The 57,671-nt window shown below is 74.1% G+C and carries 52 protein-coding genes and 1 tRNA gene (1 of these 53 only partly in view); 7 read left to right on the top strand and 46 right to left on the bottom strand.

All coding sequences use genetic code 11. The features are described 5' to 3' along the window. The first annotated feature begins 50 nt into the window (after positions 1–50). The gene (locus ABD158_RS05660) at positions 51–1,301 is read left to right on the top strand and encodes an oligosaccharide flippase family protein (protein WP_344004898.1); all 1,251 of its coding nucleotides are present in this window, start codon (positions 51–53) and stop codon (positions 1,299–1,301) included. A gap of 28 nt (positions 1,302–1,329) precedes the next feature. Here ABD158_RS05660 and polA read toward each other — a convergent pair whose 3' ends face one another. Beyond that, positions 1,330–4,029: a DNA polymerase I gene (gene polA, locus ABD158_RS05665; RefSeq protein WP_344004899.1), complete on the bottom strand. Its 2,700-nt coding sequence runs from the start codon at positions 4,027–4,029 to the stop codon at positions 1,330–1,332. Positions 4,030–4,115: 86 nt separating this feature from the next. Here polA and ABD158_RS05670 point away from each other — a divergent pair, with 86 nt between their 5' ends. The 3 genes from ABD158_RS05670 (at position 4,116) to ABD158_RS05680 (ending at position 6,862) form a co-directional block, all read left to right on the top strand. After that, the gene (locus ABD158_RS05670) at positions 4,116–4,532 is read left to right on the top strand and encodes a PaaI family thioesterase (protein WP_344004902.1); all 417 of its coding nucleotides are present in this window, start codon (positions 4,116–4,118) and stop codon (positions 4,530–4,532) included. 1 nt (position 4,533) lies between these two features. After that, a complete protein-coding gene (locus tag ABD158_RS05675; protein WP_344004904.1) occupies positions 4,534–5,277 on the top strand; it encodes a DUF554 family protein in 744 nt (247 codons plus the stop codon). Positions 5,278–5,485: 208 nt separating this feature from the next. After that, positions 5,486–6,862 (top strand): ABC transporter substrate-binding protein, encoded by a 1,377-nt coding sequence (locus tag ABD158_RS05680; protein WP_344004906.1) that lies wholly within the window; start codon positions 5,486–5,488, stop codon positions 6,860–6,862. A 558-nt stretch (positions 6,863–7,420) separates the two neighbouring features. Here ABD158_RS05680 and ABD158_RS05685 read toward each other — a convergent pair. The 5 genes from ABD158_RS05685 to ABD158_RS05705 all read right to left on the bottom strand — a co-directional run bounded on the left by ABD158_RS05685 (position 7,421) and on the right by ABD158_RS05705 (position 12,320). Beyond that, positions 7,421–8,179 carry an ABC transporter ATP-binding protein gene (locus tag ABD158_RS05685; protein ID WP_344004909.1) on the bottom strand — a complete coding sequence of 253 codons (759 nt, stop codon included), beginning with the start codon at positions 8,177–8,179 and terminating at the stop codon, positions 7,421–7,423. Continuing rightward, positions 8,176–9,237 (bottom strand): ABC transporter ATP-binding protein, encoded by a 1,062-nt coding sequence (locus tag ABD158_RS05690; protein ID WP_344004912.1) that lies wholly within the window; start codon positions 9,235–9,237, stop codon positions 8,176–8,178. The genes ABD158_RS05685 and ABD158_RS05690 overlap by 4 nt, the downstream gene beginning before the upstream one ends. Then, positions 9,230–10,198 (bottom strand): branched-chain amino acid ABC transporter permease, encoded by a 969-nt coding sequence (locus ABD158_RS05695; protein ID WP_344004915.1) that lies wholly within the window; start codon positions 10,196–10,198, stop codon positions 9,230–9,232. Before ABD158_RS05695 ends, ABD158_RS05690 begins: the two co-directional genes overlap by 8 nt. Positions 10,199–10,210: 12 nt before the next feature. Further along, positions 10,211–11,602: a branched-chain amino acid ABC transporter permease gene (locus ABD158_RS05700; protein WP_344004918.1), complete on the bottom strand. Its 1,392-nt coding sequence runs from the start codon at positions 11,600–11,602 to the stop codon at positions 10,211–10,213. A 106-nt stretch (positions 11,603–11,708) separates the two neighbouring features. Continuing rightward, positions 11,709–12,320 (bottom strand): ANTAR domain-containing response regulator, encoded by a 612-nt coding sequence (locus tag ABD158_RS05705; protein WP_344004921.1) that lies wholly within the window; start codon positions 12,318–12,320, stop codon positions 11,709–11,711. Positions 12,321–12,362: 42 nt separating this feature from the next. Here ABD158_RS05705 and ABD158_RS05710 point away from each other — a divergent pair. Beyond that, positions 12,363–12,435, top strand: a tRNA-Leu gene (locus tag ABD158_RS05710). Between the two features lie 19 nt (positions 12,436–12,454). On the opposite strand, the gene pyk is transcribed toward ABD158_RS05710, so the two are convergent. From pyk to hisD, 20 genes are all read right to left on the bottom strand, one after another. Further along, positions 12,455–13,903, bottom strand: a complete 1,449-nt coding sequence (gene pyk, locus ABD158_RS05715) for a pyruvate kinase (protein WP_344004924.1) — start codon at positions 13,901–13,903, stop codon at positions 12,455–12,457. Between the two features lie 57 nt (positions 13,904–13,960). Then, positions 13,961–15,439 carry a glutamate synthase subunit beta gene (locus ABD158_RS05720; protein WP_344004927.1) on the bottom strand — a complete coding sequence of 493 codons (1,479 nt, stop codon included), beginning with the start codon at positions 15,437–15,439 and terminating at the stop codon, positions 13,961–13,963. Continuing rightward, positions 15,432–19,898 (bottom strand): glutamate synthase large subunit, encoded by a 4,467-nt coding sequence (gltB, locus tag ABD158_RS05725; RefSeq protein ID WP_425573157.1) that lies wholly within the window; start codon positions 19,896–19,898, stop codon positions 15,432–15,434. The genes ABD158_RS05720 and gltB overlap by 8 nt, the downstream gene beginning before the upstream one ends. Positions 19,899–20,156: 258 nt before the next feature. Next, positions 20,157–21,059, bottom strand: a complete 903-nt coding sequence (gene lgt / locus ABD158_RS05730) for a prolipoprotein diacylglyceryl transferase (RefSeq protein ID WP_344004933.1) — start codon at positions 21,057–21,059, stop codon at positions 20,157–20,159. Continuing rightward, a complete protein-coding gene (locus ABD158_RS05735; RefSeq protein WP_344004935.1) occupies positions 21,056–21,709 on the bottom strand; it encodes an SCO family protein in 654 nt (217 codons plus the stop codon). The genes lgt and ABD158_RS05735 overlap by 4 nt, the downstream gene beginning before the upstream one ends. Further along, positions 21,702–22,520, bottom strand: coding sequence for a tryptophan synthase subunit alpha (trpA, locus tag ABD158_RS05740; protein ID WP_344004936.1), 819 nt, complete (start codon positions 22,518–22,520; stop codon positions 21,702–21,704). The genes ABD158_RS05735 and trpA overlap by 8 nt, the downstream gene beginning before the upstream one ends. After that, positions 22,517–23,824, bottom strand: a complete 1,308-nt coding sequence (trpB, locus tag ABD158_RS05745; protein ID WP_344004938.1) for a tryptophan synthase subunit beta — start codon at positions 23,822–23,824, stop codon at positions 22,517–22,519. The genes trpA and trpB overlap by 4 nt, the downstream gene beginning before the upstream one ends. Next, positions 23,821–24,624 carry an indole-3-glycerol phosphate synthase TrpC gene (trpC, locus tag ABD158_RS05750; RefSeq protein WP_344004940.1) on the bottom strand — a complete coding sequence of 268 codons (804 nt, stop codon included), beginning with the start codon at positions 24,622–24,624 and terminating at the stop codon, positions 23,821–23,823. The genes trpB and trpC overlap by 4 nt, the downstream gene beginning before the upstream one ends. A gap of 68 nt (positions 24,625–24,692) precedes the next feature. Then, entirely contained in the window at positions 24,693–25,145 is a 453-nt protein-coding gene (locus ABD158_RS05755) for a DUF2752 domain-containing protein (RefSeq protein ID WP_344004943.1), read from the bottom strand. A 2-nt stretch (positions 25,146–25,147) separates the two neighbouring features. Beyond that, positions 25,148–25,342, bottom strand: a complete 195-nt coding sequence (locus tag ABD158_RS05760) for an HGxxPAAW family protein (RefSeq protein ID WP_344004946.1) — start codon at positions 25,340–25,342, stop codon at positions 25,148–25,150. Positions 25,343–25,407: 65 nt separating this feature from the next. Continuing rightward, positions 25,408–26,109, bottom strand: a complete 702-nt coding sequence (locus ABD158_RS05765) for a Trp biosynthesis-associated membrane protein (protein WP_344004949.1) — start codon at positions 26,107–26,109, stop codon at positions 25,408–25,410. After that, on the bottom strand, positions 26,102–26,494 hold the full coding sequence (gene hisI / locus ABD158_RS05770; RefSeq protein WP_344004952.1) for a phosphoribosyl-AMP cyclohydrolase: 393 nt from the start codon (positions 26,492–26,494) through the stop codon (positions 26,102–26,104). The genes ABD158_RS05765 and hisI overlap by 8 nt, the downstream gene beginning before the upstream one ends. 18 nt (positions 26,495–26,512) lie before the next feature. Next, the gene (locus tag ABD158_RS05775) at positions 26,513–28,342 is read right to left on the bottom strand and encodes an ABC transporter ATP-binding protein (RefSeq protein ID WP_344004955.1); all 1,830 of its coding nucleotides are present in this window, start codon (positions 28,340–28,342) and stop codon (positions 26,513–26,515) included. Next, positions 28,339–30,201, bottom strand: coding sequence for an ABC transporter ATP-binding protein (locus ABD158_RS05780; RefSeq protein ID WP_344004958.1), 1,863 nt, complete (start codon positions 30,199–30,201; stop codon positions 28,339–28,341). Before ABD158_RS05780 ends, ABD158_RS05775 begins: the two co-directional genes overlap by 4 nt. A 178-nt stretch (positions 30,202–30,379) precedes the next feature. Then, positions 30,380–31,141 carry an imidazole glycerol phosphate synthase subunit HisF gene (gene hisF / locus ABD158_RS05785; RefSeq protein WP_344004961.1) on the bottom strand — a complete coding sequence of 254 codons (762 nt, stop codon included), beginning with the start codon at positions 31,139–31,141 and terminating at the stop codon, positions 30,380–30,382. Then, positions 31,138–31,884 carry a bifunctional 1-(5-phosphoribosyl)-5-((5-phosphoribosylamino)methylideneamino)imidazole-4-carboxamide isomerase/phosphoribosylanthranilate isomerase PriA gene (gene priA, locus ABD158_RS05790; protein WP_344004963.1) on the bottom strand — a complete coding sequence of 249 codons (747 nt, stop codon included), beginning with the start codon at positions 31,882–31,884 and terminating at the stop codon, positions 31,138–31,140. The genes hisF and priA overlap by 4 nt, the downstream gene beginning before the upstream one ends. 46 nt (positions 31,885–31,930) lie before the next feature. Further along, positions 31,931–32,593, bottom strand: coding sequence for an imidazole glycerol phosphate synthase subunit HisH (gene hisH, locus ABD158_RS05795; RefSeq protein WP_344005312.1), 663 nt, complete (start codon positions 32,591–32,593; stop codon positions 31,931–31,933). Then, on the bottom strand, positions 32,590–33,198 hold the full coding sequence (gene hisB / locus ABD158_RS05800) for an imidazoleglycerol-phosphate dehydratase HisB (protein WP_344004965.1): 609 nt from the start codon (positions 33,196–33,198) through the stop codon (positions 32,590–32,592). Before hisB ends, hisH begins: the two co-directional genes overlap by 4 nt. Next, complete coding sequence (locus tag ABD158_RS05805; RefSeq protein ID WP_344004968.1) at positions 33,199–34,323, bottom strand: histidinol-phosphate transaminase; 1,125 nt, start codon at positions 34,321–34,323, stop codon at positions 33,199–33,201. After that, positions 34,320–35,663 carry a histidinol dehydrogenase gene (gene hisD, locus ABD158_RS05810; RefSeq protein WP_344004971.1) on the bottom strand — a complete coding sequence of 448 codons (1,344 nt, stop codon included), beginning with the start codon at positions 35,661–35,663 and terminating at the stop codon, positions 34,320–34,322. The genes ABD158_RS05805 and hisD overlap by 4 nt, the downstream gene beginning before the upstream one ends. An 83-nt stretch (positions 35,664–35,746) precedes the next feature. Between hisD and ABD158_RS05815 the strand changes: the two genes are divergently transcribed. Together ABD158_RS05815 and ABD158_RS05820 are read left to right on the top strand one after the other, a co-directional pair. Further along, the gene (locus ABD158_RS05815) at positions 35,747–36,412 is read left to right on the top strand and encodes an LON peptidase substrate-binding domain-containing protein (RefSeq protein WP_344004974.1); all 666 of its coding nucleotides are present in this window, start codon (positions 35,747–35,749) and stop codon (positions 36,410–36,412) included. A 50-nt stretch (positions 36,413–36,462) separates the two neighbouring features. Beyond that, a complete protein-coding gene (locus ABD158_RS05820; protein ID WP_344004977.1) occupies positions 36,463–36,936 on the top strand; it encodes an aminoacyl-tRNA deacylase in 474 nt (157 codons plus the stop codon). A 27-nt stretch (positions 36,937–36,963) separates the two neighbouring features. Here ABD158_RS05820 and ABD158_RS05825 read toward each other — a convergent pair whose 3' ends face one another. From ABD158_RS05825 to mraY, 20 genes are all read right to left on the bottom strand, one after another. Beyond that, positions 36,964–37,620 (bottom strand): hypothetical protein, encoded by a 657-nt coding sequence (locus tag ABD158_RS05825; RefSeq protein ID WP_344004980.1) that lies wholly within the window; start codon positions 37,618–37,620, stop codon positions 36,964–36,966. Further along, positions 37,542–38,603, bottom strand: a complete 1,062-nt coding sequence (locus ABD158_RS05830) for a DUF3352 domain-containing protein (RefSeq protein WP_344004982.1) — start codon at positions 38,601–38,603, stop codon at positions 37,542–37,544. The genes ABD158_RS05825 and ABD158_RS05830 overlap by 79 nt, the downstream gene beginning before the upstream one ends. 25 nt (positions 38,604–38,628) lie before the next feature. After that, a complete protein-coding gene (locus ABD158_RS05835; RefSeq protein ID WP_344004985.1) occupies positions 38,629–39,321 on the bottom strand; it encodes a hypothetical protein in 693 nt (230 codons plus the stop codon). Further along, complete coding sequence (gene dnaE, locus ABD158_RS05840) at positions 39,318–42,881, bottom strand: DNA polymerase III subunit alpha (protein WP_344004988.1); 3,564 nt, start codon at positions 42,879–42,881, stop codon at positions 39,318–39,320. Before dnaE ends, ABD158_RS05835 begins: the two co-directional genes overlap by 4 nt. Before the next feature lie 218 nt (positions 42,882–43,099). Continuing rightward, the gene (locus ABD158_RS05845; protein WP_344004991.1) at positions 43,100–43,846 is read right to left on the bottom strand and encodes a GNAT family N-acetyltransferase; all 747 of its coding nucleotides are present in this window, start codon (positions 43,844–43,846) and stop codon (positions 43,100–43,102) included. Beyond that, a complete protein-coding gene (locus ABD158_RS05850) occupies positions 43,843–44,763 on the bottom strand; it encodes an RluA family pseudouridine synthase (protein ID WP_425573158.1) in 921 nt (306 codons plus the stop codon). The genes ABD158_RS05845 and ABD158_RS05850 overlap by 4 nt, the downstream gene beginning before the upstream one ends. A 5-nt stretch (positions 44,764–44,768) precedes the next feature. Next, entirely contained in the window at positions 44,769–45,554 is a 786-nt protein-coding gene (gene lspA, locus ABD158_RS05855) for a signal peptidase II (protein ID WP_344004997.1), read from the bottom strand. Further along, positions 45,527–45,985 (bottom strand): TraR/DksA family transcriptional regulator, encoded by a 459-nt coding sequence (locus ABD158_RS05860; protein ID WP_344005000.1) that lies wholly within the window; start codon positions 45,983–45,985, stop codon positions 45,527–45,529. Before ABD158_RS05860 ends, lspA begins: the two co-directional genes overlap by 28 nt. A 184-nt stretch (positions 45,986–46,169) precedes the next feature. Next, the gene (locus ABD158_RS05865; RefSeq protein ID WP_344005003.1) at positions 46,170–46,967 is read right to left on the bottom strand and encodes a DivIVA domain-containing protein; all 798 of its coding nucleotides are present in this window, start codon (positions 46,965–46,967) and stop codon (positions 46,170–46,172) included. Between the two features lie 118 nt (positions 46,968–47,085). Beyond that, positions 47,086–47,379, bottom strand: a complete 294-nt coding sequence (locus ABD158_RS05870) for a YggT family protein (RefSeq protein ID WP_344005005.1) — start codon at positions 47,377–47,379, stop codon at positions 47,086–47,088. A 3-nt stretch (positions 47,380–47,382) separates the two neighbouring features. After that, positions 47,383–47,904, bottom strand: coding sequence for a cell division protein SepF (locus tag ABD158_RS05875; RefSeq protein ID WP_344005008.1), 522 nt, complete (start codon positions 47,902–47,904; stop codon positions 47,383–47,385). A gap of 57 nt (positions 47,905–47,961) precedes the next feature. Further along, a complete protein-coding gene (locus tag ABD158_RS05880) occupies positions 47,962–48,681 on the bottom strand; it encodes a YggS family pyridoxal phosphate-dependent enzyme (RefSeq protein WP_344005009.1) in 720 nt (239 codons plus the stop codon). Then, positions 48,678–49,379, bottom strand: a complete 702-nt coding sequence (locus ABD158_RS05885; RefSeq protein ID WP_344005011.1) for a purine nucleoside phosphorylase YfiH/LACC1 family protein — start codon at positions 49,377–49,379, stop codon at positions 48,678–48,680. Before ABD158_RS05885 ends, ABD158_RS05880 begins: the two co-directional genes overlap by 4 nt. Before the next feature lie 2 nt (positions 49,380–49,381). Then, a complete protein-coding gene (gene ftsZ / locus ABD158_RS05890; protein ID WP_344005314.1) occupies positions 49,382–50,656 on the bottom strand; it encodes a cell division protein FtsZ in 1,275 nt (424 codons plus the stop codon). Positions 50,657–50,891: 235 nt separating this feature from the next. Further along, positions 50,892–51,626, bottom strand: coding sequence for a cell division protein FtsQ/DivIB (locus tag ABD158_RS05895; protein ID WP_344005013.1), 735 nt, complete (start codon positions 51,624–51,626; stop codon positions 50,892–50,894). After that, complete coding sequence (gene murC / locus ABD158_RS05900; RefSeq protein WP_344005016.1) at positions 51,613–53,091, bottom strand: UDP-N-acetylmuramate--L-alanine ligase; 1,479 nt, start codon at positions 53,089–53,091, stop codon at positions 51,613–51,615. The genes ABD158_RS05895 and murC overlap by 14 nt, the downstream gene beginning before the upstream one ends. Further along, complete coding sequence (murG, locus tag ABD158_RS05905) at positions 53,088–54,221, bottom strand: undecaprenyldiphospho-muramoylpentapeptide beta-N-acetylglucosaminyltransferase (protein WP_344005019.1); 1,134 nt, start codon at positions 54,219–54,221, stop codon at positions 53,088–53,090. The genes murC and murG overlap by 4 nt, the downstream gene beginning before the upstream one ends. A 10-nt stretch (positions 54,222–54,231) precedes the next feature. Continuing rightward, entirely contained in the window at positions 54,232–55,485 is a 1,254-nt protein-coding gene (gene ftsW, locus ABD158_RS05910) for a putative lipid II flippase FtsW (RefSeq protein ID WP_344005021.1), read from the bottom strand. A 28-nt stretch (positions 55,486–55,513) separates the two neighbouring features. Beyond that, the gene (gene murD / locus ABD158_RS05915) at positions 55,514–57,022 is read right to left on the bottom strand and encodes a UDP-N-acetylmuramoyl-L-alanine--D-glutamate ligase (protein WP_344005024.1); all 1,509 of its coding nucleotides are present in this window, start codon (positions 57,020–57,022) and stop codon (positions 55,514–55,516) included. Then, on the bottom strand, positions 57,015–57,671 hold the 3' portion of the coding sequence (mraY, locus tag ABD158_RS05920; protein ID WP_344005027.1) for a phospho-N-acetylmuramoyl-pentapeptide-transferase. Its footprint extends 453 nt past the window's final position; only the last 657 of its 1,110 coding nucleotides appear in the window; the start codon falls outside the window, past its right edge; its stop codon occupies positions 57,015–57,017. The genes murD and mraY overlap by 8 nt, the downstream gene beginning before the upstream one ends.

Genomic DNA, 57,671 nt, shown 5'->3' on the forward strand with positions numbered 1-57,671 from the left:
CGCGGCCCCTGGGTCGCGGGGCGCTGGTGCGCACGTCCTAGGCTCGGCGGGTGAGGAAGGAGAGGCCGGACGTGCGCCGACTGCTGCGCGGAGGCGCCGGTGTGGCGGTCGCGATGGCCGTCATGAACGTGACGACCTACGGCTTCACCATCCTCGCCGCTCGTCTCCTCGGGCCGGCCGAGTACGGCGCGGTGGCGGCGCTCATGGGCCTGCTGCTCGTCGTCAACGTCCTGTCCCTGGGTCTGCAGGCCACGGGGGCGAGGCAGGTGGCCGCCGCCCCCCACGCCCGCGACGTCATCGAGGCGCGCATCCTCCGCGCCGGGCGACGCTCGGGCCTGGTGCTCGCCCTCGTGTGCCTGCTGCTCGCGCCGGTCGTGACCTGGCTGCTCGACCTGTCGTCGCCCCTGCCGGCCGTCCTCGTCGCCCTCGCCGCCGCGCCGCTGAGCATGATGGGCGCCCAGGCCGGGGTCTTCCAGGGCGAGGAGATCTGGGGCCCGCTGTCCGCCATCTACGTCGGTGCCGGCCTGGGGCGTCTCGTCCTCGGGACCGTGGGGCTGCTGCTCGTGCCCAGCGCGACCGGCGCGATGGCCGGGGTCGCGGTCGGGGCGCTCGTGCCCGTCGTGGTCGGGGCGCTCGCGCTGCACCGGCGGCGCGAGGCGCCCGTCGAGCGGTCCTCGACCCGCGTCGTGCTGCGCGAGGTCGCTCACAACTCGCATGCCCTGCTCGCGTTCTTCGCGCTCTCCAACGTCGACGTCGTCCTGGCCCGGGTCGTGCTCGACGCCGAGAACGCCGGTCTCTACGCCGCCGGGCTGATCCTCACGAAGGCCGTGCTGTTCCTGCCCCAGTTCGTGGTCGTCGTCGCGTTCCCGTCGATGGCCTCCGGAGCCGGCCGAGGGCGCGCGACGTTGCTCAGCCTCGTCGCGACCGCGGCCATCGGGGCCACGGCCACCGCGGGCGTCGCCGTGCTGTCCGGTCTCGCGGTGACCTTCGTCGGCGGCCCCCAGTACGCCGAGATCGAGTCCCTGATCTGGGTCTTCGCCGCCATCGGCACGCTGCTCGCGATGATCCAGATCCTGGTCTACCAGGTCGTCGCCGACCAGCACCGCACCTCGGTGCTGGTCGTGTGGGCCGGCCTGGCGGCCGTGCTCGCCTCCGCCCCGCTGACGACCACCGAGCCCCGGCTGCTCGTCGTCGTCGCGGCCGTGGACCTGCTGGTGCTGCTCGGCCTGCTGGTGCTCAGCCGCCGGCGGGCGGCGCCGTCGGCGGCGCCCGTGCCCGGGGTGGCGGAGGCCGCGGGCTGACCCGCGGCCCCTCGTCGGCCGGGTCCGCTCAGTGGGCGGCCTCGTGCCAGCTGGTGCCCGTCCCGACCGACACGTCGAGCGGGACCGCGAGCTCGGCGGCGCCCGCCATCTCGGCGCGCACCAGCTCCTCGAGCTGCTGCTCCTCCCCCGCGGCCACCTCGAGCACGAGCTCGTCGTGCACCTGCAGCAGCATCCGCGAGGCGAGCCCGGCAGCGCGCACCGCGGCGTCGACCCGCAGCATGGCGACCTTGATCAGGTCGGCGGCCGAGCCCTGGATGGGGGCGTTGAGGGCCATGCGCTCCGCCATCTCCCGGCGCTGCCGGTTGTCGCTGGACAGGTCCGGCAGGTAGCGCCGCCGCCCCAGGATGGTCTCGGTGAAACCGGTCCGGCGGGCCTCGTCGACCACACCGGCCAGGTAGTCGCGCACCCCGCCGAAGGTCTCGAAGTACTCGTCCATGAGCCCGCGCGCCTCGGTGGTGTCGATCCGCAGCTGCTGGCTGAGCCCGTAGGCCGACAGCCCGTAGGCGAGGCCGTAGTTCATCGCCTTGATCTTGGCCCGCATCTCCTGCGTCACGGCCTCCGCGTCGACGCCGAACACCCGGGCGGCGGTGACCGAGTGGAAGTCCAGGCCCGAGCGGAAGGCCTCCGTCAGCCCCGCGTCCTCCGAGAGGTGCGCCATGATCCGCATCTCGATCTGGGAGTAGTCGGCGGTCATCAGCCGCTCGTAGCCCGGCCCGACGACGAAGGCCTCACGGATCCGGCGACCGGCCTCCGTGCGGACCGGGATGTTCTGCAGGTTGGGGTCGGTGCTCGACAGTCGGCCCGTCGCGGCGATCAGCTGGTTGAACGTCGTGTGGATCCGGCCGTCCTCCGCGACGGTCTTCAGCAGGCCCTCGACGGTCTGCCGGAGCCGGATGACGTCGCGGTGCCGCAGCAGGTGCTGGAGGAACGGGTGCTCGGTCTTCTCGTACAGGGTCGCCAGGGCGTCGGCGTCGGTGGTGTAGCCGGTCTTGGTGCGCTTGGTCTTGGGCATGCCGAGCTCGTCGAAGAGCACGACCTGCAGCTGCTTGGGCGAGCCGAGGTTGATCTCGCGGCCGATCACGTCGTACGCCTGCTGGGCCTCGCGGCGCACCCCGTCGCCGAACTCCGACTCGAGCCCCTCGAGCAGCTCGGTGTCCGCCGCGATCCCCACCTGCTCGAGCCCGGCCAGCACCCCGATCAGCGGGAGCTCGACCTCGGCGAGCAGGCGGGTGCCGCCCCGCTCCTCGAGCTCGTCGTCGAGGGCGGCCGCGAGGTCGAGGACCGCCCGGGCGTGCAGCATCGCGGTCTCGGCGGCCACGTCGGACTCGGACCCGTCGACGTCCAGCGCGAGCTGCCCGTCGTCGGTGGCGCCCTGCTTCAGCTCGCGCTTGAGGTAGCGCACCGTGAGGTCCGCGAGGTCATAGGAGCGCTGGTCCGGCCGGGCGAGGTACGCCGAGAGGGCGGTGTCGCGCTCGAGGCCCGCCAGCGGCCAGCCGCGCGCGGCGAGGGCGAGCATCGGGCCCTTGGCGTCGTGCAGCACCTTCGGGGCCGCCTCGTCGGCGAGCCAGGTGGCGAGGGCCTCGTCGTCCTCGGCGCCCAGCCCGTCGGCGGCGACGTACGCCGCGGCACCCTCGGCAGACGCCAGCGCCAGGCCCGTGACCTCCCCCGTGCCGGCGCGCCAGGTGCCCTCGACGAGCACGCCGGTGCGCTCGCCGCCGCGGGCGTGCTCGTCGAGCCAGGCCGCGACCTGGCCCGGCTCGACGCGCGCCGCGGACAGCTCGAAACCGGACTCGTCGATCTCCTCGACGGAGGTGAGGGTCTCGAAGAGCCGGTCGCGCAGGACCCGGAACTCGAGGCTGTCGAAGACGGTGTGCACCTCCTGGCGGTCCCAGGGGCGCATCGCCAGGTCGCTGGGCGCCAGCTCGAGGTCGAGGTCGGTGACCAGCGCGTTCAGCTCGCGGTTGCGCATCACCTGGTCGAGGTGGGAGCGCAGCGCCTCGCCCTTCTTGCCGGTGATCTCGTCGGCGCGGGCGATGACGTTGTCGAGGCCGTCGTACGAGTTGATCCACCGGGCGGCGTAGCCCGGGCCGACCCCGGGCACGCCGGGCAGGTTGTCGGAGGTCTCCCCCACCAGGGCCGCCAGCTCCGGGTAGCGGGCCGGCGGGACGCCGTACTTGTCCTCGACCGCGGCCGGGGTCATCCGCTTCATCTCCGAGACGCCGCGCATCGGGTAGATCACCGTGGTGACGTCGTTGACGAGCTGGAAGGAGTCGCGGTCGCCCGAGCAGATCAGGACCTCGAAGTCCTCGGCGAGCGCCTGGGTGGCGAGGGTCCCGATGACGTCGTCGGCCTCGAAGCCGGGCTTCTCCAGGTAGGGCACGTTGAGGGCGTCCAGCACCTCCTTGATCAGCGACACCTGGCCGGCGAACTCCGACGGGGAGCTGCTGCGGTTGGCCTTGTAGTCGGCGTAGGCCTCGGAGCGGAAGGTCTGCCGCGAGACGTCGAAGGCGACCGCGAGGTGCGTGGGCTCCTCGTCGCGCAGCACGTTGATCAGCATCGAGGTGAACCCGTACACGGCGTTGGTGTGCTGGCCGGTGGTGGTCGAGAAGTTCTCCACCGGCAGCGCGAAGAACGCACGGTAGGCCATCGAGTGGCCGTCGACCAGGAGGAGCCGAGGACGGGCCGGGGTCGAGGTGGAGGCGCTCACTCGGCGACTCTAGGACATCGCGCCGACGCCGGCCCGGGCACCGGACACCGGCCCGCACGGGGCCCCGCGGGTGCCACCATGGCGGCATGAGCGAGCCCGCCGTGCAGCCGTCCGACATCCCTCCCGGCGCCCTGAACGAGAAGATGGGGATCGTCGTCCTCGAGGCCTCCCCGGAGCGCGTGGTGGCGACGATGCCCGTCGAGGGCAACACGCAGCCGTACGGGTTGCTGCACGGCGGCGCCTCGGTCGTCCTCGCGGAGTCGCTGGGCTCGGTCGGGTCGATGCTGCACGCGCAGCCGGACCGGATCGCGGTCGGGGTGGACATCAACGCCACCCACCACCGCTCGGCCCGGTCGGGCACCGTCACGGGGGTGGCGACGCCGGTCCACCTGGGTCGGTCGACGGCGTGCTACGAGGTCGTCATCACCGACGCCGAGGACCGCCGGGTCTGCACCGCACGCATCACCTGCGCGCTGATCGACGCGCCCCGCGACCGGGGCTGAGGTGTTCCCCGGTGTCGGCACCGTCGTCAACGTCGTCACCGTCCTGCTGGGCACCGCGCTCGGCCGGCTGCTCGGCCACCGGCTGCCCGAGCGGGTGCGCGACGCCGTCACGGACGGTCTCGGCCTGGTCACGCTGCTCATCGCGGCGACGAGCGCACTGGCGGTCACCGACCCGGCGCTGACGGCGGCGGTCGGGGACGCCGCGCCGATGCTGATCGTCCTCGCTGCGATCGCCCTCGGCGGGATCCTGGGCTCCGCGCTGCGCCTCACCGACCGGCTGGAGGGCCTCGGCGTCCTGCTGCGCGACCGCCTGAGCCGGTCCGAGGACTCCCGCTTCGTGGAGGGGTTCGTGCTCGCCTCGCTGCTGTTCTGCACCGGCCCGCTCACGGTCGTCGGCTCGCTCGAGGACGGCCTCGGGCGCGGCGCCGACCAGCTGTTCCTCAAGTCCGCGCTCGACGGCTTCGCGGCCATCGCCTTCGCGGCGACCTTCGGGTGGGGCGTGGCGGCCAGCGTGGTGTCGCTGGTCGTGGTCCAGGGGGGCCTGACGCTCGTGGGGCTCGGGCTGGGTGACCTGCTCCCGGCCGCGGAGACCGCTGCTCTCGAGGCCACCGGCGGCCTCCTGCTCGTGGGGGTCGCGCTGCGCCTGCTGCGGATCCGCGAGGTCCCGGTCGTCGACCTGCTCCCCGCCCTCGTGCTGGCGCCGCTGCTGACGTGGCTGGTCGCCGCGAGCCCGCTGGGCGGCTGAGACCGACCCAGGACCGGCCTGCGGCCGGGCGCCCGGACCACCGCCCGGGACACCTGGCGGTAACAGTTCGCTAACGACGCGTCGGCGTCCCGGGATCGGGCGTGTTCAACGCCATACTTTCCGCCAAGCCGACGCCACAGGGGGCCACTGTCACGCACTCCCGAAGCGCACAGGCCACCCACCCGTACGAACGAAAGGTTCACCCATCGTGAATCGATCCACGACCCGACGCCTCCGGGTGATCGCGCCCCTGGCCGCACTGGCCCTGGCCGCCTCCGCCTGCGGTGGTGGGGACTCCGAGAGCGAGCCCAGCGGCTCCGAGTCCTCCGACAGCAGCGGCTCCGAGAGCGAGAGCGCCGACAGCGGCGAGACGTTCGAGGCCGCCGACTGCGCCAACGGCTCCACCAGCGCGGACACCTTCAAGGTCGGCTCGATCCTGCCGCTGACCGGCAACCTGGCCTTCCTCGGTCCCCCGGAGATCGCGGGTGTCGGCCTGGCCGTCGCCGACGTGAACTCCGCGGGCGGCGCCGCCGGCAACGACGCGTGCTTCCTGTCCACCGACTCCGGTGACACCACCGACAACAGCGTCGGCAACGGTTCCGCCAACCAGCTCGTCGACGCGCAGGTCTCGATCGCCGTCGGCGCTGCCGCCTCCGGCGTCACCGAGAACATCATCGGCACCTTCACGGACAACGAGATCGTCCAGATCTCCCCCGCGAACACCGCCACCAGCCTCAGCGGCGCGTCGGACTACTACTTCCGCACCGCCCCGCCGGACACCATCCAGGGTGGCGCGCTCGGCGACCTGCTGATCCAGGACGGCCGCCAGCGCGTGGCGTTCATTGTCTTCAACGACCCGTACGGCACGGGCCTGCGCAACGTCGTCCAGCAGACCGTCGAGGACCAGGGCGCCGAGGTCGTCTACGGCGCCGAGGGCGACGGCGACGAGTTCCCGCCCGGACAGACCACGTTCTCCTCCGAGGTGACCGCGGCCCTGGCCGCCGAGCCCGACGCGATCGTCATCCTGGCGTTCGACGAGACGGCGTCGATCATCCCCGAGCTCGAGGCGCAGGGCTGGGACAACGCGAACTCGTACTTCTCCGACGGCAACCTGGCCGACTACAGCGACTCCTTCGACCCCGGCGTGCTCGAGGGCGCGAAGGGCACGCTGCCCGGTGCGGACGCCCCGGACGAGTTCCGTGACCGCGTGAGCAGCTGGTACGAGGACGTCGAGGGCTCCGCGCTCGACGACTTCTCCTACGCGGCCGAGTCGTACGACGCCGTCATCCTCGCCGCCCTGGCCGCCACGCGCGGCGAGGGCACCGACCCGAACACCATCCGCGAGAACATGCGCGCGGTGTCCGGCTCGGAGGAGGGCTCGGAGGAGTGCACGACCTACGAGGAGTGCGTCGCGCTGCTCGAGGACGGCACCGAGATCCAGTACCGCGGCCCCTCGGGCATCGGTCCGATCAACGAGGACAACGACCCGTCGTCCGCGTTCATCGGGATCTACCAGTTCGACGGTGACAACGTGAACCAGTTCCAGGGCGCCATCGAGGCGACCTCGGACGAGGCGTCGCAGTGACCTCACCCCGCCTCGCGGGCTGAGCACCACGCTCCACCACAGGGCCCCGGGACTGGCAACGGTCCCGGGGCCCTCGTGCGTCCCGGTCCGCTCAACCCGGACGCGACCCGCCGTACGCCCGCTCGGCCCGGACGCGCACCCACCGCACGCCCACCCGGCCCGGACGCGCACCCACCGCACTCCCACTCGGCCCGGACGCGCACCCACCGCACGCCCACTCGGCCCGGACGCGCACCCACCGCACGCCCAGTCGGCCCGGATGCGCACCTCACCGGCCCCGGTCGGCACGGCACTGTCAGGCGGACCGTCCTCGACCAGATCGCTCCTCCACCCTGCGCACCCGGGCCGACTCGACGCCCCCACCCTGCGCACCCGGGCCGACTCGACGCCCCCACCCTGCGCACCCGGGCCGACTCGACGCCCCCACCCTGCGCACCCGGGCCGACTCGACGCCCCCACCCTGCACACCCGGGCCGCTGGGGCGTGACGCACGAACGCCGGGCCCCGCAGGTGCGGGGCCCGGCGTCCGGGTGGGGCTGGGTGCTGCGGTACGGCGGGTCAGCCGGCCTTGGTCGAGTCGACGTCGGCGGCGAGCGTGCCGAGGTAGAGCTCGATGACCTTGGGGTCGTTGGCGAGCTCACGGCCGGAGCCGGTGTAGGCGTCCCGGCCCTGGTCGAGCACGTAGCCGCGGTCGCAGATCTGCAGGCAGCGGCGGGCGTTCTGCTCGACCATGACGACGCACACGCCGGTCTTGTTGATCTTGCGGGTGCGGATGAAGGTCTCGTCCTGGCGCACCGGCGACAGGCCCGCGGAGGGCTCGTCGAGCAGCAGGACGGACGGCTCCATCATCAGCGCCCGCGCCATCGCGAGCGACTGGCGCTCACCACCGGAGAGCGAGCCGGCGCGCTGCGCCCGGCGCTGGTGCAGGACCGGGAACAGGTCCCACATCGCCCCGAGCCGCTCGCCGACCTTCTTGGGCCGCATGAACAGGCCCATGCGCAGGTTCTCCTCGATCGACAGCGAGGGGAACACGTTGTTGGTCTGCGGCACGAAGCCCACACCGAGCTCGACGAGCCGGTTGGCCTTCTGGTTGGTGATGTCGCGCCCGTTGAGGGTGACCTCGCCGGAGTGCACCTTGACCAGGCCGAACATGGCCTTGAGCAGGGTCGACTTGCCGGCGCCGTTGGGGCCGATGATGCCGATCATCTCGCCCTCGTGGGCGACCATCGAGCACTCGTTGAGGATGTTGACGCCGGGCAGGTAGCCGGCGGTGACGTTCTTCGCCTCGATGACCGGGGCGCCTGTGGGCGTGCTCATCGCTGCCCCTCCTTCTCCTTCTCGGCGGCCTCGGCGGCCTCCGCCTCGGCCTCGAGCTCGGCGACGACGGAGTCGTCCTCGAGCAGCGCGTCGTCACCGAGGTCGGTGTCGTGGTGGGCGCCCAGGTAGGCGTCGATGACGGCCTTGTCGGCCATCACGGTGTCGGCCGGGCCCTCGGCCACGACCTTGCCCTCGGCCATCACCACGACCCAGTCCGAGATGTGGCGCACCATGTGCATGTCGTGCTCCACGAACAGCACCGTGGTGCCCTCGTCGCGCAGCGTCTGGATGTGACCGAGCAGCGACTGCGTCAGCGCCGGGTTCACGCCCGCCATCGGCTCGTCCAGCATGATCATGCGGGGGTCGCTCATCAGCGCCCGGGCCATCTCCAGCAGCTTGCGCTGGCCGCCCGAGAGGCTGCCGGCGTAGTCGTCCTTCTTCTCCAGCAGCTTGAAGCGCGCGAGCAGCTCCTCGGCCTTGCCGCGGATCTCCCCCTCGCGCTTGCTCCACAGCGGCCGCAGCAGCGACAGCGCGAGCCTCTCGCCCGGCTGCTGGGGCGCGCCCAGGAGCATGTTGTCCATCACCGTCATGCGGCTCAGCGACTTGGTGAGCTGGAAGGTGCGGACCATGCCGGCCTTCGCGACCGCCGAGGCGTTGGTGCGCCCCAGCGAGCGGCCGTCGAAGCTCCACTTGGCGTCGCGGCCCGAGGAGGGCTTGTCGAAGCCGGTGATGAGGTTGAAGAACGTCGTCTTGCCGGCGCCGTTCGGCCCGATCAGCGCGGTGATGATGCCGCGCTGGACCTCCAGGTGGTCGACGTTGACGGCCGTGATGCCGCCGAAGTCGCGACGCACGTTGTCGACCTTCAGCACGGCGTCGGGCTTGGCGACGCCGGGGGTGGTGTCGACGGTGCCCATCAGGCGCTTGCGCTCGGTGGGGTCCGCCAGCGGGTTGGCCTCGACGGCCGCCGTGTCGACGTGCGCCCGGTCGGGACCCGTCGGGCTGGCCGCGGCCTCCGCCCCGGACTGGGGCTCCTGGCCCAGGTCGGTCTGCTCAGGCATTGAACCGCAGCTCCCTCTTGTTGCCGATGACGCCCTGGGGCCGGAAGATGACCAGCAGCATCAGCGCGATGCCGACCACGATCCAGGCGAACTGCTCGGTCTGGGCGCTGCTCATGATGCTGGACGGCACGAAGGTGTCCGCGCCGGTCTGCACCAGGGCCCGCGCCGCGAAGAACAGGATCGAGCCGAGCAGGGGGCCGAAGATCGCGGCCGCGCCGCCGAGCAGCAGCGCCGTCCAGATGAAGAACGTCAGCTGGCGGCCCATGCCGTCGGGCTGCACGGAGCTGGGCAGCACGTAGATGATGCCGCCGACCGCGCCGAACAGACCGCCGAGCACGAGCGCCTGCATCTTCACCGCGTACACGTTCTTGCCGAGGCTGCGCATGGCGTCCTCGTCCTCGCGGACGCCGCGGAGCAGACGACCCCACGGGCTGCGCACCAGCAGGGCGACCAGCCCGAGGCAGGCGAAGACGACCGCCCACGCGACCAGGTGCAGCCACCAGTTGGAGTTCAGGTAGTCGAACGGCCCGATCTGCGTCCGCCCGTCGCCGAACGGCGAGAGGTCGGTGAACGAGCTGCGGTAGTCGTTGCCGGGGATGCCGCCGGACCCGCCGGTGACCTCGGTCAGCAGCGAGTTGCGGCCGACGAACCGCACGATCTCCGCGGCGGAGATGGTGACGATGGCGAGGTAGTCGCCCCGCAGCTTGAGGGTCGGCACGCCCAGCAGCAGCGCGAAGACCGTCACCGCCCCGAGCGCGATCAGGACGGCCAGCCACAGCGGCGCGCCCTCCACGGTGGAGATGGCGAACCCGTAGGCCCCCATGAGCATGAAGCCCGCCTGGCCCATGTTGAGCAGCCCGGTGAAGCCGAAGTGGATGTTGAGGCCGATGGCCGCGATCACGTACGCCGCGGTGAGCGGCGAGATCGCGTCCTGCAGCATCGTGTAGAGGATGTCTCCCATGACGGTCCTTCCCTAGCCGACCCGCTCGGCGCGACCGAGCAGACCCTGCGGGCGGACCAGCAGGATGAGGATCAGGATGAGCAGAGCGGTGGCGTACTTGAAGTCGCCGGGCAGCCAGATGTTCGTCAGCTCGACGACCAGGCCGATGACCATCGACCCGACGACGGCGCCGAACGCCGTGCCGAGCCCACCGAGCGTGACGGCCGCGAAGAGCAGCAGCAGGATCTGCAGACCGGTGTCCCACTTCACGCCGTTGGTGACCAGCGCGTAGAGCACGCCGGACAGACCGGCCAGGCCCGCTGCGAGCGTCCACACCAGGCGGATCACCTTGTCGACGTCGATGCCGGAAGCCGCGGCCAGCGACGGGTTGTCGGCGACCGCGCGGGTGGCCCGGCCGATCCGGGTGCGCAGCAGCATGTAGCCGACACCGGCGACCACGACGATCGAGATGCCCATCGCGACGAAGGAGAACTGGGTCAGCGTCACCGGGCCGATGTCGACGGTCTCGGGGCTGGAGGTGGTGATGCGGACCTGGCCCGCGCCCACGAAGTACTGGAACGTGTACTGCATCGCCAGCGACAGGCCGATGGTCACGATCATCATCTGGATGATGCCGAGGCCCCGGCGCCGCAGCGGTTGCCACAGCACCCGGTCCTGCGCCCAGCCGTACGCCGCGCAGACCAGCGTGGTCAGCAGGATGCCGAGGGTGAGGGGCAGACCGAGCCCGGCCGCGCCCGAGAAGAAGAAGGCGACCATGCCGCCCATCGTCACGAGCTCGGCGTGCGCGAGGTTGGACAGGCCCGTCGTGCCGTAGATCAGCGAGAGGCCGATGGAGGCCATCGCCAGCAGGAGGCCGAGGCGGATGCCGCTGGCGGCCTGCTGGGCGAACTGGTCCCAGCTGAAGCCGTCGGCGCCGGTGGCCTCGCGCTCGAACTGGAAGTTCGCGATCGCGTTCTCGCCGAGGACGACGGGGACGGTCAGCTCCGACTCGGTGGGAGCCACCCCGTCGGGGAGGGTCTCCTCGTCGATGACGACGCCGTAGTCACCCTCCTCCTCGACCGGCAGGTTGAAGGCACCGGTGTCCGCGGTGGTCACGGTCTCCTCGGTGCCGTCGGGCGCGGTGATGGTGATGTCCACCCCGCCCACGGTCTCGCTGGCGCTGAGGCGCAGGGTGCCGCCGACGCAGGCGGTCTCCGCGGTGGCGAAGCAGAAGGTGGGGCTCGCCGGCGCAGGTGCCGCGGGGGCGGCGGGCGCGGGCGCGGGCGCCGCGGAGGCGGGGGTCAGCGCGAACAGGCCCAGCACGACGGACGTGAGCAGGGCGAGACCGGTCAGGTGGATCCAGCCGACCGCGCGCACCCGCCGCGCGCCGGGGTTCGCCCGGCGCGAGGGGATCGGTGATTTCACAGGAGCTCCGCTCGAGGAGGTGGTTGATCGGAGCGAAGTCTAGGGACACCGGGGCCCCGCGCCTACGCCGTGGAGCCCCTGGGCCGCAGTGTTGCCAACCTGAGACCTAAGACACGTCGGGCGGTGACGAGGGCGGGTGCTCGAGCACGCCCTCCGCGACCTGCCGCATCGACAGTCGCAGGTCCATCGCGGTGCGCTGGATCCACCCGAACGCCTCCGGCTCGGAGAGTCCGAGCCGCTCGGACAGCACCCCCTTGGCCCGCTCCACGCTCTTGCGCGTCTCGAGCCGCTCGGTGAGGTCGGCGACCTCCGCCGAGATCGCCGCGATCTCGGCGTGGCGGCTCAGGGCCATCTCGATGGCGGGCACGAGGTCGGCGGGTCCGAAGGGCTTCACGACGTACGCCATCGCCCCCGCGTCGCGGGCCCGCTCGACGAGGTCGCGCTGGGAGAACGCCGTGAGCATGACGACCGGGGCGATCCGCTCGCCGGCGATCCGCTCGGCCGCGCTGATCCCGTCGAGGACGGGCATCTTGACGTCCATCACCACCAGGTCGGGCCGCAGCTCGGTGGCGAGCTCGACGGCCCGGGCACCGTCGGCGGCCTGACCGACGACCTCGTACCCCTCCTCGGCGAGCATCTCCGCGAGGTCCATGCGGATCAGGGCCTCGTCCTCGGCGATCACCACCCGCGGTGCGGGTCGGGGCTGGGGGCTGTCCACGAGGTCAGGCTAGCGGCGCGGTACCGTCCCTGCGCGCGCGCGGCCCCGGTATCCCAACGGCAGAGGAAGCGGTCTCAAACACCGTCCAGTGTGGGTTCGAGTCCCACCCGGGGCACCCGCGGACCGCGCGGTGCTCAGGAGCGGTGGTAGGCCGGGGCGACCTCGTGGATCGCGTCGCCCATGCGGTGGATGCGCAGCGCGTTGGTCGACCCGGGGATGCCCGGCGGGCTCCCGGCGATGATGACGACGAGGTCGCCCTCCTCGACGCGGCCGATCTTGAGCAGCGCCTCGTCGACCTGGCGCACCATCTCGTCGGTGTGCTCGACCGCGGCGGTGCGGAAGGTCTCGACGCCCCAGGTCATGGCCAGCTGGGAGCGCACCCGGTCCTCCGGGGTGAACGCCAGGACCGGGACCGTGCCGCGCAACCGGGACATGCGGCGCGCGGAGTCGCCGGACTGCGTGAAGGCCACGACGTACTTGGCGCCGACACGCTCGGCGACCTCGCCGGCGGCCTTCGCGATGACGCCGCCGCGGGTGCGGGGGTTCCAGTCGATGACGGTCATGTTGCTGCGGCCGTGGTCCTCGGTCGCGGCCACGATCCGCGCCATCGTCTCGACGGTGTGCACCGGGTACTGGCCGACGCTGGTCTCCCCCGACAGCATCACGGCGTCCGCGCCGTCGAGGACGGCGTTGGCGACGTCGGTGGCCTCGGCGCGCGTGGGCGCGGGGCTGGAGATCATCGACTCGAGCATCTGGGTCGCGACGATGACCGGCTTGGCGTTGCGTCGCGCCTTGTCGATGACCCGCTTCTGCAGGAAGGGGACCTCCTCGAGCGGGCACTCGACGCCGAGGTCGCCGCGGGCGACCATGAACGCGTCGAAGGCGTCGATCACCTCGTCGAGGTTCTCGATCGCCTGGGGCTTCTCGATCTTGGCGACGACCGGCAGCCAGATGTCCTCCTCGGCCATCACCGCCCGCACGTCCTCGACGTCGGAGGCGTCGCGCACGAACGACAGCGCGATGAAGTCGACCCCGAGCCGGAGCGCGAAGCGCAGGTCCTCGACGTCCTTCTCGCTCATCGCCGGGACCGACACCGCCACGCCGGGCAGGTTGATGCCCTTGTTGTTGCTCACCGGGCCGCCGACCAGCACCTCGCACCGCACGTCGGTGCCGTCGACGACCTCGACCACCCGCAAGCGGATCCGGCCATCGTCGATCAGGATCGGGTCGCCGGGCGCGACGTCGCCCGCCAGCCCCTCGTACGTCGTGCCGCAGATCTCGGCGTCGCCGTCGACCTCGCGGGTGGTGATCGTCCAGCGCTGGCCGCGCGCGAGCGTGACCGGCCCGTCGGAGAACCGACCCAGCCGGATCTTGGGCCCCTGCAGGTCGGCGAGCACGGCGACGCCGTGCCCGCTCGCGTCGGCGGCCTCGCGGACCAGCCGGTAGCTCTCCCGGTGGTCCTCGTGGCTGCCGTGGCTCATGTTCAGCCGCGCGACGTCCATGCCCGCGTAGACGAGCTCGCGGATGCGCCGCTCGCTCGAGGTCGCCGGGCCCAGGGTGCACACGATCTTTGCTCTCCGCACCGCTCCACTGTAGCGCTTGGAACGATCAAAGAGCGGGCATCGGGCCCGGCGACCGAGTCACACCGAGAGCGGGCGCTCCGTCGGGGAGATCGGGGACGGCAGCGTCGTGGAACCCGTGAGGAAGGTGTCGACCGCCGCGGCCGCGGCGCGCCCCTCGGCGATGGCCCACACGATCAGCGACTGCCCGCGCCCGGCGTCCCCGGCGACGTAGACCCCCGGGACGCTGGTCGCGTAGGAGTCGTCGCGCCGGATGGCGCCCCGCTCGTCCAGCTCGAGGCCGAGGTCGGTCACCAGGTCGCCCTGCTCCGGGCCGGTGAAGCCCATCGCGAGCAGCACGAGCTGCGCGGGGATCTCCCGCTCGCTGCCCTCGACCTCCTCGAAGCGGCCGTCGCGCATCTCGACCTCGACCAGGCGCAGGGCGGCGACGTTGCCGTCGTCGTCTCCGACGAACTCCTTGGTCGAGACCGCGTAGACGCGCTCGCCCCCCTCCTCGTGGGCGGAGGAGACCTTGTAGGTCATCGGGTACGTCGGCCACGGCTGGGCGTCGACCCGCTCGTCGGCGGGCCGGGGCATGATCTCGAGCTGCGTGATCGACGCGGCGCCCTCGCGGATCGACGTGCCGAGGCAGTCGGCACCGGTGTCGCCGCCCCCGATGATGACGACGTCCTTGCCCTCGGCGCTGATCCGGGCCTCGCCGTCCGGCACGGGGTCCAGGCCGAGCGCCGCGCGGTTGCCCTGCGGCAGGAACTCCATGGCCTGGTGGATGCCGCCCAGCTCGCGGCCCGGAGCCGGCAGGTCGCGACCGACGGTGGACCCGACGGCCAGGACGACCGCGTCGTAGCGGTGCCGCAGGTGCTCGGCGGTCAGGTCGGTGCCGACGTCCACGCCGGAGCGGAAGACGGTGCCCTCGCGGCGCATCTGGTCGAGGCGCTTGTCGAGGTGGCGCTTCTCCATCTTGAACTCGGGGATGCCGTAGCGCAGCAGGCCGCCGATCCGGTCGGCGCGCTCGTAGACCGCGACGGTGTGACCGGCGCGGGTCAGCTGCTGGGCGGCCGCCAGCCCGGCGGGCCCCGAGCCCACGACCGCGACCGTGCGACCCGAGAGCCACTCCGGCGGCTGCGGGCGCACCGCGCCGGACTCCCAGGCGCGGTCGATGATCGAGACCTCGACGTTCTTGATCGTCACCGGGTCCTGGTTGATCCCGAGCACGCAGGCGGTCTCGCACGGCGCCGGGCACAGCCGCCCGGTGAACTCCGGGAAGTTGTTGGTCGCGTGGAGCCGCTCGATCGCGCCGTCCCAGTCGTCGCGCCAGACCAGGTCGTTCCACTCCGGGATGATGTTGCCCAACGGGCAGCCCTGGTGGCAGAACGGGATGCCGCAGTCCATGCAGCGGCCGGCCTGCTCGGTGATGATCGGCAGCAGCGCCCGCCCCGGACCCCCGGGGTAGACCTCCTGCCAGTCCTGCTTGCGCTCCTCGACCGGGCGACGGTCCGCGACCTCGCGGCCGTGCTTGAGGAAGCCCTTCGGGTCAGCCATGCAACGCCTCCATCATCCGCTCGGCGGTCTGCTGCTCGTCGAGCCCCTCCTCCTCGGCCCTGGCCTTGGCCTCGAGGACGGTGCGGAACTCGGTGGGGACGACCTCGGTGAAGCGTCCCAGTGCCGCCGGCCAGTCGGCCAGCAGCTCGGCGGCCACGTCGGAGCCGGTCTCCTCGTGGTGGCGGCGCACGAGGTCGTGGAGCTCCTCGGCGGCCTCCTCCACGACCGGGCCCAGCTCGAGCTGGCCCCCGGCGAGCGCCTGCTCGTTGACCCGACCCCGGTCGAGGTCGAGGATCCAGGCGACGCCGCCGGACATCCCGGCACCCACGTTGCGACCCGTCGGGCCGAGGACGACGACCCGGCCGCCGGTCATGTACTCCAGCGCGTGGTCGCCCACCTCCTCGACGACCGCGAGCGCGCCGGAGTTGCGCACGCAGAACCGCTCGCCGACGCCGCCGCGGATGAAGATCTCGCCCGAGGTGGCGCCGTAGCCGATGACGTTGCCGGCGATGATCTGGCGCGAGGCCTCGAACGTCGCGGCGCGGTCGGGACGGACCACGATCCGGCCGCCGCACAGGCCCTTGCCGACGTAGTCGTTGGCGTCGCCCTCGAGGCGCAGGGTGACCCCGGACGGCACGAACGCGCCGAACGACTGGCCGGCCGAGCCGGTGAGGGTGAGGTCGACCGTGCCGTCGGGCAGCCCCTCGCCGCGGTGGCGCTTGGTGATCTCGTGGCCGAGCATGGTGCCGACGGTGCGGTTGACGTTGCGGACCTCGAGCTGGGCCCGCACCGGCTCGCGCCGCTCGATGGCGGGCTCGGCGATCCGGATCAGCTCGTTGTCGAGGGCCTTGTCGAGACCGTGGTCCTGCGAGGTCGTGCGTCGCAGCGACGCGCCCTCGGGCAGCGTCGGGGTGTGCAGCACCGGCGCCAGGTCGAGGCCGGAGGCCTTCCAGTGGTCGACCGCGGCGCGGGTGTCGAGCGCCTCGACGTGGCCGATGGCCTCGTCCAGCGTGCGGAACCCGAGCTCGGCGAGGTACTCGCGGACCTCCTCGGCGATGTACTCGAAGAAGGTCACGACGTACTCGGCCTTGCCGGAGTAGCGCTCGCGCAGCACCGGGTTCTGGGTCGCGACGCCCACGGGGCAGGTGTCGAGGTGGCAGACGCGCATCATGATGCAGCCCGACACCACCAGCGGTGCGGTCGCGAAGCCGTACTCCTCCGCGCCCAGCAGCGCCGCGACGACGACGTCGCGCCCCGTCTTCATCTGGCCGTCGGCCTGGACGACGATCCGGTCGCGCAGCCCGTTGAGGAGCAGCGTCTGCTGGGTCTCCGCCAGGCCGAGCTCCCAGGGGCCGCCCGCGTGCTTGAGCGAGGTCAGCGGCGCCGCCCCGGTGCCGCCGTCGTGCCCGGAGATCAGGACCACGTCGGCGTGGGCCTTCGACACGCCCGCGGCGACCGTGCCCACGCCCACCTCGGCGACCAGCTTGACGTGGACCCGTGCGGACGGGTTCGCGTTCTTGAGGTCGTGGATGAGCTGGGCGAGGTCCTCGATCGAGTAGATGTCGTGATGCGGCGGCGGCGAGATCAGGCCCACGCCGGGCGTGGAGTGCCGCGTCTTGGCGACCCAGGGGTAGACCTTGTGACCGGGCAGCTGCCCGCCCTCGCCGGGCTTCGCGCCCTGGGCCATCTTGATCTGGATGTCGTCGGCGTTGGTCAGGTACTCCGCGGTCACGCCGAAGCGGCCCGAGGCGACCTGCTTGATGGAGCTGCGCCGGGTCGGGTCGTGCAGCCGCTCGGCGTCCTCGCCGCCCTCGCCGGTGTTGGACTTGCCGCCGAGCCGGTTCATCGCGACCGCGAGGGTCTCGTGGGCCTCGCCGGAGATCGACCCGTAGGACATGGCGCCGGTGGAGAAGCGCTTCACGATCTCCGAGGCCGGCTCGACCTCCTCGATCGGAACCGGGGTGCGACCGCCCTCGGCGGGGTCCTTGAACCCGAACAGGCCGCGCAGCGTCATCAGCCGCGCCGACTGACCGTCGACCTTCTCGGTGTACTGCTTGAAGATGTCGTAACGGCCCTGGCGGGTGGAGTGCTGGAGCCGGAAGACGGTGTCGGGGTCGAACAGGTGGGGCTCGCCGTCGCGGCGCCACTGGTACTCGCCGCCCACCATCAGCTGGCGGTGCGCCGGCGCGATGCCGCCGCGGGGGTACGCCGTGGCGTGGCGCGCCGCGACCTCCTCGGCGACGGTGTCGAGCCCGATGCCGCCGAGCTTGGAGGTGGTGCCGGTGAAGTAGCGGTCGACCACGGCCTGCGACAGCCCGACGGCCTCGAAGATCTGCGCGCCGGTGTAGGACGCGACGGTCGAGACGCCCATCTTGGACATCACCTTGAGCACGCCCTTGCCGAGCGCCTTGACCAGGTTGGCGACGGCCGTGTCGGCCTCGGCCTTGACGTAGTGGCCCTCGCGGGCGAGGTCCTCGACCGACTCCATCGCCAGGTAGGGGTTGACCGCGGCGGCGCCGTACCCGACGAGCAGGGCGACGTGGTGGACCTCGCGGACGTCGCCGGCCTCGACCAGCAGGCCGACCTGGGTGCGGGTCTTCTCGCGCACCAGGTGGTGGTGGATCGCACCGGTCAGCAGCAGCGACGGGATGGGCGCGAGCTCCTGGGTGGCGTGGCGGTCGGAGAGCACGATGACGCGCGCGCCCTCGGCGATCGCCGCGGACACCTCGGCGCAGAGCTCGTCGAGCCGCGCGGCCAGGGCGTCGCCGCCGCCCTCGACCTCGTAGAGGCCCCGCACGATGTGCACCGCGAAGCCGGGCATGTCGCCGTCGCGGTTGATGTGGCGGATCTTGGCGAGGTCGTCGTTGTCGATGACCGGGAACGGCAGCACCACCTGCCGGCACGACGCCGGGTTGGGCTCGAGCAGGTTGGACTCCGGCCCGATGGAGCCGTGCAGCGAGGTGACGAGCTCCTCGCGGATGGCGTCCAGCGGCGGGTTGGTGACCTGCGCGAACAGCTGGCTGAAGTAGTCGAACAGCAGCCGCGGCTTGGTGGACAGGGCCGCGATCGGGGTGTCCGTGCCCATCGAGCCGATCGGCTCCGCGCCCGTGCCGGCCATCGGGGCGAGCAGGACGCGCAGCTCCTCCTCGGTGTAGCCGAAGATCTGCTGGCGGCGGGTCACGGAGGCGTGGGTGTGGACGATGTGCTCGCGCTGCGGCACGTCGTCGAGGTGCACCAGGCCGGCGTGCAGCCACTCGTCGTACGGGTGCTCCGCGGCGAGGTCGGCCTTGATCTCGTCGTCCTCGACGATGCGGTGCTCCTCGGTGTCGACGAGGAACATCCGGCCCGGCTGCAGGCGGCCCTTGCGGACGATGCGGGCCGGCTCGAGGTCGAGCACGCCGACCTCGGAGGCCAGGACGACCAGGCCGTCGTCGGTGACCCAGTACCGCGAGGGGCGCAGGCCGTTGCGGTCGAGGACCGCGCCGATCTGCGAGCCGTCGGTGAAGACGACGCAGGCGGGCCCGTCCCAGGGCTCCATCATCGTGGAGTGGAACTCGTAGAACGCCCGGCGGGCGGGGTCCATCTCGGCGTGGTTCTCCCACGCCTCGGGGATCATCATCAGCACCGCGTGGGGCAGCGACCGACCGCCCATGTGCAGCAGCTCGAGCACCTCGTCGAACGACGCGGAGTCCGAGGCGCCCGGCGTGCAGATCGGGAACAGCCGCTCCAGGTCGCCGCCGAGGAGCTCCGACTCGAGCAGCGCCTCGCGGGCCCGCATCCAGTTGCGGTTGCCCATGACGGTGTTGATCTCGCCGTTGTGGGCGATGTAGCGGAAGGGGTGAGCCAGCGGCCAGCTCGGGAAGGTGTTGGTCGAGAACCGCGAGTGCACCACCGCGAGGGCGGTCTCCGTGCGCTCGTCGCGCAGGTCGGGGAAGAAGCCGTCGAGCTGCTCGGTGGTGAGCATCCCCTTGTAGACCAGGGTCCGCGAGGACAGCGACGGGAAGTAGACGCCGGTCTCGGACTCCGCGCGCTTGCGCAGGCAGAAGGCCATCCGCTCGAGCGCCATGCCGGTCACCGGCGTGCTGGCACCGGCGACGAACAGCTGGCGGAAGGTCGGCATGACACCGAGGGCGATCGAGCCCAGGCTGTCCGGCTCCACGGGCACGTCGCGCCAGCCGAGGACGGCGAGGCCCTCCTCGGCGGCGAGCTCCTCGACGCGGGTCTGCGACTTGGCCACCTGCTCGGCGTCGCCGGGCAGGAACGCCGTGCCGACGGCGTACGTGCGTGCGGCGGGCAGGTCGAAGTCGACGACGGCGCGCAGGAAGGCGTCGGGCACCTGCATCAGCAGGCCCGCGCCGTCGCCGGAGTTGACCTCGGCGCCGGCGGCACCGCGGTGGTCGAGGTTGCGCAGGGCGGTGAGGGCCTGCTGCACGACCTCGTGGCCGGCCTCGCCGGACATGCGGGCCACGAAGGCGACGCCGCAGGCGTCGTGCTCCTGGGCCGGGTCGTAGAGGCCTTGGGCCTGGGGATAGCCGTGCACGAGCGAAGCCTCCCTGTCGTCGCCGCGCTCCGCGCGGACGAGCTGGTAGGTCACAGACGGTGGGCAGGGGACGACGTTGGCCCTCGCGCCATGGCAGAACGGTACCAGCGGGCACCCCGGCAGGCGCAGCCGTGGACCGCGGTGAGACGGGGCCCGGGGGGCCCGGCGGGTGGGGCCTCAGGCCCCGGTGCCGTCGGCGGTGCGGGCGGCGTCCTCGCGCTCGAGGCGGGCCTCGGTGTAGATCGGCTCGGGATCCGCGGGCGGGTGGCGCCGCGTCCACAGCAGGTACGCCGCGGCGAGCGTGAACAGCACGATCGAGGTCCACACGTTGAGCCGCAGGCCGAGGACGTCGTCCAGCTGCACGTCGTCGATGCGCAGCGCCTCGTTCCACACCCGCCCGGTGGTGTAGACCATCACGTAGGCGACCGCCAGGCGGCCGCGTCCCATCCGGAACCGGCGGTCCAGCACGAGCAGCAGCGCCACGCCGGCGAGGCTCCACAGCGACTCGTAGAGGAACGTCGGGTGGAACGTGGTCCCCGGCTCGAAGGTCTGCCCGGCCGGCCAGTTCGACGGGTCGATCTCCAGCCCCCAGGGCAGGTCCGTGGGGCGCCCGTAGAGCTCCTGGTTGAACCAGTTGCCCCAACGGCCGACGGCCTGCGCCAGCAGCACGCCCGGCGCCAGCACGTCGAGCATCGGCGCGACCCTGATGCCGGCGCGCCGGGCCCCGATCAGGGCCCCGACCGCGCCGAGGGAGATGGCCCCCCAGATCCCGAGCCCGCCGTTCCAGACGTAGAGGGCCGTGACGGGGTCGCGGCCCTCGCCGAAGTAGAGCTGCCAGTCCGTGGCCACGTGGTAGAGCCGGCCGCCGACGAGGCCGAACGGGACGCACCACACGGCGATGTCGCTGACCTCGCCCGGCGTCCCGCCCCGCGCCCGCCAGCGCCGCTCCCCCAGCCAGATCGCGGCGACGACGCCGGCGACGATGCTGAGCGCGTAGCCGCGCAGCGGGACCGGGCCCAGCTCCCAGACCCCGGTGGCGGGGCTCGGGATGGTCAGCAGGACCGCCGACAGGTCGCTCACCGGGCGAGGAGGGTGGACACGTCCTCGGCGAACTGCGCCGCCGAGGTCTGCTCGTCCCACACGACCGGCACCCGGTCGCGGCCCTCGGCGTCCGTCGTCACCGCGGCGACGTAGGAGCCGTGCGCCACGTCGTAGCCGCCGGAGGGCAGGCGGTCGCCCTTCTCGAAGAAGATGCTGAACGCCGAGGCCGCCTCGGTCAGGGTGGGGATGTCGGCCGTGAGGCCGGTGAACGACGGGTCGAAGCGGTCGAGGTAGGACCGGATCGTCGCCTCGTCGTCGCGGGCCGGGTCGGTGGTCACGAAGACCACGTCGAGGTCCTCGCGCTGCGCGTCGGAGAGCCGCGTGCGGGCCGAGGCCAGCGACGACATGACGACGTTGCAGACGTCGGGGCAGTTGGTGAAGCCGAAGAACACCAGCGTCAGGGGCGCGTCGGTGTCGGTGACGAGGTCGAAGTCCTCACCCTCGGTGTCGGTGAGGGTCAGCTCGGGCACGACGTACGGCTCGTCGAGGGTGTCGCCGTGCATCCCGCCGCCGGACTCCGCCGACGCGGGCTCGAGGCGCTCGGTGCCGCCGCAGGCGGTGAGGACCAGCAGCGAGGCGACGGCCGCGGCGGCGCCGGCCCTCGCCCGGCGGGTGCGGGGACTACCCACGGCGCCGCACCCCCTCGGCGAGGTCGGCGGCGACGTCGCGCAGCGCCGCGAGGCCGGACTCCGTGTCCGGGGCGTCGAGCAGGCACCGGACGAACGCGGAGCCGACGATGACCGCGTCGGCGTACGACGCGACCTCCGCGGCCTGGTCGCCGTTGCTGACGCCGAGACCGACCCCCACGGGGGTGTCGGTGACCGCGCGGGTGCGGGCGACCAGAGGGCCCGCGAGGCCGCTGGTGGTGGCCCGGGCCCCGGTGACGCCCATGACGGCGGTGGCGTAGACGAACCCGCGGCAGGCCGCCGCGGTCGAGGCGACGCGGACGTCGGTCGACGACGGCGCGACGAGGAAGACCTTGTCGAGGCCGCGCTCGTCGGCGGCGGCGCTCCAGTCGCGCCCGTGGTCGGGGGTCAGGTCGGGGGTGATCAGGCCCGCTCCCCCGGCGGCGACCATGCGGTCCGCGAAGTGCTCGACCCCGTGGGCCAGCACGGGGTTCCAGTAGGTCATCACCAGCGTCGGCGCGCCGGTGGCGGCGACCTCCCCGACGATGTCGAGGACCTCCCCGGTGCGGCACCCGTTCTCCAGCGCCTGCTGGGCGGCGGCCTGGATGACGGGACCGTCCAGCACCGGGTCGGTGTAGGGCAGGCCGACCTCGACGACGTCCACGCCGGCCTCGACCATCGCGGTCATGGCCCGCACCGAGGTCGCGACGTCGGGGAACCCCGCGGGCAGGAAGCCGATCAGGACCGCGCGGTCCTCGGCCCGGGCGCGCGCGAAGGCGGCCGCCGTGGTCTGGGCGGCGGTGGTCACGCTCATGCGCGCGGGTCCTCGTGGGGGTCGCCGACCGGCTCGGCGGTCGCCGAGCCGGGGTCGAGGCCGAACCACGCGGTCGCGGTCTCCATGTCCTTGTCGCCGCGACCCGAGAGGTTGACCAGGAGGATGGCGTCCGGGCCGTGCTCGGCGCGCAGCTGCGGCGCCATCTTCAGCGCACCGGCGATCGCGTGGGCGGTCTCGATCGCCGGGATGATGCCCTCGGTGCGGGCCAGCAGGGCCAGCGCGTCCATCGCCTCGGTGTCGGTGATCGCGTGGTAGGTCGCCCGGCCGGTGGCGGCGAGGTGCGCGTGCTGCGGACCGACCCCGGGGTAGTCGAGGCCCGCGGAGACCGAGTGGGACTCGATGGTCTGGCCGTCGGAGTCGGCGAGGATCATCGTGCGGCTGCCGTGCAGCACGCCGGCCCCGCCGCCGACGATGGTCGCCGCGTGGCGCGGGGTGTCCACCCCGTCGCCGCCGGCCTCGAAGCCCCAGACCGCGACGTCGGGGTCGTCGAGGAACGCGGTGTAGAGGCCGATGGCGTTGGAGCCGCCGCCGACGCAGGCCGCGACCGCGTCGGGCAGGCGTCCGTAGCGCTCGAGGCACTGGGCGCGGGCCTCGTCGCCGATGCTGCGGGTGAAGTCGCGCACCAGGCTCGGGAAGGGGTGCGGACCGGCCGCGGTGCCGAACAGGTACGCCGTGTGGTCGACGCTCGCGACCCAGTCGCGCATGGCCTCGTTGATGGCGTCCTTGAGCGTGGCGCTGCCGGACTCGACGGGCACCACCTCGGCGCCGAGCAGGCGCATGCGAGCGACGTTCAGGGCCTGGCGACGGGTGTCGACCGCGCCCATGTAGACGGTGCAGTCGAGCCCGAAGAAGGCCGCCGCGGTCGCGCTGGCGACGCCGTGCTGACCGGCGCCGGTCTCCGCGATGACCCGCTTCTTGCCCATCCGCTTGGTCAGCAGCGCCTGGCCGAGCACGTTGCGGATCTTGTGGGCCCCGGTGTGCAGCAGGTCCTCACGCTTGAGCAGGACCCGGACGCCGGCCTTCTCCGAGAGCGCCCGCGCCTCGTAGAGCGCGCTGGGCAGACCGGCGTACTCGCGGCCGATGCGGGCGAGCTCGTCGGTGAACGACGGGTCGGCCATCGCGTCGGTCCACGCGTCGGTGAGCTCCTCGAGGGCGGCGACCAGGGCCTCGGGGATCCACCGGCCGCCGTACTCGCCGAACCAGCCGCCGGCGTCGGCGTCCCAGCGACCCGGGGCGCCGACCTCGAGGGGGGTCGCGACGGGCTTGTCGCTCAGCTCGGTCATCGTGCACCTGCACTCTCCGGGGCGACGAGCCCCGTCATGGCCGCGACGGCGGCGGCGGGGTCGCCGGTGCGCACGAGGGCCTCACCGACGAGCACCGCCCGCGCGCCGGCGGCGACGTACGCGGCGGCGTCGCCGGGCCCGGAGACCCCGGACTCGGCGACGAGGACACGGTCGGCGGGCACCAGCGGCGCCAGCTCGGCGAAGGTCCCGGGGTGGACCTCGAGGGTCTTCAGGTCGCGGGCGTTGACGCCGACCAGGTCGGCCCCCAGGTCGACGGCGCGCCCGGTCTCCTCGGCGTCGTGGACCTCCACGAGCGTGGTCAGGCCCAGGGACCCGGCGAGGTCGTGCAGCCGGCGCAGGGTGGCGTCGTCGAGGGCGGCGACGATCAGCAGGACCAGGTCGGCGCCCGCGGCACGGGCCTCGAGCACCTGGTAGTCGTCGACCACGAAGTCCTTGCGCAGCAGCGGGGTGTCGACCTCGGCCCGGACGGCGACGAGGTCGGCCAGCGACCCGCCGAAGCGGCGCTCCTCGGTCAGCACGCTGATGGCGGCGGCTCCCCCGTCGGCGTAGGCGCGCGCGAGCGCGGCCGGCTCGGGGATGTCGGCGAGGTGCCCCTTGCTGGGGCTGCGGCGCTTGACCTCCGCGATGACGCTGGAGCCTCGCGCGCGAAGCGCGGGCATCGGGTCGCGGGCGGCGTCGACGTCGGCGAGCGCGGCGCGGACGTCGGCCTCGGACCGGGCGGCGCGACGCCGCTCCAGGTCCTCACGGACGCCGACGACGATGTCGTCGAGCACCGACATCTCTGCAGACCTCCAACCGGGGGTGGATCACGGGGGGACGGGGCCAGTCTCGCACCTCGCTGGTGAGGTCAGGACGCGAGCCAGGGCCCGGGCGGCAGGGGTGTGTTGCGCAGCACGGTGAACCCGACGACCAGTGCCCCCAGCACCCACCACGCGGCCCGCGGGACCCGCCGCGGGTCGAGGGCCGGGACGGGTCCGCGGGCGAGCAGGACCACCCGACGGACCCACAGCGCGACGACCACGGGCAGCGCGAGGACGAGCAGGAGGTTCGAGGAGGCCGCCTCGGCGAGGTGCAGGGCGGTCAGGTCGTGCACCGCGCGCAGGCTCCCGCACGCCGGGCAGTCGAGCCCGAGGAGGGCGGTCGGGCAGACGCCCCACGATCCCGGCGCGTGGGGGTCGCGCACGGCGAGGGCGGCGGTGGCCGCGACGACGAGCCCGCCGGCGGCCAGCGGCGGTGCGAGGCGTCGGGCGGCGCCGGTGCCCGCGGGCACCGTCGGTCGCCGCGCCTCGCGGAGGGCCACGGTCAGTGGCTGCCCATGCCCAGCTTGGTCATGATCGCGAAGACCGGCAGGGACACCAGGCCCAGCGCGACGCCGACCCAGAACAGGGTCATGCTGACCGGGGAGAGCATCAGGGCGACGCCGCCGACGACGAATCCGGCCATCGCCACCGTGACGCCCGTCCAGGCCGCGGGGGTGTTGCCGTGGTTGTCGGCCATGCGGGGAGCTCCTCTGCTCGGGTGGGACCCGGTCGATCGTCGTCGACCGCACCGGTGGGGCGAGTCTAGTGGCGGGGTGTGTCGGTGGGGTCCTGGCCCTCGTCCATGGCCTTCCACAGGTCCAGCGAGCTGCGCTCGGCCGGTGGCGTGGTCGGGGCGGCGGGGGCCGTCCCGACCGCCCCGGCGGCCGCGCCGGAGCGGGAGGTCGGGGCGTCGTAGCGCCGGCCCATCTCGGGCCAGCGGCGGACGTCGCGCACCGCCACGGCGCAGGCGGCGAGCAGCAGCGCGGCCGCGGGCAGCGCCGTCCACGCCCACAGGGTCCAGCTCGTCGCCGCGTCCTGGAGGGGCGTGCCGGTGGTCTGCTCGGCGACGCGGTCCGGCGTGCGCAGCCACCCCGACCCGACGGCGACGGCGGTGCCGGCCGCGGCCAGGAGGGCCAGGACCGCGACCACCCGTCGTACCCGGCCGCGGGTGACCAGCACGACGCCGAGCGCGGCCAGCGCGACGAGCGCGAGGGCCGTCACCGCCGGGTTGCGCAGGGCCAGGTCGAACCCGGTGGCCACCTGCTGGCCACTGCCCTCGGTCGGCTCGGGGGCGCCCTCGACGTCCAGCCAGGGCCGGTCCCCCGACACGGCGAGCAGCGCGCCGGCGACGGCCGCGCCGAGCAGCACGGGTCCCATCGTGCGGCGGCGCGGCGCGGCGGTCGGCGCCCCGGGCGCCGGCGTGTCGCCGTCGAGCCCGTCGGCCCCGGGTGCGGTCTCAGGCATCGGCCGACCACACCAGGTCGGCGTCGAAGCAGGTCCGGGTGCCGGTGTGGCACGCGGGGCCCTCCTGGTCGACGACCAGGAGCAGGGTGTCGCCGTCGCAGTCGAGGCGGACCTCCCGGACCCACTGGCGGTGACCGGAGGTCTCGCCCTTGACCCAGTACTCCTGCCGCGAGCGGCTCCAGTACGTCGCCCGCCCGGTCGCCATCGTGCGGGCCAGCGCCTCGTCGTCGACCCAGCCGAGCATGAGGACCTCGCCGGTGCCGTGCTGCTGCACGACGGCGGGCACCAGCCCGGCGGGGTCGCGCTTGAGCCGGGCCGCGACGGCGGGAGCGAGCCCGCCGTCGGTGGCGGCGGGGTCGGCGGGGTCGGTGACGGAATCGGGCATGGGTCCAGTATCCGCGGCTCAGGCCAGCGACTGCTGGGCGACCCAGGACGCGTGCAGGGCGCCGTAGTGGCCGCCCTCGGCGAGCAGGGCGGCGTGCGGGCCGCGCTGGACCACGCGGCCGTCGTCGACGACGAGCACCTCGTCGGCGTTCTCGGCGGTCGACAGCCGGTGCGCGATCGTCACGGACGTGCGGCCGACCAGCAGCCGCTCGAGGGCACGGCCGATCCGGGTCTCGAGCTCGGGGTCGACGGCGCTCGTCGCCTCGTCGAGCACGAGCAGGTCGGGGTCCGCGACGCGGGCGCGCAGCAGGCTGACCAGCTGCCGCTCGCCGGCCGACAGCGACTCGCCGCGCTGGCCGACGGGCGTGGCGAGCCCCGCGGGCAGGGTCGCCAGCCAGTCGTCGAGACCCAGGTCGGCGGCGGCGGCGAGCATGTCGTCCTCGGTGGCGTCGAGGCGGCCGTAGCGGACGTTGGCGGCCACGGTGTCGTCGAACAGGAAGCCCTCCTGCGGGACGAGCACCACGCTGCGGCGCAGCGAGCCCTGGTCGATCTCGCGGAGGTCGACGCCGTCGAGGAGCACCCGGCCGGAGGCGGGGTCCATCAGCCGCGTCAGCAGCTTGGCGAAGGTCGACTTCCCGGACCCGGTCTCCCCCACCACGGCGAGGCGCGTGCCGGCGGTGACGCGCTCGTCGACGTCACGGAGCACCAGCGGCCCCCCGGGGTAGGCGAAGTCGACGTGCTCGAACGCGACGTCGATCGGCCCGCGCGGCAGGGTGCGGCCGTCGGGCCCGGGGTCGACGAGGTCGGCGGGGGTGTCGAGGATCCCGATCACCCGACGCCAGCCCGCGATGGCGAGCTGCGCGTCGGTGAGGATCTGCGTGCCCATCTGCACGGGGCCGACGAAGAGCGTGACCAGGAACGCGAACGCGAGCACCTCGCCGGCCGTGATGTCGCCCGCCAGGCCGAGCCAGATGCCCACCACGATCACGCCCGCGTTGGCCAGGCCCCCGGACAGGCCGCCGAGCGAGAAGGAGACGGCGGTGAACCCCTGGGCCCGCGTGCTCGCGCGCTGGTGGCGGCTGATGGCCTCGTCGATGCGCACCTGCGTGCGGCGCTCCACCGCGTAGGTGCGCACGACGGCGGCCCCCACGACGGGCTCGGAGATCGCCGACAGCATGGCGCCGACCTGCCGGCGCACCACGCCGTACGCGTCGGAGAGCTTGCGCTGGAAGAACCGCAGGGAGATGAAGAGCGGGGCGAAGGCGACCCACACGACGATCGCCAGCGGCCAGGAGTAGACGACCATGACGACGGTCGCGAGCAGGACCTGCCCCACGCTGACGACGAACAGGATGCCGCCGAACACGAGGAACTGGCTGACCTGGTCGACGTCGCTGGTGACCCGGGAGACCAGGGCGCCGCGCGACTCGGTGCTCTGGGTCAGCAGCGGCAGGTCGTGGACGTGGCGGAACGCCTTGGTGCGCAGCGTCGCGAGGCCGGCCTCGCCGGTGCGGAACAGCCGCACGGTCATGCCGTAGGACGCGAGCGCGGTGAGCAGCACGGCGCCGGCGGCCGCCAGGCCCATGAGGACGGTGAACCGGACGTCCGGTCCCCCTGCGGCACCCAGCCCGTTGTCGAGGGTCTGCTGGATCGCGATCGGCACCACGACCTGGCCGCCGGTCGACAGCAGCGCGAGCAGCAGCGTGAGCCCGATGCCCTGCTTCAGCTCCGGCGAGTGCTCGACGCCGCGGCGCAGGGTGGCCCACATCCCGATCTGCTCGCCGGTGTCGATACGACCGGCCGCGGCCCCGCCCGGCGGGGTCGCGGCGGGCGCGGTCGTGGCGCTCATGCGTGCACCTCCCGCGAGGAGTCGGCGCCGGTGCCGGCGCCGCCGTCCGTGTCGGGGTCGCCGTCGGCGTCCGTGTCGTAGGCGTTCACCAGCCGGGCGTACGACGGGCTGCGCGCCAGCAGCTCGGCGTGGGTGCCGCGGTCGACGATGCGGCCGCCCTCGAGGTGCAGGACCTCGTCGGCCAGCGCGATGGTGGCCTTGCGGTAGGCCACGACGACGAGGCTGGCCGCGGCCTCCTGCGCGCGCAGGGCCCCGAGGATGCGGGCCTCGACCTCGGGGTCGACCGCCGAGGTGGCGTCGTCGAGCACCAGCAGCCGCGGTCGGCGGACCAGGGCCCGGGCGAGCGCGATCCGCTGGCGCTGTCCGCCGGACAGCGAGGTGCCCCGCTCCCCGAGCTGCGCGTCCAGGCCGTCGGGCAGCGCGGCGACGAACCCGTCGCCCTGGGCGGTGCGCAGCGCCGCGCGGACCTCCGCGTCGTCGACGTCGGCGCCGAGCGTGACGTTGCCGCGCACGGTGTCGTCGAAGAGGAAGGCGCTCTGGGGCACCACCGCGACGGCGGTCGCGAGCTCGCCGTGGTCGAGGTCGCGCAGGTCCGCGCCGTCGACGAGGATCCGTCCCCCGTCGGGGTCGACGAGCCGGGTGAGGAGGTCGACGAGCGTGCTCTTGCCGCTGGCGGTGGCGCCGACGAGCGCGACGGTGCGGCCGGGCTCGACGGTGAAGGACAGGTCGCGCAGCACGGGCTGCGCGGGGTCGTGGGCGAAGCGGACGTGCTCCACGTCGAGGCGCAGCCCCTCGGCCGCCGCGACGACCGGCATGGGCTCCTCGCCGTACGGCATCCGGGCGGTCTCGTCGAGGACGTGGTGGACGCGGCGGTAGCCCACGACGCTGCGGGGGAACTCCCCCAGCACCCAGCCCAGCGAGCGGATCGGGAACGAGACGACCGTGAGCAGGTAGGCCACGGTCACGACCGCACCCGCGTCGGTCGCGCCGTCCAGGACGCGGCTCACCCCGACGACGAGGACGATCATCACGCCGAGGCTCGGCAGCGCGCTGAGCGCGGGGTCGAACGCCGCCCGCACCCGTCCGGCGCGCACCAGGGTGTCGCGGAGCTCGGCGGCACGCGCCGCGAAGCGCGCGGTCTCCTCCTCCTCGCGGCCCAGCGTCTTGACGACGAGGGCGCCGTCGAAGGACTCGTGCGCGATCTCGCTGACCTCGGCGCGCAGCTGCTGGGCGCGGGTCACCAGCGGCGAGGCGAGCCGCTGGTAGACGAGGTTGACCACGATGACCGCCGGGAACACCAGCAGCCCGACGAGACCCATGACCACGTCGGCGGTGATCATCTGCACCGCGGCGATCACCATCATGGCCAGCGTGCCGAGCGCCATGGGCAGCGGCGCGATGGGCGACCAGGCGGCCTCGACGTCGGCGTTGGCGTTGGACAGCAGCTGGCCGGTCGGGTGGCGGGCGTGCCACGACATCGGCAGCGAGAGGTACTGCCGGGTGACCTCGCGCCGGTAGGCGGCCTGCAGCCGGTACTGCATGATCCCGGCGCCGAGACGCCGCGCGACGATGCCCACCGCCCGCAGGATGGCGACGCCGACGAACAGCGCGACGACGCCCACGATCGCGCCCGTGCCGACCTCGCCGTCCTCGAGCGCGGGCAGCAGCGCGTTCTGCGTCGCCCAGCCCAGCACCCAGGCGTCGGCCACGGTCAGCGCACCGAACAGCACGCCGCCGAAGGTCGCCAGCGCGAACATCCACGGCTGCCGGCGGATGCCGACCCCGAGGACCGCGAACCCCTCCCGCATCGTGGCCGCCCGCGCGGTCGGGTCCTGCGGGTCCAGCGTCTCGTCCGCCACGCGCTGCGCCCCCTCGTCTCGTCCGCCCCGTCGGTGCCGGTGCCCACGGGCCCAGCCGTCACACCCGCGACGGTATTCCGCCCCGCCGACACCGTCCCGGCCCGACCCGGCCCCACGCCGGCCGCACGCCGACCCGGCACGACCTCCCGCCCCCGCGCCGACCGGGCGCCCGGCGGACTCAGCGCACGGGGTGGCCGGCTGCCGCGAGGGCGCGCTTGGCCTCGCCGACGGAGACCTCGCCGAAGTGGAAGACGGTGGCGGCGAGCACGGCGTCGGCGCCCGCGTCGACGGCGGGGGCGAAGTGCTCGGCGCGTCCGGCGCCGCCGGACGCGATGACGGGCACGGTGACCTCGGCGCGCACGGCGCGGATCAGGTCGAGGTCGAAGCCGTCGGTGGTGCCGTCGGCGTCCATGGCGTTGAGCAGGATCTCGCCGGCCCCGAGCTCGGCGGCGCGGGCGGCCCACGCGAGGGCGTCCAGCCCCGCGGACCGGCGACCGCCGTGGGTGGTGACCTCGAAGCCGGAGTCGGTCTCGCCCGAGCGGCGCGCGTCGACCGAGAGCACGAGCACCTGGTTGCCGAACCGGTCCGCGATCTCGGCGACCAGCTCGGGGCGCCGGATGGCCGCCGTGTTGACGGCGACCTTGTCGGCCCCGGCGCGCAGCAGCCGGTCCACGTCCTCGGTCGAGGACACCCCGCCGCCGACGGTGAGCGGGATGAACACCTGCTCGGCGGTGGCCGAGACGATCTCCATCGTCGTGGCGCGCCCCTCGTGGGAGGCGGAGATGTCGAGGAAGGTCAGCTCGTCGGCACCCTCGGCGTCGTAGCTGCGGGCGAGCTCGACGGGATCGCCGGCGTCGCGGAGGTCGACGAAGTTGACTCCCTTGACGACGCGTCCGGCGTCCACGTCCAGGCAGGGGATGACGCGGACGGCGAGGCTCACGCCCGGCCCCCCGGGCCCTCGCCGCGGGTCAGTGCGAGGGCGTCGGTGAGCGTGAAGCGCCCCTCGTAGAGCGCGGTGCCGGCGATGGCGCCCTCGACGCCCGCGTCGACCAGGCCCATCAGCGCCCGCAGGTCGTCGAGGGTGGTGACGCCGCCGGAGGCGATCACGGGCGCGTCGGTGGCCGCGCACACGTCGCGCAGCAGCTCGAGGTTGGGCCCGGCGAGCATGCCGTCCTTGTTGACGTCGGTGACCACGTAGCGCTCACAGCCCTCGGAGTCGAGGCGGGCCAGCACCTCGTAGAGGTCGCCGCCCTCGCGGGTCCAGCCGCGGGCGGCCAGCGTGCGGCCGCGCACGTCGAGGCCGATCGCGATCCGGTCCCCGTGCTCGGCGATGACCTTCGCGCACCACGCGGGCTGCTCGAGGGCGGCGGTGCCGATGTTGACGCGACGGCACCCGGTGGCCAGGGCCGCCTCGAGCGACTCGTCGTCGCGGATGCCGCCGCTCATCTCGACGTCGATGTCGAGCGCGCCGACGATCTCGGCCTGCAGGGCACGGTTCTGGCCGCGCCCGAAGGCGGCGTCGAGGTCGACCAGGTGCAGCCACTCCGCGCCGTCGTCCTGCCAGCGGCGGGCGGCGGCGACCGGGTCGCCGTAGGTCTTGCCGGAGCCGGCGACGCCCTGAGCGAGCTGCACGGCCCGGCCCTCGGTGATGTCGACCGCGGGCAGGAGCTGGAGGTAGGTCACGTCGTCGTCCCGGTGGTCGGAGGGTCGTCGGAGGGTCGTCGGAGGGTCATCGGAGCGTGGCGATCCAGTTGCGGAGCAGCGCGGCCCCGGCGTCACCGGACTTCTCGGGGTGGAACTGGGTGGCCCACAACGGCCCGTTCTCCACGGCGGACACGAACTGCTCGTCGCCGTGGATGGTGCGCGTGACCAGCGGGGCGCGGGTGCGCCCGTCGGTGACGAGCTCCCAGGAGCGCACGCCGTAGGAGTGCACGAAGTAGAACCGCTCGTCGGCGATGCCGGCGAACATCTGCGAGCCCTCGGGCACCTCGACGGTGTTCCAGCCCATGTGGGGCACGACGGGGGCGTGGAGCCGCTCGACGGTGCCGGGCCACTCGTCGCAGCCGGCGGTCTCGACGCCGTGCTCGACGCCGCGGGCGAACAGCACCTGCATCCCCACGCAGATCCCGAGCACCGGCCGGCCGCCCGCGAGGCGGCGGCCGATCACCTCGGGCCCCCGGACCGCGTGGAGCCCGGCCATGCACGCGGCGTAGGCCCCGACGCCGGGCACCAGCAGGCCGTCGGCCTCCTGCGCGGCGGCGCGGTCGGCGGTCAGGGTGACCTCGGCGCCGGCACGCTCGACGGCCCGGACCGCGGAGCGGAGGTTGCCGGAGCCGTAGTCGAGGACGACGACGCGCGGACGCCGGGCGGCCCCGGCACCCGCGGGGCTCAGAGCGCGCCCTTGGTGGAGGGGACGCCGGTCTCGCGCGGGTCGAGCGCGACGGCGTCGCGCAGCGCCCGGGCGACCGCCTTGAACTGCGCCTCGACGATGTGGTGCGGGTCGCGCCCGCCCAGCAGCCGGACGTGGAGGGTGATGGCGGCGTGGTGGGCCAGCGACTCCAGCACGTGGGCGGTCAGCGAGCCGGCGTAGGGCACCCCGGACCCGCCGATGAGCGCGTAGACCTGGGCGTCGGGCTCGCCGGAGTGCACGAAGTAGGGACGGCCCGACACGTCGACCACGGCGTGCGCGAGGGCCTCGTCGAGCGGCACGGTCGCGTCGCCGTAGCGCCGGATGCCGGACTTGTCGCCCAGCGCCTGACGCAGCGCCTGGCCGATCACGATCGCGGTGTCCTCGACGGTGTGGTGCCCGTCGATGTGCAGGTCGCCGTCGGCGCGCACGGTGAGGTCGACCAGCGAGTGGCGGGCCAGTGCGTCGAGCATGTGGTCGTAGAAGCCGACGCCGGTAGACACGTCGGCGCGTCCGGTGCCGTCGAGGTCGACCTCGACGGTGATCGCCGACTCCTTCGTGGTGCGCTCGAGGCGCGCGGTGCGGGACATCTAGAGCTCCTTGCGGGTGAGCGTGAGGGCGTCGCGGAAGGCGGCGTTCTCGGCCGGGGTGCCGATCGAGACCCGCAGCCAGCCGGAGGGTCCGGTCTCCCGGACCAGGACGCCGTGGCCGAGCAGGCCCTCCCAGACGCGGTGCCGGTCGGCGAAGGTGCCGAAGAGGACGAAGTTGGCGTCGCTGTCGGCGACGTCGAGGCCCTCCGCGCGCAGCCAGGCGACGAGGTCGTCGCGCTCGCCGCGCAGCTCGGCGACGCGGCCGAGCAGCTCCTCGGCGTGGCGCAGCGCCACCAGCGCGGTCGCCTGCGTCACCGACGACAGGTGGTAGGGCAGGCGCACGAGCCGCAGCGCGTCGCAGACCGCGGGGTCGGCGGCGAGGTAGCCGACCCGCCCCCCGGCCAGCGCGAAGGCCTTGCTCATCGTGCGGGTGACCACGAGGTTGCGGTGCGCGGGCAGCCGGTCGAGCGCGCTCGGGGTCCCGTCGCGGCGGAACTCGCCGTAGGCCTCGTCGATCACGACCAGTCCCCCGGCCTGCGCGGCCGCCTCGCAGACCACGTCGACGGTCTCCGGCGCCAGCGCCGTGCCCGTCGGGTTGTTGGGGCTCGGCATCAGCACGACGCTCGGGCGGTGCTCAGCGACCAGCGCGCGCACGTGGTCGAGGTCGAGGGTGAAGTCCTCGGTGCGGTGGCCGGTGACCCAGGCGGTCGAGGTGCCCCGGGCGTACTCCGGGTACATCGAGTACGTCGGGGTGAAGCCCAGCGCGGTGCGCCCGGGCCCGCCGAACGCCATCAGCAGCTGCAGCATCACCTCGTTGGACCCGTTCGCGGCCCAGACCTGCGCGGCGCCCACCTCGGCGGTGGTGTCGGCGTCGAGGTACGCCGCGAGCGCCTCGCGCAGCGCGACGTGCTCGCGGTCGGGGTAGCGGTTGAGGTCCGTCGCCGCGGCCCGCACGGCCTCGGCGACGTCGGCGGCCACGGCCGCGGAGGGCCCGTAGGGGTTCTCGTTGGTGTTGAGCCGGACCGGCACGTCGAGCTGGGGCGCGCCGTACGGCTCGACGCCGCGCAGCTCCTCGCGCAGCGGCAGCCAGTCGCCGTCGGTCGCGGGTCCGTCCTGGGCGCTCACCGGGGCTCGACCCGGATGCGCACGGCCTCGCCGTGGCCCGGGAGGTCCTCGGCCTCGGCGAGGGCGACCACGTGGGGGGCGACGTCGCGCAGGGCCTGCTCGCCGTACTCCACGACGTGGACGGTCTTGGTGAACGAGCGGACGGAGAGCCCCGAGGAGTGGCAGGCGCAGCCGCCGGTGGGCAGCACGTGGTTGGAGCCGGCGCAGTAGTCGCCGAGCGAGACCGGGGTGTGGGGGCCGACGAAGACGGCACCCGCGTTGCGCACGCGCATGGCGCGCTCGGTCGCGTCGACGGTCTGGATCTCCAGGTGCTCGGCGGCGTAGGCGTCGACCACGTCGAGGCCCTGCTCGAGGTCGTCGACGAGGACGATCGCGGACTGGGCGCCGGTCAGGGAGGTCCGGATCCGCTCCACGTGGCGGGTGCGGGCGACCTGCTCGGACAGGGAGACCTCGACCTTGTCGGCGAGGGCCTCGCTGGGGGTCACGAGGACCGACGCGGCCAGCACGTCGTGCTCGGACTGGCTGAGCAGGTCGGCGGCGACGTGGGCCGGGTCGGCGCTGTCGTCGGCGAGCACGGCGATCTCGGTCGGGCCGGCCTCGGAGTCGATGCCGACGATGCCCTTGAGCAGCCGCTTGGCCGTGACGGTCCAGATCGAGCCGGGGCCGGTCACGAGGTCGACCCGGCGGCACGGGCCCGCGCCGTAGGCGAACATGGCGACGGCCTGGGCGCCGCCCACGGCGTAGACCTCGGTGATCCCGAGCAGCGCGCACGCGGCGAGGATGGTGGGGTGCGGCAGGCCGCCGTGCTCGGACTGCGGCGTCGAGGTCAGGGCGATCTCGCGGACGCCGGCCACCTGGGCGGGCACGACGTTCATCACGACCGAGGACACCAGCGGGGCGATCCCGCCGGGCACGTAGAGGCCGACGCGGCCCATCGGCACGATGCGGGTGGTGACGCGGGCGCCCGGGGCCGGCTCGCTGACGGCGTCGGTCTCGAGCTCGGCCTCGCACGTCGCCCGGAGCCGGCGGATCGACTCCTCCAGCCCGGCGCGCACGGCGGGGTCGAGCTCCTCCAGCGCCCGCGCGCAGGCCTCGGGCGGGACCGTGATGTCGGTCTGCTCGACACCGTCGAAGCGGGCGGAGTACTCCGTGACCGCCACGACCCCGCGCTCGCGGACCTCGTCGCAGATCGCGCGGACCGCGGGGATCGCGGCCTCGATGTCGAAGTCGGCGCGCGGGAGCGCGTCGCGGTAGTCCACCGGCCTCCCGTCGACCGGCGCACGACCGTGCGCGGCGCCCGTGACGGGTGGCGGCGTGCGGAGGTCGATGCGTCGCAACATGGCCCCGATCCTAGGTGCGGGCCTCGGCGGGCGACGACTCGGCGCCACGCCGTGGGCCGGGGCGCGGGGGCTACAGTCGCAGGGTGACCGAGGAGCTGCCGATGTTCCCGCTCGGCAGCGTGCTGTTCCCCGGGGCGCGGGTGCCGCTGCGGGTCTTCGAGGACCGCTACACCGCGCTCGTGCGCCACCTGCTGGCCGAGCCCGACCCGGCCCGGCGGCTGTTCGGCTCGGTCGCGATCCGCGAGGGCTTCGAGGTCGGCGACCACGGCAACCAGTCGCTGCACCGCGTCGGCTGCCGGCTGCAGCTGAGCGAGGTCGAGGAGGTCGGCGACGGCACCTTCGGCGTCGTCGCGGTCGCCCGCGACCGGATCCGTCTCGACGAGCTGCTGACGGGCGGGGAGTTCCCGGTCGGACGCGTCGAGGTGCTCGCCGAGGACGACGCGCCCGTCGCCCCGCAGACCACCGACCGGGTGCGCGCGGTCTTCACCGCCTACCGCGCCACGCTGGGCCGGATCAGCACCGACCCCTACTCCGGCCGGCTGCCGCAGGACCCGACGATGCTCTCGTGGGTGCTGGCCGCGGCCGCCCCCCTGCCGCACCACGACCGTCAGCGGCTGCTGGAGGCGGAGACCACGGCGGTGCGCCTCGACCTGGTGACCGAGATGCTGCGCGGCGAGCTGCGGGCCATGAACGCGATCCCCTCGCTGCCCGCGACCGACGTCGCCCGCACCGGCTGGTCGGTGAACTGAGCCGGCGCGCCCGTGGCCACCCCCCGGGTGGGTCGGCCACCCCCGCCGTCGTGGCCGCCGAGGCCGCCGGGGTGCGGGTCGTCGCCCACGCCTACGCGCACGACCCCCGCGCCGCGTCGTACGGCGAGGAGGCGGCGCAGGTGCTCGCCGAGCGCCTCGGCGTCGAGCCCGCCCGCGTGCTGAAGACCCTGGTGGTGCGCGTCGGCCCCGGTCCGTCCGGACTCGCCGTCGCGGTCGTGCCGGTGACCGCGCGCCTCGACCTCAAGGCGGCCGCCCGGGCGCTCGGCGCGCCCCGGGCGGCCATGGCCGAGCGTCGGGACGCCGAGCGCAGCACCGGCTACGTGCTCGGCGGCATCTCCCCGCTCGGACAGCGGCGCCCGCTGCCGACGGCGCTCGACTCCCCCGCCCTGGACCACCCGACGGTGTTCGTCTCGGGCGGACGCCGCGGCCTGGACCTCGAGATCGCCCCCGCCGACCTGGTCCGGCTCACCGACGCCGTCGTGGCGCCGCTCGCCCGCCCCTGACGGCCCCCGGGACCCGGACGGGACGTCTCAGTCGGTGCCGATCCGCAGCAGGCCGTGGGGCACGTCGTCCTCGGTCCAGGCCGAGACACCGAGGGCGGACAGCGGGGCCAGGTTGTCCGCGACCCGCGGGTCGCCGGTCAGGTCGTCGAGGAGGTCGGCGTAGTCCTCGACCACGTCGAGGTCCAGGTAGAGCACCGCCGACGAGCGGTCGGCCTCGGGCACGACGTCGGTGAACGCCTCCGCGTCCAGCAGGCCGCCGTCGGCGAGCAGGTCGGCGCGGTAGCCCTCGTCGGGACCGACGGCCAGCAGGTCGCCCTCGGCGTCGGTCGCGAGGAGGTCGGGGTCGGGCAGGCGGCCGCGCAGCTCGTCGAGCACCGCCGCGGACGCCTCGGGGTCGTCGGTGCGGATCCGCGCCCCGACCAGCGCCTCCTCGGGCGGCGTCGAGCCGTCGGCGAGCCCCTCGACGTCCACGTCCGGCGACACCGCCAGGGCGGCGCCGTCCCCGAGCAGGGTCTCCAGGTCCTCCGGGACGCCGATGCCGAGCTCGTCGGTCGCCTCGGCGGCGAGCTCCTCGGTCGACAGGCCGCTGACCTCCGAGACCTGCGTCAGCACCTGCTCGGCCCACCCGTCGGGGAGCCCGAGCGCGAGCACGGCGGCCGTGTCGGCGGGCAGCCCGTCGAGCACCGCGGAGACGTCCTCGGAGGCCAGCAGGCCGTCCGCACCCCCGCCCGCGTAGCCGGCGGTCTCGACCTCGAGGCCCTCGTCGCGAAGCGGACCGTGAGAGCCGCCCCCTCGAAGTCCTCGAGACCGCCGAGCAGCCCGCCGGCCCCGCCGGTCACGCCCTCCGGCGTCAGCTCGTCGGCCAGCCCGGGCGCGGCGTACGCGGCGAGGACGCCCGGGTCCCCGGCCGCGTCCGTCCACCGCTCGAAGGAGTCGTCCGCCGCGAGGGCGCCCTCCGCGGAGGAGTCGACGACGTCCTGGGCGGTCTCCTCGTCCTCGGCCAGGACGGCCCACTCGCCGTCGACGACGTAGCCGAAGCCGCCCCCGTCACCGGGGTCGTCGGCGTCGGACGTGGTGGCGCAGGCGGCGAGCGCGGCGAGGCCGTCGGAGGCGGCGGACTCGTCGGCGACCTGCACGACGCCCACGACGTCGGGCTCGTCGCCGCCGGGCAGCAGGCCGACCGCGGCCCGCTCCCCCAGCCAGTCGGCCAGGTCGGCGTCGTAGTCGAGGCCCGCGCAGCCGGCGCCCGACTCCTGCACCAGGTCGAACAGGGCGCGCGTGAGGTCGGTGTCGGTGTCGGTGCCCAGGCCGGCGTCGTCGAGCGCGGGGAACTTCCGGAGCGTCCGCAGCGCCTCGAGCTTCTGGCCGCCGCTCGGGTCGAGGTCGACCGCGACGTAGGCCAGCGTGTCGGCCGGCAGGGCCTCCGCGGGCTGGGCACCGGTCTGCAGGAAGGACGTCGCGGCCCAGACGCCGCCGCCCACCACGGCCAGCACGGCGACCGCGGCACCCCCGACGAGCAGACCGGTCCGGGCGCCGCCCCGGCGCCGCGCGGGCTCCCCCGACGGCGGGCCGTACGGCGAGGGACCCTGGGCACCCCAGCCCTGCGGCGGTCCCTGAGGCGGCCCTTGAGGCGGTCCTTGAGGTGGTCCCTGCGGCGGCTGGCTCATGGTGTCCCCCGGGTGCGTCGTGGCGTCAGCGGCCCCCGGGCGGCACCGGCGCGTCGGCTCCCGGCGGCGGGCCGGGCGGACCGGGCGGTCCCGGAGGTGGCACGGATCCTACCGACGGGGCCCGCCAGTCGAGGGGGCTTCGCGCGGCGGCGCCGCCGTCGGGGCGGGCCCACGCCGCGGGCACGTCCGTCGGGTCGTCGGCGCGGGGGCGGTGGCCCACGCCGAGGAGGGTGACCACCAGGCCGACCAGCACCGCCCCGGTCAGCGCCAGCAGCGGAGCGCGTCCGGCGAGGACGAGCTGGTCGCGCAGTGGCGTCAGGTCCGCCGCGCCGCGGGCCTGTCCGGCGGGGTCGGCGGGCCCGAGCAGGTGGCCGACGGCGTACATCAGCGCCGTGGCCCCGACCGCCCCGAGGACGGCGGCGCCGAGGACCAGGAGCTCGTCGCGGCGGGTCACGACGCCCACCAGGACGCCGGCGGTCAGGCCGAGGCCGGCCGAGACCAGGACGAACAGCGCGGTGCCGTCGAACGCCGCGGGGGCCCCGGCGCCGTCGAGCACGAACTCGCCCGAGACCGCCACCCCGGACGGCGGGGTCCACAGCGCCCACCACACGACGCCGGCCAGGGCGCCGGCGACGAGCAGGCCCACGAGCACGGCCGCGGGCCACCGGGCACGCGACCGCGGGGCCGCGGCCCCCGGGTGCGGGGCCGGGCCGCTCACCCCGCCAGGCACCCCGGGCCCAGCAGCTGCTTGAGGTCGGCGAAGAGGGCGGGCGTCGGTGTCACCCGCAGGGTGTCGTCGAGACGCATCACGGTGGTCTGGTGGCGGGTCATCAGCCTCAGTTGTACCTCGGTGACCCCCGGGTGGGTGGACAGCACGTCACGCAGCTGCGCCACCACCGGCGCCGTGCAGCGCGTCGAGGGCAGCGACAGCACGACGGGGCCGGCGCTGGTCTCGGTCAGGTCCGGGACCGTGACCTCCTGCCCGCGGAGCTCCGGGGTGTCCTTGTCGCGGGACAGCCGGCCCTTGACCGTGATGATCGCGTCCTGCACCAGGTACGGGGCCGCGAGCTGGTAGCTCGACGGGAACAGCAGCACCTCGATGCCGCCCTCCAGGTCCTCGAGCGTCACGGTCGCCCAGGCGTCACCGCGCTTGGTGATCTTGCGCTGGACGCCCGTGACCAGCCCGCTGACGGTCACGAACGCGCCGTCGGGCCGCTCCTCGTCGAGCAGCAGGGAGCCGATCGTGCAGTCGGTGCCGCGCGCCAGCACGTGCTCCATCCCCATGAGCGGGTGGTCGGAGACGTAGAGCCCGAGCATGTCGCGCTCGTGTCCGAGCAGGGTCGTCTTGTCCCACTCGTCGAGGTCCGGGACGGCCACCGAGATGCCGAACCCCGAGCCGCCGCCCCCGTCGTCGAGACCCGCGAACAGCGAGTCCTGCCCGATGGCCTCGTTGCGCTTGATGTCGACGTACTGGTCGACGGCGGTCTCGTGGATCGCGACCAGCGCGCGGCGGCGCAGCTTCATGTCGTCGAACGCACCGGCCTTGATCAGCGACTCCACCACGCGCTTGTTGCAGACCAGCGCGGGGACCTTGTCCATGAAGTCGTCGAAGTCGGCGAACCGGCCCTTCTCGGTGCGGGAGGCGACGATGCCGTCGACCACGTTGGCGCCGACGTTGCGGATCGCGGTGAGCCCGAAGCGGATGTCCGGACCGACGGAGGTGAAGGTCGCCTGGGACTCGTTGACGTCCGGCGGCAGCACCTGGATCCGCATCCGGCGGCACTCGTTGAGGTAGATCGCCATCTTGTCCTTGTCGTCCTTCACGGACGTCAGGAGCGCGGCCATGTACTCGGCCGGGTAGTTGGCCTTCAGGTAGGCCGTCCAGTACGACACCAGCCCGTACGCCGCCGAGTGGGCCTTGTTGAAGGCGTAGTCGGAGAACGGCAGCAGGATGTCCCACAGCGTCTTGACCGCGGCCTCGGAGTAGCCGCGCTCCTTCATGCCGCCGGAGAACCCGACGTACTGCTTGTCGAGCTCCTCCTTCTTCTTCTTGCCCATCGCGCGGCGCAGGATGTCCGCCTGGCCCAGGCTGTAGCCGGCGAGCTTCTGGGCGATCGCCATGACCTGCTCCTGGTAGACGATCAACCCGTAGGTCTCGCCCAGGATGTCGGCCAGCGGCTCCTCGAGCTCGGGGTGGATCGCCACCACCGGCTCGCGGCCGGTCTTGCGGCGCGCGTACTTGTTGTGCGAGTCCGCGCCCATGGGGCCGGGCCGGTACAGCGCGCCGACGGCGGAGATGTCCTCGAAGGTGTCGGGGCGCATCGAGCGCAGCAGCGCCCGCATCGGCCCGCCGTCCAGCTGGAAGACCCCGAGCGTCTCCCCGCGCTGCATCAGCGCGTACGTCGCGGGGTCGTCGAGGGTGAGGTCCTCCAGCACGACCGTCTCGCCGCGGTTGAGCTCGATGTTCTTCACCGCGTCGTCGAGGACCGTGAGGTTGCGCAGCCCCAGGAAGTCCATCTTGATCAGCCCGAGCGACTCGCACGTCGGGTAGTCGAACTGGGTGATCATCGCGCCGTCCGCGGGGCGCTTGAGCAGCGGGATGACGTCGGCCAGCGGCTCGCTGGACATGATCACGCCGGCCGCGTGCACGCCCCACTGGCGCTTGAGGCCCTCGATGCCGATGGCGGTGTCGACGACCCGCTTGACGTCGGGCTCCTCGGCGTAGAGCTTGCGGAAGTCACCGCCCTCGCCGTAGCGCTTGTGCTCGGGGTCGAAGACCTCCTGCAGCGGCACGTCCTTGCCCATCACCGCCGCCGGCATGGCCTTGGTGATCCGGTCGCCCATGGCGAACGGGTAGCCCAGGATCCGGCTGGAGTCCTTGACGGCCTGCTTGGCCTTGATGGTGCCGTAGGTGACGATGTAGGACACGCGCTCGTCGCCGTACTTCTCGGTGACGTAGCGGATCACCTCGCCGCGGCGGCGCTCGTCGAAGTCGATGTCGAAGTCGGGCATCGAGACGCGGTCCGGGTTGAGGAACCGCTCGAAGATCAGGCCGTGCGCGAGCGGGTCCAGGTCGGTGATCCGCATCGCGTAGGCGACCATCGAGCCCGCACCGGACCCGCGGCCGGGGCCGACGCGGATCCCGTTGTCCTTGGCCCAGTTGATGAAGTCCGCGACGACGAGGAAGTAGCCGGGGAAGCCCATCGAGGAGATGACGCCGAGCTCGTAGTCGGCCTGGGCGCGGACCGTGTCGGGCACGCCGTGGGGGTAGCGGACCCCGAGGCCGCGGTTGACCTCCTCGACCAGCCAGCTCTGCTCGGTGTGGCCCTCCGGCACGGGGAACCGCGGCATGTAGGTGCCGTTGCCGGGGGTGAACTCGACGTCGCAGCGCTGCGCGACGAGCAGGGTGTTGTCGCAGGCCTCGGGCAGGTCGCGCCAGATCTCGCGCATCTCGGCCGCGGACTTCAGGTAGTAGCCGTCGCCCGAGAACGCGAACCGCTGCCCGGGGCCGTCGCCCGCGGGGATGTCCATCGTGGAGCCGGAGTTGATGCAGAGCAGGTGCTCCTGGGAGGCCGCGTCCTCCTTCATCACGTAGTGCGAGTCGTTGGTCGCGAGCAGCGGGATCCGCAGGTCCTTCGCGAGGCGCAGCAGCCCGTCGCGGACCTGGGTCTCGATCGACAGACCGTGGTCCATCAGCTCGAGGAAGTAGTTCTCGCGCCCGAGGATGTCCTGGAAGTCGCCGGCCGTCGCCCGCGCCGCGTCGTAGTTGTCGTGGCGCAGGTGGACCTGGATCTCGCCGGAGGGGCAGCCGGTCGTGCCGATGATGCCCTTGCCGTGGCGGCTGAGGAGCTCGCGGTCCATGCGGGGCTGCTTGAAGTAGCCCTCGCTCCAGGAGCCCGTCGAGAGCCGGAACAGGTTGTGCATGCCCTCGGTGGTCTCGGAGAGCAGCGTCATGTGGGTGTAGGCGCCGCCCGCGGAGATGTCGCCCCGCGGGTCCTTGCGTCCGTCGTACATGAAGTGGCCGGTGCGCTCGAACCGCGACACGTTCGGCGCGAAGTAGGCCTCGATGCCGATGATCGGCTTGACCCCCGCGTCCTTGGCCTTGCGGTAGAACTCGTAGGCCCCGAACACGTTGCCGTGGTCGGTCATCGCCACGGCCGGCATCCCCAGGTCGGCGGCACGCTGCGTCAGCGCGCCCAGCCGGGCCGCACCGTCGAGCATCGAGTACTCGGTGTGCACGTGCAGGTGGACGAAGGAGTCCTCGGGGCTGGTCGACATCGTCAGACGGGTTCCTCGCCGGGTCGGTGGGGGGACAACGGGTGGCGGTGGGCTCGCGGGGCGCTCACGGTGGGGCAGGTGCCGGACTGGCGGGGAAGGCCGTCAGCCTACGCCAGCCCGGGCACCGGGCCCCGGCCGCCGTCGCGCGTGGCGGCCCGGGTCGCGAGCATGCCCGCGGGCGCCGACACCGGCCTCGGCGACGGGCGCCGTCGAGGCCGTCACCCGTGGTCCGGGCGGGCCGCCTCGAGACCGGTGCGGATGACCACCTCGACCACCTCCGCGACGCGATCGGCGCCCAGCGCGGGCGCACCGCGGGCCACCCGGGCGGCGACGGCGGCCTCCCGGCCCGGGTCGCGCGGCGCGTCGTGGCCCTTCGCCGCCTGGACCGCACGCGTGAGCGCGGCCCGGCGGGAGAGGACCTCGCCGAGGTCGTCGTCGGCGTCGTCGATCAGGCGTCGGTAGAAGACCAGGGGGTCGGCACCGGGCCACGCCACGCGGACGTCGGGCACACCCTCGGGGTTGCGCGAGCCGTCGGTCGTCTCGAGCTCGACGAGGCCGTGCGCGGCGTAGAAGGCCCGGGCCGGGGCGTTCGCGGCGAGCACCCACAGGCAGAAGCCGCCGGGTCGCAGCGCCCGCGCGAGGTCGAGCAGCAACGAGCCGACCCCGGCCCGCTGCGCCGCGGGGGCGACGTAGAGCGACTCCAGCCAGTCGTCGGCGAGCGTCACGAAGGCCAGCGGCCCCGTCGGGCCGTCGGCCGAGGCGGGCTCGGCGAGCCAGGTCTCCCGCCGCTCGAGGTCCCACGTCGCGACGTCGCGGCGCACCACGTCGACGGCACCGGGCGGCACGGGCGGCATCGCCGGGACGGCGGCCGCCCGCGCGGCCAGGAGCAGCTCGGCGACGGCCGGGAGGTCGGCCTCGACGGCGGGGCGCAGGAGCACCTCGCCGGGACCGCCGCTCGCCGTCACTGGGTGCCGCGCACCAGGTCGAGGGCGCGCTCGAGGTCGACGGGGTACGGCGAGGAGTACTCGACGCGCTCCCCGGTGTCGGGGTGCGCGAACGCCAGCCGGACGGCGTGCAGCCACTGCCGCTCCAGACCGAGCCGGGTCGCGAGCGTGGGGTCGGCGCCGTAGGTCAGGTCACCCACGCAGGGGTGGCGCAGGGCGGACATGTGCACGCGGATCTGGTGGGTGCGTCCGGTCTCGAGGTGGACCTCGAGCAGGCTCGCGAAGCGGTGGGCCTCGAGGGTCTCGTAGTGGGTGATGCTGGGCTTGCCGTCGTCGCGCACCGCGAAGCGCCAGTCAGCGCCGCGGTGGCGTCCGATGGGGGCGTCGACCGTGCCGGCGAGCGGGTCGGGATGGCCCTGGACCAGCGCGTGGTAGGTCTTCTCGACCTCCCGCTCGCGGAAGGCCTGCTTGAGCAGGGAGTAGGCCCGCTCGGACTTGCACACCACCATGACGCCGGAGGTGCCGACGTCGAGCCGCTGCACGATCCCCTGCCGCTCGGAGGCCCCGGAGGTCGCGATGGTGAAGCCGGCGGCGGCCAGGTGGCCGACGAGCGTGGGCCCGGTCCAGCCCGGCGACGGGTGCACGGCCACGCCGACGGGCTTGTCGACCACGACGATGTCGTCGTCGTCGTGGATGATCCCGACCCCCTCGACGGTCTCCGGCACGACGGCGAGCGGGTCCGTCTCCTCGGGGATCGTGACCTCGAGCATGCTGCCCGGCGTCACCCGGTCGGACTTCGCCACGCCGGCGCCGTCGACGAGGACCAGGCCCTCGGCCACGAGCTCGGCGCTGCGGCTGCGCGAGAGCCCGAACATCCGCGCCATCGCCGCGTCCACCCGCTCGCCCGCCAGCCCCTCCGGGACGCTCACGACCCGCAGCTCGCTCACGGGCGCGGGTCCCGGGTCGTCCGGTCGACGTCGCCGCCCGCGGGCCCGTCGCCCGGCTCGCTGCCGGGCTCGCTGCCGGGCTCGCTGCCGGGCTCGCTGCCGGGCTCGCTGCCGGGCTCGCTGCCGGGCTCGCTGCCGGGCTCGCTGCCGGGCTCGCTGTCGGGCTCGCTGTCGGGCTCGCTGTCGGCGTCACCCTCCCGGGTGCCGTCGACCCGGACCCCGCGGAAGGCCTGCACGAGGATGATCGCCGCCGCGGCGTTGATGCACATGTCGGCGACGTTGAACACCGGCCAGTTCGGGAGCCGGAGGAAGTCGATGACGTGCCCCTGGAACGGGCCGGGCTGACGCAGGATCCGGTCGGTGAGGTTGCCGAGCACCCCCGCGAGCAGCAGCCCGAGGCCGACCGCCCAGCCGGTGCTCCCGACCCGGCGCGCCACCCACAGCACGACGAGGGTCGCGACGATCGAGATCACGCTCAGCACCTCGGTGAAGCCCGTGCCGGTCGAGAACGCCGCGCCCGGGTTGCGCACGAGGGTGAGCGTCAGCCAGGACCCGACGACCTCGACGTAGGACCCGGGCTCGAGTCGGGCGACCGCGGCGACCTTGGTCGTGACGTCGACGGCGTACGCCGCGGCGGCGACGAGCGCGAGCAGCACCAGGCGTCGTCGTGGGCGCGGCCCGCCCGGGACCGCGCGGTCCGCGCCGTCGGCGGGACCGGGGGTGTCGGTGGGGGTGGACCCGTCGGTCGCGGAGATCAGCGACGCTCCTCGCGCTGCTTGCACGCCAGGCACAGGGCGGCGCGCGGGAACGCCATCTGACGGGCCTTCCCGATGGGGTTGCCGCACGACTCGCAGACCCCGTAGGTCCCGGCGTCGATCCGCACGAGGGCGTGGTCGATCTGCTCCAGCGCCTCGCGCTCGCTGTTGACCACGGTCAGCTCGTGGTCGCGCTCGAAGCTGGTGGCCCCGACGTCGGCCTGGTCGTGCCCGGCGCCGTCGCCGGCGTCGCGCATGAGGCCCGCCAGCTCCGCCTCCTGGCCCCGCACGAGGGTCGCGAGCCGGTCGCGGTGCTGGTGGAGCTCGTCGAGGACCTCCTGGACCTCCTGCGGGGTCCAGGCGTCGTCGCCCTCCGCGACCGGCAGCCGCGCCGCCAGCTCGTCGACGGAGGCACCACCCGATCCCGACCCTCCGGTCGCCACGCCGCTCTTCGTCACAGTGCTCTTCTTCGCGCTCGTCCTCGCCACCGCGGTCGTCCGTGCCGCGGGTCCTGGTGACACCGAGAGCACAGTAGTGGGTGGCTCCACACGGCCGCGAGACGCCCGGGAACGACTCGACCCCGGGCCCCGCGCGGAGGCGGGACCCGAGGTCGAGGACGTCGTGCAGGTGGTGCGGGGAGGCTCAGGCCTCCTCGTCACCCAGGATCGAGCGCAGGCGCTTGGGCGCCGGCGAGGAGCCCTCGGCGGGCTGCGCCGGGGTCTCGGCCGGACTGTTGAGCGACTCCAGCTGCTGCGTGAAGTAGCTCTTGAGCCGGGAGCGGTACTCGCGCTCGAAGGAGCGGAGGTTCTCCACCTCGCCCGAGAGCTTGTCGCGCTCGCGCTCCAGGTCGCCGAAGACCTGCTGGCGGCGCTCGGCGGTCTCCTGGTCGAGCATCTGCGCGCGGGTCCGGGCGTCGGCCTCGAGCTGGTCGGCCTTCGTCTTGGACTCGGTCGTCAGGCGCTCCGCCTTCGTGCGGGCGGCGCCGACGATCTTGTCGGCCTCGTTCTTGGCCTCCTCGACGAGCTCGTCCGCGTTGCGCGTCGCGATCTCCAGCAGGCGGGCCGCGGCGTTGGACGCCTCGGGCACCGTCTCGACCCGGATGGTCTCCACCGGCGCGGCGGCGGGGGCCGCCGGGGCGGCCTGCTGCGCGACCGGCTGCGTGACCGGGGCGGGCTCGGGCGTCGGCTCGGGCCGGGCGGCCGGCGCCGGCGCGGGCGTCGGCTCGGGTCGCGGCCGGCCGTACGACGAGCCGGCGGAGGAGCCGGAGCCCGACTGCGCCGCGGCGAGCTTCTGGCGCAGGTCCTCGTTCTCGCGCGTCAGCCGCGCGAGCTCGGCCTCGACCTCGTCGAGGAACTGGTCGACCTCCCCCATGTCGTAGCCCTCACGGAGCCGGACGGGAGTAAAGCGCTTGTTGCTCACGTCCTCAGGCGTCAGCGGCATGACCTCACCCATTCGTTAGACAGCAGTGTCGGATCCGGGTCACGGACCCGTCCTGACGACCATAGCGCCTGCGGCCCCTGACCTGCGAAGCAACGTCGGGGGCCGGGGCCGGGGCCGGTCAGGACAGGAAGACGGCCCGGTTGACCTGGAGCAGCACGTAGGCGCCGAACAGGACGATGAGGAAGCTGAGGTCGAGGGCCACCGAGCCCAGCCGCAGCGGCGGGATCACCCGCCGCAGCGCCTTGATGGGCGGGTCGGTCACGGAGTACACGACCTCGAGCAGCACCAGGAGGATCCCCGAGGGCTCCCAGGAGCGCGCGAAGACCTGCACCCAGTCGACGACGAACCGCACCCACAGGAGCGCGATGAAGCTCCAGAGGACGGCCTCGAGGACCTGTCCGACGATGTTCACCGGTCAGCTCTGATTGAAGAAGCCGCCCTCGACGAGACGCTGCTTGTCCTCGGCAGCCACGGTCACGTTCGGGGGCGAGAGGAGGAACACCTTGGCGGTCACGCGCTCGATGGTGCCACGGGTCGCGAAGACGAGGCCCGCGGCGAAGTCGACGAGGCGCTTGGCGTCGGCGTCGTCCATCTCGGAGAGGTTCATGATCACCGGCACGCCCTCGCGGAAGTTCTCCCCGACGACACGCGCCTCGTTGTAGGTGCGCGGGTGCAGGGTGGTGATCCGGGACAGCTCGGCGACCGCCGGCGCGGCCGGCGTGGGGGCCGGGGCGGGACGGCGCCGCTCGGCGAGGTCCGAGACCGGGGCGGGCCGGGGGGCGGGAGCCGGGCGGGCGGCGGGGCCGCGCTCGGACCGTACGGGCTCGCTCGAGGTGCCGGTCCGCTCCAGGTCGACGTCCTCGTCGTACTGGTCGTAGCGGTCCGAGTCCTCGAGCAGGCCGAGGTACTCGCCGAACTTGCGCATGCCACCAGCCATGGGTGAATTCCTCCGGTGCTCCTGCGCCCACCTCGGACGCCGATCGTGATCAGGACACTACTGGTTCGGGGGCCGCTCCCCGAGGACCGCGCGACCGACACGCACGTGTGTCGCGCCGACCGCGATCGCCTCCTCGAGGTCGCCGCTCATGCCCGCGGACAGGACGCGTGCGTCGGGGTGCTCGGCGAGCAGCGTCTCGCGGACGCGCGCGAGCTCCTCGAAGGCCCGGGCCGGCTCGACGTCGGTCGGCGCGACCGCCATCAGGCCGGCCAGGCGCAGGTGCTCGGTGTCCGCGACCCGGGCGGCGAGCCCGGCGAGCCCGCCGGGCTCCACCCCGGCGCGCGCGCTCCCGGCGCCCGGGGCGTCCAGGCTGACCTGGACCAGGCACTCGAGCGGGGCTCCCCCGCGGTCGGCGGCGTGCTCGGCGGCCCCGCCGTCGAGACGACCCACGAGCTTGGCGCGGTCGACGGACTCGACGACGTGGGCCCACCGGGTGACCGCGGCGGCCTTGTTGCTCTGCAGCCCGCCGAGCATGTGCCACCGCAGCCCCTCGGACGCGCAGTCCGCCGCCTTGGCCTCGGCCTCCTGGTGACGGTTCTCCCCCACGTCGGTGACCCCGAGGCCGGCGAGGACCCGCACGTCGGAGGCGGGGAAGAACTTGGTGACGACGACCAGCGTGACCTCGCCGGGCGCGCGCCCGGCGAGGGCGCAGGCGTCGGCGATCCGGCCGCGCACGACCGCGAGCCGCTCGGCGAGCTCGGCCTCGCGGCCGCTCATCGTGTCCACACGAGCCCGGCCAGACGGCCCGACGCCGCGCCGTCGCGTCGGTGGGAGTGCAGGTCCGGGTCCTCCCGGGTGCAGCCGCCGACGGCGACGACCTCGACGGCGGCGGCCTCCAGCTGGGCGCGCACCCCGGCACCCAGGTCGAGGGCGGGGGTGCCGTCGCGGGTCGTGGCGCGCGTGGCGGGCACGACCGCCGCGACCTCGTCGCGCATCGCCGCCGGGACCTCGTAGCAGGACCCGCAGACGTGGGGTCCCACCCAGGCCCGCAGCGGCCCGGTGGCCCCGCGGTCCCGCATCGCCTCGACGGTCCGGGCGACGACCCCGAGCCGGACGCCCTCGCGCCCGGCGTGGGCCACGGCCACGACCGGGGTCGCGGTGTCGGCCAGGACGACGGGCACGCAGTCGGCCACGCGGACCATCAGCCCGGCGCCCGGCAGGTCGGTGACGAGGGCGTCGCCCACGGGCACGTCGTCACGCGGTCCGGGGCCCGGCGGCGTCGTCACCGCGTGGACGACGTCGCCGTGCACCTGGGTGAGGCGGGCGAAGCAGCGCCCGGTGTCGGCCTCTACGGCGGCGAGCGCGGCGGCGAAGCCCGGCCGCACGCCCTGGAGGTCGATCTCGGCGTCGGTGAAGCGCACCTCGACACCGAGCCCGCCCGCCCCCTCGGGCCAGGAGTCGCTCAGCGCGTACACCCCTACTTGAGGAAGTCGGGGACGTCGAGCTCGTCGTCGTCGAACTCCACCGGCTTCGGCGCCGGTCGGGCGGTCTCGGCGCGCTCGTCGGCGGGTGCGGCACCGCCGGCGGGGGCCGCCGAGGTCTGGCTCGGCGCCGGACGCTGCGCCTCCCGCGGCGCGGGCGGCGGGCTCGAGGGGCGCTCGGCCGGTGCCGGCGCCGCCGGGCGCGAGGCCGTGGCCCCACCCCCGGAGGGCGCGGGGCGCGAGCCGGCGTCCTCGGTGCGGGCGCGCTGCTGCGGGGGCGGCGTACGACGCAGCACGTTGCCGTCGTCGCGACGCTTCGGCATCCCGCCGTCGAAGCCGGCGGCGATCACCGTCACCCGGACCTCGTCGCCGAGCGCGTCGTCGATGGTGGCCCCGAAGATGATGTTGGCCTCGCCGTGCGCGGACTCGGCCACCAGCGCCGCGGCCTCGTTGATCTCGAACAGGCCGAGGTCGGAGCCGCCGGCGATCGACAGCAGCACGCCGTGGGCACCGTCGATCGAGGCCTCGAGCAGCGGCGACGAGACGGCCATCTCCGCGGCGGCGACGGCGCGGTCCTCGCCGCGGGCGGAGCCGATGCCCATGAGGGCGGAGCCGGCGTTGGCCATGACGGACTTCACGTCGGCGAAGTCGAGGTTGATCAGGCCCGGGGTGGTGATCAGGTCGGTGATGCCCGAGACGCCCTGGAGGAGGACCTGGTCGGCCTGCTTGAAGGCGTCGAGCACCGAGACGTTGCGGTCGCTGATCGACAGCAGCCGGTCGTTGGGGATCACGATGAGGGTGTCGACCTCCTCGCGGAGGGCGGCGATGCCCTCCTCCGCGGAGTTGGCCCGGCGACGGCCCTCGAAGGCGAAGGGGCGGGTCACGACACCGATCGTCAGGGCGCCGAGGCCCCGGGCGATCTTCGCGACCACGGGGGCGCCACCGGTGCCGGTGCCACCGCCCTCGCCGGCGGTCACGAACACCATGTCGGCGCCCTTCATGACCTCCTCGATCTCGTCGGCGTGGTCCTGGGCGGCCTGACCGCCGACCTCCGGGTTGGCGCCGGCGCCGAGGCCGCGGGTGAGCTCGCGACCGATGTCGAGCTTGACGTCGGCGTCGCTCATCAGCAGCGCCTGCGCGTCGGTGTTGATGGCGATGAACTCGACGCCCTTGAGCCCGACCTCGATCATCCGGTTGACGGCGTTCACCCCGCCCCCGCCGATGCCGACGACCTTGATGATGGCCAGGTAGTTCTGTGCTGCCACGGCGATGTCGCCTCTCGCTGGTCACTCCCGGCCTCGTGCCGGGACGCTGTCTGTCGGTCTGCGGTCTGGTCGAGCGATGAGCCTAACCCTCAACCTGAGGGTTATAGTTATGTCAACCTCGAGTGACTCTACGGTAGGGGCGGACGGCGCCCGGTCGCGACCGACACGCCCGAACCACACCCGTCACTGCCGTCCCGGGCAGTATCGGGACAGGCCGGGACGGGCCGGGACGGGTCCGTTCTCAGACGCAGCCGGGGTCGGCGCAGCTGGTCGGGTCGCCCGGCACGCTGACGTCGAAGGCCAGGGCGTCGCGGCGCAGCAGGGAGGCGAGGACGGCGGCCTTCTGCCCGGAGGCCTCGGCGCTCCCCCACCGCACGGTGCGCCCGTCCCGCAGGATCAGCGAGATCGCGTCCACCGACTCCACGCTCACGGACTCCACCTGCTCGGAGAGCCCGACCGGCATGGCGGTGACCACGGCGGCGGCCTCGCGCAGCGCCTCGGTGGCGACCGAGGCGCTCGTGTCGACGCGCGGGAGGTCCGGCGGGCGCCCCTCGTAGGTGCGGAAGGCGACGCCCTCGGTGTCCATGCCCCGCACGCTGTCGCCGATGCGGACGAGGGCCACGGCCTCGCGCTCGGTCACCTCGATGCGCACCTCGTGGGGCCACTGGCGCGAGACGTCGGCGTCGCGCACGGCGGCCAGCGCCTCCACCCGGGCCTCGATGCGGTCGAGGTCGACCCGGGCCAGCGGCTGCCCCGCCTCGACGTCGGCGGCCGCTCGGACGCCGTCCGCGCTGAGCACCTCGTCGGCGCCCGTCACCTCGACGCCCTCGACGGCGAGCACCTGCGACCAGCCGACGACCCACACCGTCACCCCCACGACGACCGCCACCGCGGCCAGGGCCAGCGTGGTGCGCCAGGCGGCGAGGCGTCGCGCCCAGCGACGCCGGGAGAACCGGCGCTCCTCAGGCCGGGCCACGACCGGTCCCCTCCGGGTCGGCGGCCTCCTCGGGGCCCTCGGGCAGCGCCGCGAGCAGGACCGGGGCCAGCGCGGTGACGTCACCGGCGCCGAGGGTCAGCACGAGGTCGCCGGGGCGGGCCCGGTCGACCAGCCGGGCGACGGCGGCGTCGCGGTCCGGCTCGTGGACCACGGCGTCGGCGGCCAGCGGGACGGCGCCCGCGACGAGGGCCCCGGTGACGGCCGGGTCGGCGTCCTCGCGGGCGAGGTAGACGTCGAGCACGACCACGTCGTCCGCGAGCCCGAGGGCGCGGCCCATCTCGACGCCGAGCAGGCGGGTGCGAGAGACCAGGTGGGGCTGGAAGACGACCAGCACGCGCCCGGACCCCGCCACGGCCCGGGCCGCCTGCAGGTCGCCGGCGATCTCGGCCGGGTGGTGGGCGTAGCTGTCGTAGACCGCGACCCCGCCGCGGCTGCCGAGGTGCTCCATCCGGCGTCGGGTGCCGGTGAACGACGCGAGCCCGGCGCGCAGGGCGTCCGGGTCGTGCCCCAGCCGCAGCCCGCAGGCGAGCGCGGCCAGGGCGTCGAGGACGTAGTGGCGTCCGGGGATCTGCAGCTCGACCTCCCCGAGGGCGACGTCGCCGTCGTGGACCGTGAACGTCGAGGTGCGTCCCGCGAAGCGCAGCCCGGAGGCCCGGACGTCGAGGCGGGGGTCGGGACCGTCGGACTCCCCCACCCGCACCGTGCGCAGCCCGCGGGCCTCGGCGACGTCCGCCAGGTGCGCGGCACCCGGGTCGTCGACGACCAGCACGCAGAAGCCCTCCGGGTCGATGCGGTCGAGGAAGTCCTCGAAGGCCGCGCGGTAGGCCTCCTCGGTGCCCCAGCTGTCGAGGTGGTCGGCCTCCACGTTGGTGACGACCGCGGCGTGCGGGGAGTAGACGAGGAACGCCCCGTCGCTCTCGTCGGCCTCCGCGACGAACTCCGTCCCGGTGCCCTCGGCCGCGTTGGTGCCGGTGTCGGCGAGGTCGCCGCCCACGGCGTAGGTCGGGTCCGCGCCCGCGGCGCGCAGGGCCACGGTCAGCAGGGAGGTCGTGGTGGTCTTGCCGTGGGTGCCGGCGACCGCCACCACGCGCCGCCCGGCCATGACCGCCGCCAGCGCGGCGGAGCGGGGCAGCAGCCGCAGCCCGCGGCGGGTCGCCTCCACCACCTCGGGGTTGGTCTCGCGGACCGCGGTCGAGACCACGACCGTGTCGTCGGGGCCGAGGTGGTCGAGGTGGGCCCCGTCGTGGCCGAGGTGCACGGTGGCGCCGGCGGCGCGCAGCGCCGCCAGGGTGGGTGAGTCGGCGCCGTCGCTGCCGGAGACCTCCACCCCGCGGGCGAGCAGGATCCGGGCGATGCCGGACAGGCCGGCCCCCCCGATGCCGACGAGGTGGACCCGGCCCAGCGCGTCGGCGGGGAGGATCTCGTCGGGGACCGGGACCCTCACGACGGGCTCCCGGTGCGGGCGGTCTCGAGCACGATGCGCGCGAGCCGCTCGTCGGCGTCGCGGGGGACGCGGCGCCCCGCCGCGGCGCCCATGGCCGCGAGGCGGGCGGGGTCGGTCAGGAGCGCGGGCACCTCGGCGGCGACCCACTCGGGCCCCATCGCGGCGTCGCCGAGCAGGAGGGCTCCTCCGTCGTCGACGACGGCGCGGGCGTTGTGCTCCTGCTCGCCGTTGCCGATCGGCAGCGGCACGAACACGGCGGGCAGCCCGACCGCCGCGGCCTCCGTGACGCTCGAGGCGCCGGCACGGCACACTACGAGGTCGGCGGCCGCGTAGGCCAGGTCCATCCGGTCGACGTAGCCCAGCACCACGTACGGCGGCTCGCCGGCGGCCCGCGCGGGGGCGGTGACGTCCTGCACGTTCTTGGGGCCGACCACGTGCAGCACCTGCACGCCGGCCTCGGCGAGGGCCGCCGCCGCGCCGGTGACGGCGGTGTTGAGCCGTCGCGCGCCCTGGGAGCCACCGGTCACCAGCAGCGTCGGGCGGTCGGGGTCGAGGCCGAGGTGGGCGCGCGCCTCGGCGCGCAGCGCCGCGCGGTCGAGCGTCGAGACCAGCCGGCGGATCGGGAGCCCCACCAGCTCGGCACGCGGCAGCGGGGTGTCGGGGAAGCTGACGGCGACGCGGGCGGCCCGGCGGGCGCCGACCTTGTTGGCGAGCCCCGGCACCGCGTTCTGCTCGTGCACGACCACCGGCGTCCCGCGGCGGCGCGCGGCCAGGTAGACGGGCAGGGAGACGTAGCCGCCGTAGCCGACCACGACGTGCGGGTCGACGCGGTCCAGCACCGCGCGCGCCTCGCGCACGGCGCCGCGCAGCCGCGCGGGGACCTTCACCAGCTCGGTGGACAGCGACCGCGGCAGCGGCACCGGCGGGATGAGTTCGAGGGGGTAGCCGGCGGCGGGAACGACGCGGGTCTCGAGCCCGCGGGCGGTCCCCACGCAGGTCACGACGACCGCGGGGTCCAGGCGCACCAGCGCGTCGGCGGTCGCGAGCAGCGGGGAGGTGTGACCGGCGGTGCCGCCGCCGGCCAGCAGGACGCGGGTGCCGGTCGGCGCCGGGCGGGACTCGTCAGGCATCCGTGCGACCCTACCGAGCCCCGGCGCGCGCCGAGGCCCGTGCCCGACCCCGGGCCGGGCGGCGCTCCGCGAGCGCGCGGGCCGCCTCGGGCTGGCGCCGCGCGAAGCCGATCAGCAGCCCGAGCGCGACGAGCGAGGGCAGCAGGGCCGACCCGCCGTACGAGACGAGGGGCAGGGGGATGCCGATCACCGGCAGCAGCGCGAGCACCATCCCGAGGTTGATGATCGTCTGCCCGAGCAGCCACACCACGATGCCGAAGCTGGCGTAGCGCACGAACGGCTCGTCGGTGGTGGTGGCGATGCGGATCGCCGCGAACGCGATCGTGGCGAACAGGCCGAGCACGAGCAGGGTGCCGACGAGGCCCAGCTCCTCGCCGAGCACGGCGAAGATGTAATCGGTGTGGGCCTCGGGCAGGTAGCCCCACTTCTGCTGGCTGGCCCCGATCCCCTGGCCGAGGACGCCGCCGCTCGACAGCGCGTACAGGCCGTGGGCGGGCTGCCAGCCGGCGTCGTGGAAGTCGGCGAACGGGTCGGTGAAGTTGAGCAGGCGCTTGCGCCGCTCCGCGCTCGTGGAGGCGAGCCACAGCGCGAGCGAGGCGATCACGGCGAACGACACCGCGAACAGCCGGCCGGGGGCCCCCACGACCCACAGCATCCCCAGCAGGATGGCGGCGAGGACCAGGGCGGTGCCGAGGTCGCGCTGCCAGACCACGAGCAGGGTGATCATGCCCAGGACCGGGACGACGGGGACCAGCACGTGCGACAGGTCGCCCAGTCGACGCTCCTTGAGGGCGTACACGTGGGCCGCCCACAGCACGGCCGCGAGCTTGGCGATCTCCGAGGGCTGGATCTGCACCGGACCGAGCACGAGCCAGTTGGTGTTGCCGTTGACCGTCGCACCCAGCGGCGTCTGGGTCAGCGCCAGCAGCACGATCGCGACCACCAGCGCCGGCCACGCCAGCCAGCGCACGGCGCGCAGCGGCATCCGGGAGGCGACGATCGCGCACGGGAGCCCGATCACCACCCACATCAGCTGGCGGGTGACCACGGCGTAGGAGTTCCGGTCGTGGACGTTGTAGGAGTAGACGCTCGAGGCGCTCAGCACCATCAGCAGGCCGATGGTCAGCAGGAGCCCGGCGGCGCCGAGGAGCAGGTAGTAGACGGCGAGCGGCCGGTCCAGCGTCTGGCGGATCGCGCGCCACCAGCTGAGCGGGGCGCGGGCCCCGGCCCGCAGCCGTCCGACTCCCGGGTCCAGGGCGGTCATCGGTGTCCCCTCCCCGGGCCGGTCGGCCTCAGTCTGTGTCTGGCTCTGGCGGGTGCGCGAGGTGCTCGCGCACCGCGTCGGCGAAGGCGTCGCCCCGCGCGGCGTAGTCCGTGAACTGGTCCATCGACGCGCACCCCGGGGCCAGGAGCACCGTGTCGCCCGGGCGGGCGAGGTGCGCCGCGGCCTCGACCGCGCGGCCCATGGGGCCACCTCGTGCAGAAGTCTCGCCGTCCCCGACCTCCACGACGGGGACCTCAGGCGCGTGTCGCGCGAGAGCGGCCGCGATCACGTGGCGGTCGCGGCCGAGCAGCACGGCGCCCCGCAGCCGGCCGGCCACGTCGCGCACGAGGTCGTCGAAGCGGGCGCCCTTCGCCAGGCCGCCCGCGACCCACACGACGGGGTCGTGGGCCAGGAGCGAGGACCGGGCCGCGTGGGGGTTGGTGGCCTTGGAGTCGTCGACCCAGCGCACGCCGCGGCCCGCGTCGCCCTCGGCGACGACGGCGATGCGGTGGCCGTCGGGGCGGAAGGCGCGCAGCCCGTCGCGGACGGCGGCCTGCTCGACGCCGTGGGCGCGGGCCAGCGCCGCGGCGGCGAGCGCGTCCTCGACCACGTGCGGCGCCGGGGAGAACAGGTCGTCGACGGTGCACAGCTCGGCGGCGCTCGTGGCCCGCTCGGCGACGAACGCCCGGTCGGCGAGGATGTCCTCGACCAGCCCGACCATCCCGACGCCCGGGGTGCCGAGCGTGAACCCGACCGCCCGCGCCCCCTCGACGACGTCGGCCTCGCGCACCAGCCGCTCGGTGACGGGGTCGGCGAGGTTGTAGACGCAGGCCCGCTCGACCCCGGCGTACACGCGGCCCTTGTCGGCGGCGTAGGCCGCCATGTCGGGGTACCAGTCGAGGTGGTCCTCGGCGACGTTGAGGCACACCGCGGCCTGCGCCGCGACGCTGCGCGTGTGGTGCAGCTGGAAGCTGGAGAGCTCGACCGCCACCACGTCGTACGGCGTGGGGTCCATGACGGCCTCGGTCAGCGGCAGCCCGACGTTGCCGGCCGCGACGGTCGTGAGGCCCGCGGCGCGCAGGATCGACTCGAGCATCCGCACCGTCGTGGTCTTGCCGTTGGTGCCGGTCACCGCCAGCCAGGGGGCCGGTCGGCCGTCGGGGCCCGCGTCGCGGAGCCGCCAGGCGAGCTCGACCTCGCTCCACACGGGGACGCCGCGGGCGGCCGCCTGGGCGAGCAGGGGCGCGTCGGGGCGCCAGCCGGGCGAGACGACGAGCACGTCGGCGTCGTCGGGGAGCGCCGCGGTGGAGCCGGGGCCCAGGCGCACGTCGGCGCCGAGGACCCCGAGCAGCTCGGCGCGCTCGCCGAGCGCGTCGGTGCGTCGGTCGTCGAGGGCGGTGACCTGCGCGCCGATGTGGGTGAGGTTGTCGGCCGCGGCGAAGCCCGACACCCCGAACCCGGCGACGACCGCGCGGACGCCGTCCCAGTCGTCGCCGCGGCGCAGCCCCTCGACGCGCGAGCGCCCGGGCTCAGACATTGACGACCCACTCGGCGTAGAAGATGCCGAGGCCGACGACGACGCACAGGCCCGTGATGATCCAGAAGCGGATCACCACCGTCACCTGCTCCCAGCCGAGCATCTCGAAGTGGTGGTGCAGGGGCGCCATGCGGAAGACCCGGTGGCCGGGCTGGACGCGGAAGACCTTGCGGAAGGCGGCGCTCGAGCGACTGGCCTTGAACACCGAGACCTGGATCATCGAGGAGAGCGTCACGACCAGGAACAGCCCGCCGAGGATCACCAGCAGCAGCTCGGTGCGGGTGAGGATCGCGAGACCGGCGAGCGCCCCGCCCAGGGCGAGGGACCCGGTGTCGCCCATGAAGATCGCGGCCGGCGAGGCGTTCCACCACAGGAAGCCGAAGCAGGCCCCCGTGATCGCCGCCGCGACGACGGCCAGGTCGAGCGGGTCGCGGACGTTGTAGCAGGACCCCGACGGGGTGGACTGGCAGAACTGGTTGTTCTGCCAGATGTTCACGAGCGTGTAGGCGCCGAACACCATCACCGAGGCGCCGGTGGCGAGGCCGTCGAGGCCGTCGGTGAGGTTCACGGCGTTGCTGGTGCCGGCGATGATGAACCAGATCAGCAGCACCGCGAGCACGGACGGCAGCGTCAGCCAGTCGATCTCCCG

This window comes from Nocardioides lentus (genome assembly GCF_039529515.1).
Taxonomy (GTDB): domain Bacteria; phylum Actinomycetota; class Actinomycetes; order Propionibacteriales; family Nocardioidaceae; genus Nocardioides; species Nocardioides lentus.

Excerpts from the sequence above, each read along its gene's own strand:
- hisD (WP_344004971.1), bottom strand. The coding sequence starts at position 35,663 with ATGTTGCGACGCATCGACCTCCGCACGCCGCCACCCGTCACGGGCGCC.
- ABD158_RS05765 (WP_344004949.1), bottom strand. The coding sequence starts at position 26,109 with ATGCCTGAGACCGCACCCGGGGCCGACGGGCTCGACGGCGACACGCCG.
- ABD158_RS05760 (WP_344004946.1), bottom strand. The coding sequence starts at position 25,342 with ATGGCCGACAACCACGGCAACACCCCCGCGGCCTGGACGGGCGTCACG.
- hisI (WP_344004952.1), bottom strand. The coding sequence starts at position 26,494 with ATGCCCGATTCCGTCACCGACCCCGCCGACCCCGCCGCCACCGACGGC.
- trpB (WP_344004938.1), bottom strand. The coding sequence starts at position 23,824 with ATGACCGAGCTGAGCGACAAGCCCGTCGCGACCCCCCTCGAGGTCGGC.
- gltB (WP_425573157.1), bottom strand. The coding sequence starts at position 19,898 with ATGTCCGGCGAGGCCGGCCACGAGGTCGTGCAGCAGGCCCTCACCGCC.
- ABD158_RS05720 (WP_344004927.1), bottom strand. The coding sequence starts at position 15,439 with ATGGCTGACCCGAAGGGCTTCCTCAAGCACGGCCGCGAGGTCGCGGAC.
- ABD158_RS05670 (WP_344004902.1), top strand. The coding sequence starts at position 4,116 with ATGAGCGAGCCCGCCGTGCAGCCGTCCGACATCCCTCCCGGCGCCCTG.
- hisB (WP_344004965.1), bottom strand. The coding sequence starts at position 33,198 with ATGTCCCGCACCGCGCGCCTCGAGCGCACCACGAAGGAGTCGGCGATC.
- dnaE (WP_344004988.1), bottom strand. The coding sequence starts at position 42,881 with ATGTCGACCAGCCCCGAGGACTCCTTCGTCCACCTGCACGTGCACACC.
- ABD158_RS05690 (WP_344004912.1), bottom strand. The coding sequence starts at position 9,237 with ATGCCTGAGCAGACCGACCTGGGCCAGGAGCCCCAGTCCGGGGCGGAG.
- trpC (WP_344004940.1), bottom strand. The coding sequence starts at position 24,624 with ATGTCGGTGCTCGACGACATCGTCGTCGGCGTCCGTGAGGACCTGGAG.
- murG (WP_344005019.1), bottom strand. The coding sequence starts at position 54,221 with ATGCCTGACGAGTCCCGCCCGGCGCCGACCGGCACCCGCGTCCTGCTG.
- murD (WP_344005024.1), bottom strand. The coding sequence starts at position 57,022 with ATGTCTGAGCCCGGGCGCTCGCGCGTCGAGGGGCTGCGCCGCGGCGAC.
- ABD158_RS05685 (WP_344004909.1), bottom strand. The coding sequence starts at position 8,179 with ATGAGCACGCCCACAGGCGCCCCGGTCATCGAGGCGAAGAACGTCACC.
- ftsW (WP_344005021.1), bottom strand. The coding sequence starts at position 55,485 with ATGACCGCCCTGGACCCGGGAGTCGGACGGCTGCGGGCCGGGGCCCGC.
- ABD158_RS05865 (WP_344005003.1), bottom strand. The coding sequence starts at position 46,967 with ATGCCGCTGACGCCTGAGGACGTGAGCAACAAGCGCTTTACTCCCGTC.
- ABD158_RS05695 (WP_344004915.1), bottom strand. The coding sequence starts at position 10,198 with ATGGGAGACATCCTCTACACGATGCTGCAGGACGCGATCTCGCCGCTC.
- ABD158_RS05830 (WP_344004982.1), bottom strand. The coding sequence starts at position 38,603 with ATGAGCCAGCCGCCGCAGGGACCACCTCAAGGACCGCCTCAAGGGCCG.
- ABD158_RS05875 (WP_344005008.1), bottom strand. The coding sequence starts at position 47,904 with ATGGCTGGTGGCATGCGCAAGTTCGGCGAGTACCTCGGCCTGCTCGAG.
- ABD158_RS05775 (WP_344004955.1), bottom strand. The coding sequence starts at position 28,342 with ATGAGCGCCACGACCGCGCCCGCCGCGACCCCGCCGGGCGGGGCCGCG.
- ABD158_RS05880 (WP_344005009.1), bottom strand. The coding sequence starts at position 48,681 with ATGAGCGGCCGCGAGGCCGAGCTCGCCGAGCGGCTCGCGGTCGTGCGC.
- trpA (WP_344004936.1), bottom strand. The coding sequence starts at position 22,520 with ATGAGCGTGACCACCGCCGCCCAGACCACGGCGGCCGCCTTCGCGCGC.